The sequence below is a fragment of the Alphaproteobacteria bacterium genome, assembly GCA_004295055.1.
Lineage (GTDB): Bacteria > Pseudomonadota > Alphaproteobacteria > SHNJ01 > SHNJ01 > SHNJ01.
Map to the genome: position 1 here is coordinate 1 of SHNJ01000034.1, position 53,943 is coordinate 53,943.

General features: G+C 48.2%; 46 protein-coding genes. 13 read left to right on the top strand and 33 right to left on the bottom strand.

What is annotated here, in order from left to right; genetic code table 11:
- The coding region (gene bioB / locus EYC62_09200) for a biotin synthase BioB (protein ID TAH32298.1) at positions 1-613 on the top strand (613 nt) is incomplete at its 5' end.
- A 97-nt stretch (positions 614-710) separates the two neighbouring features.
- On the opposite strand, the gene EYC62_09205 is transcribed toward bioB, so the two are convergent.
- Positions 711-1,151 (bottom strand): response regulator, encoded by a 441-nt coding sequence (locus EYC62_09205; protein ID TAH32299.1) that lies wholly within the window; start codon positions 1,149-1,151, stop codon positions 711-713.
- Positions 1,152-1,413: 262 nt separating this feature from the next.
- Between EYC62_09205 and EYC62_09210 the strand changes: the two genes are divergently transcribed.
- On the top strand, positions 1,414-2,325 hold the full coding sequence (locus EYC62_09210; protein TAH32300.1) for an N-formylglutamate amidohydrolase: 912 nt from the start codon (positions 1,414-1,416) through the stop codon (positions 2,323-2,325).
- 96 nt (positions 2,326-2,421) lie between these two features.
- Positions 2,422-3,237 carry a hypothetical protein gene (locus tag EYC62_09215; GenBank protein ID TAH32301.1) on the top strand — a complete coding sequence of 272 codons (816 nt, stop codon included), beginning with the start codon at positions 2,422-2,424 and terminating at the stop codon, positions 3,235-3,237.
- Between the two features lies 1 nt (position 3,238).
- Here the strand turns inward: EYC62_09215 and EYC62_09220 are convergent, their stop codons facing one another.
- Together EYC62_09220 and EYC62_09225 are read right to left on the bottom strand one after the other, a co-directional pair.
- Complete coding sequence (locus tag EYC62_09220) at positions 3,239-4,270, bottom strand: glycosyltransferase family 1 protein (protein ID TAH32302.1); 1,032 nt, start codon at positions 4,268-4,270, stop codon at positions 3,239-3,241.
- Positions 4,271-4,385: 115 nt separating this feature from the next.
- Positions 4,386-6,404: a type IV secretory system conjugative DNA transfer family protein gene (locus EYC62_09225; protein ID TAH32303.1), complete on the bottom strand. Its 2,019-nt coding sequence runs from the start codon at positions 6,402-6,404 to the stop codon at positions 4,386-4,388.
- Between the two features lie 174 nt (positions 6,405-6,578).
- On the opposite strand from EYC62_09225, the gene EYC62_09230 reads away from it, so the two are divergent.
- On the top strand, positions 6,579-7,739 hold the full coding sequence (locus EYC62_09230; GenBank protein TAH32304.1) for a type II/IV secretion system protein: 1,161 nt from the start codon (positions 6,579-6,581) through the stop codon (positions 7,737-7,739).
- On the opposite strand, the gene EYC62_09235 is transcribed toward EYC62_09230, so the two are convergent.
- The 19 genes from EYC62_09235 to EYC62_09325 form a co-directional block, all read right to left on the bottom strand.
- A complete protein-coding gene (locus tag EYC62_09235) occupies positions 7,740-8,750 on the bottom strand; it encodes a hypothetical protein (protein ID TAH32305.1) in 1,011 nt (336 codons plus the stop codon).
- Between the two features lie 8 nt (positions 8,751-8,758).
- Positions 8,759-10,276, bottom strand: a complete 1,518-nt coding sequence (locus EYC62_09240) for a TrbI/VirB10 family protein (GenBank protein ID TAH32306.1) — start codon at positions 10,274-10,276, stop codon at positions 8,759-8,761.
- 142 nt (positions 10,277-10,418) lie between these two features.
- Positions 10,419-11,168 carry a hypothetical protein gene (locus EYC62_09245; protein TAH32307.1) on the bottom strand — a complete coding sequence of 250 codons (750 nt, stop codon included), beginning with the start codon at positions 11,166-11,168 and terminating at the stop codon, positions 10,419-10,421.
- Positions 11,135-11,842 carry a hypothetical protein gene (locus tag EYC62_09250; protein ID TAH32308.1) on the bottom strand — a complete coding sequence of 236 codons (708 nt, stop codon included), beginning with the start codon at positions 11,840-11,842 and terminating at the stop codon, positions 11,135-11,137. The genes EYC62_09245 and EYC62_09250 overlap by 34 nt, the downstream gene beginning before the upstream one ends.
- 170 nt (positions 11,843-12,012) lie before the next feature.
- On the bottom strand, positions 12,013-12,765 hold the full coding sequence (locus EYC62_09255) for a hypothetical protein (GenBank protein ID TAH32309.1): 753 nt from the start codon (positions 12,763-12,765) through the stop codon (positions 12,013-12,015).
- Between the two features lie 213 nt (positions 12,766-12,978).
- On the bottom strand, positions 12,979-13,437 hold the full coding sequence (locus EYC62_09260) for a hypothetical protein (protein TAH32310.1): 459 nt from the start codon (positions 13,435-13,437) through the stop codon (positions 12,979-12,981).
- A gap of 8 nt (positions 13,438-13,445) precedes the next feature.
- Positions 13,446-14,312 carry a hypothetical protein gene (locus EYC62_09265; protein ID TAH32311.1) on the bottom strand — a complete coding sequence of 289 codons (867 nt, stop codon included), beginning with the start codon at positions 14,310-14,312 and terminating at the stop codon, positions 13,446-13,448.
- Between the two features lie 114 nt (positions 14,313-14,426).
- Entirely contained in the window at positions 14,427-15,653 is a 1,227-nt protein-coding gene (locus EYC62_09270) for a hypothetical protein (protein TAH32312.1), read from the bottom strand.
- 3 nt (positions 15,654-15,656) lie between these two features.
- Positions 15,657-17,507, bottom strand: coding sequence for a hypothetical protein (locus tag EYC62_09275; GenBank protein ID TAH32313.1), 1,851 nt, complete (start codon positions 17,505-17,507; stop codon positions 15,657-15,659).
- 15 nt (positions 17,508-17,522) lie between these two features.
- Positions 17,523-18,065, bottom strand: coding sequence for a hypothetical protein (locus EYC62_09280; protein ID TAH32314.1), 543 nt, complete (start codon positions 18,063-18,065; stop codon positions 17,523-17,525).
- Between the two features lie 202 nt (positions 18,066-18,267).
- Positions 18,268-20,256, bottom strand: coding sequence for a hypothetical protein (locus EYC62_09285; protein TAH32315.1), 1,989 nt, complete (start codon positions 20,254-20,256; stop codon positions 18,268-18,270).
- A 2-nt stretch (positions 20,257-20,258) separates the two neighbouring features.
- Complete coding sequence (locus EYC62_09290; GenBank protein TAH32316.1) at positions 20,259-21,563, bottom strand: hypothetical protein; 1,305 nt, start codon at positions 21,561-21,563, stop codon at positions 20,259-20,261.
- The gene (locus EYC62_09295; GenBank protein TAH32317.1) at positions 21,560-22,327 is read right to left on the bottom strand and encodes a hypothetical protein; all 768 of its coding nucleotides are present in this window, start codon (positions 22,325-22,327) and stop codon (positions 21,560-21,562) included. Before EYC62_09295 ends, EYC62_09290 begins: the two co-directional genes overlap by 4 nt.
- 422 nt (positions 22,328-22,749) lie before the next feature.
- Entirely contained in the window at positions 22,750-23,709 is a 960-nt protein-coding gene (locus EYC62_09300) for a hypothetical protein (GenBank protein ID TAH32318.1), read from the bottom strand.
- A gap of 105 nt (positions 23,710-23,814) precedes the next feature.
- Positions 23,815-26,514, bottom strand: coding sequence for a hypothetical protein (locus tag EYC62_09305; protein TAH32319.1), 2,700 nt, complete (start codon positions 26,512-26,514; stop codon positions 23,815-23,817).
- A 15-nt stretch (positions 26,515-26,529) separates the two neighbouring features.
- Positions 26,530-27,408: a hypothetical protein gene (locus EYC62_09310; protein ID TAH32320.1), complete on the bottom strand. Its 879-nt coding sequence runs from the start codon at positions 27,406-27,408 to the stop codon at positions 26,530-26,532.
- Positions 27,405-29,849, bottom strand: coding sequence for a hypothetical protein (locus EYC62_09315; GenBank protein TAH32321.1), 2,445 nt, complete (start codon positions 29,847-29,849; stop codon positions 27,405-27,407). Before EYC62_09315 ends, EYC62_09310 begins: the two co-directional genes overlap by 4 nt.
- The gene (locus EYC62_09320) at positions 29,839-30,126 is read right to left on the bottom strand and encodes a hypothetical protein (protein TAH32322.1); all 288 of its coding nucleotides are present in this window, start codon (positions 30,124-30,126) and stop codon (positions 29,839-29,841) included. Before EYC62_09320 ends, EYC62_09315 begins: the two co-directional genes overlap by 11 nt.
- 173 nt (positions 30,127-30,299) lie before the next feature.
- The gene (locus tag EYC62_09325; protein ID TAH32323.1) at positions 30,300-30,638 is read right to left on the bottom strand and encodes a hypothetical protein; all 339 of its coding nucleotides are present in this window, start codon (positions 30,636-30,638) and stop codon (positions 30,300-30,302) included.
- Positions 30,639-31,102: 464 nt separating this feature from the next.
- Here EYC62_09325 and EYC62_09330 point away from each other — a divergent pair, with 464 nt between their 5' ends.
- Positions 31,103-31,846 carry an XRE family transcriptional regulator gene (locus EYC62_09330; GenBank protein TAH32324.1) on the top strand — a complete coding sequence of 248 codons (744 nt, stop codon included), beginning with the start codon at positions 31,103-31,105 and terminating at the stop codon, positions 31,844-31,846.
- A 190-nt stretch (positions 31,847-32,036) separates the two neighbouring features.
- Positions 32,037-33,560: a hypothetical protein gene (locus tag EYC62_09335; protein ID TAH32325.1), complete on the top strand. Its 1,524-nt coding sequence runs from the start codon at positions 32,037-32,039 to the stop codon at positions 33,558-33,560.
- 7 nt (positions 33,561-33,567) lie between these two features.
- Here the strand turns inward: EYC62_09335 and EYC62_09340 are convergent, their stop codons facing one another.
- Together EYC62_09340 and EYC62_09345 are read right to left on the bottom strand one after the other, a co-directional pair.
- Entirely contained in the window at positions 33,568-35,790 is a 2,223-nt protein-coding gene (locus EYC62_09340; GenBank protein TAH32326.1) for a hypothetical protein, read from the bottom strand.
- Positions 35,791-35,806: 16 nt separating this feature from the next.
- Positions 35,807-36,046 (bottom strand): hypothetical protein, encoded by a 240-nt coding sequence (locus EYC62_09345; protein TAH32327.1) that lies wholly within the window; start codon positions 36,044-36,046, stop codon positions 35,807-35,809.
- A gap of 379 nt (positions 36,047-36,425) precedes the next feature.
- Here EYC62_09345 and EYC62_09350 point away from each other — a divergent pair, with 379 nt between their 5' ends.
- Positions 36,426-37,202, top strand: coding sequence for a lytic transglycosylase domain-containing protein (locus tag EYC62_09350; GenBank protein ID TAH32328.1), 777 nt, complete (start codon positions 36,426-36,428; stop codon positions 37,200-37,202).
- A gap of 1 nt (position 37,203) precedes the next feature.
- Here EYC62_09350 and EYC62_09355 read toward each other — a convergent pair whose 3' ends face one another.
- The 4 genes from EYC62_09355 to EYC62_09370 form a co-directional block, all read right to left on the bottom strand.
- Positions 37,204-37,710, bottom strand: coding sequence for a prepilin peptidase (locus tag EYC62_09355; GenBank protein TAH32329.1), 507 nt, complete (start codon positions 37,708-37,710; stop codon positions 37,204-37,206).
- A 118-nt stretch (positions 37,711-37,828) separates the two neighbouring features.
- A complete protein-coding gene (locus tag EYC62_09360; protein ID TAH32330.1) occupies positions 37,829-38,839 on the bottom strand; it encodes a hypothetical protein in 1,011 nt (336 codons plus the stop codon).
- 210 nt (positions 38,840-39,049) lie between these two features.
- Positions 39,050-40,330: an argininosuccinate synthase gene (locus EYC62_09365; protein TAH32331.1), complete on the bottom strand. Its 1,281-nt coding sequence runs from the start codon at positions 40,328-40,330 to the stop codon at positions 39,050-39,052.
- 151 nt (positions 40,331-40,481) lie between these two features.
- Positions 40,482-41,447 carry a hypothetical protein gene (locus tag EYC62_09370; protein ID TAH32332.1) on the bottom strand — a complete coding sequence of 322 codons (966 nt, stop codon included), beginning with the start codon at positions 41,445-41,447 and terminating at the stop codon, positions 40,482-40,484.
- 178 nt (positions 41,448-41,625) lie between these two features.
- Here EYC62_09370 and EYC62_09375 point away from each other — a divergent pair, with 178 nt between their 5' ends.
- Complete coding sequence (locus EYC62_09375) at positions 41,626-42,162, top strand: hypothetical protein (protein TAH32333.1); 537 nt, start codon at positions 41,626-41,628, stop codon at positions 42,160-42,162.
- Positions 42,163-42,208: 46 nt separating this feature from the next.
- Here the strand turns inward: EYC62_09375 and rlmN are convergent, their stop codons facing one another.
- On the bottom strand, positions 42,209-43,354 hold the full coding sequence (rlmN, locus tag EYC62_09380) for a 23S rRNA (adenine(2503)-C(2))-methyltransferase RlmN (protein ID TAH32334.1): 1,146 nt from the start codon (positions 43,352-43,354) through the stop codon (positions 42,209-42,211).
- Between the two features lie 121 nt (positions 43,355-43,475).
- On the opposite strand from rlmN, the gene EYC62_09385 reads away from it, so the two are divergent.
- Positions 43,476-44,102: a sigma-70 family RNA polymerase sigma factor gene (locus EYC62_09385; GenBank protein ID TAH32335.1), complete on the top strand. Its 627-nt coding sequence runs from the start codon at positions 43,476-43,478 to the stop codon at positions 44,100-44,102.
- 7 nt (positions 44,103-44,109) lie between these two features.
- Here EYC62_09385 and EYC62_09390 read toward each other — a convergent pair whose 3' ends face one another.
- Positions 44,110-46,086: an acetoacetate--CoA ligase gene (locus tag EYC62_09390; protein TAH32343.1), complete on the bottom strand. Its 1,977-nt coding sequence runs from the start codon at positions 46,084-46,086 to the stop codon at positions 44,110-44,112.
- Positions 46,087-46,208: 122 nt separating this feature from the next.
- Here EYC62_09390 and EYC62_09395 point away from each other — a divergent pair, with 122 nt between their 5' ends.
- Positions 46,209-47,117 carry a DMT family transporter gene (locus tag EYC62_09395; GenBank protein ID TAH32336.1) on the top strand — a complete coding sequence of 303 codons (909 nt, stop codon included), beginning with the start codon at positions 46,209-46,211 and terminating at the stop codon, positions 47,115-47,117.
- Here the strand turns inward: EYC62_09395 and EYC62_09400 are convergent.
- Positions 47,105-47,395 (bottom strand): 4a-hydroxytetrahydrobiopterin dehydratase, encoded by a 291-nt coding sequence (locus tag EYC62_09400; GenBank protein ID TAH32337.1) that lies wholly within the window; start codon positions 47,393-47,395, stop codon positions 47,105-47,107. The two genes, EYC62_09395 and EYC62_09400, sit on opposite strands and share 13 nt — an antisense overlap.
- Positions 47,396-47,638: 243 nt before the next feature.
- On the opposite strand from EYC62_09400, the gene EYC62_09405 reads away from it, so the two are divergent.
- Positions 47,639-47,875, top strand: coding sequence for a hypothetical protein (locus tag EYC62_09405; protein TAH32338.1), 237 nt, complete (start codon positions 47,639-47,641; stop codon positions 47,873-47,875).
- Here EYC62_09405 and EYC62_09410 read toward each other — a convergent pair whose 3' ends face one another.
- A complete protein-coding gene (locus tag EYC62_09410; protein TAH32339.1) occupies positions 47,876-48,607 on the bottom strand; it encodes an NAD-dependent deacylase in 732 nt (243 codons plus the stop codon). It lies immediately after the preceding gene.
- Positions 48,604-49,143, bottom strand: coding sequence for an RNA 2',3'-cyclic phosphodiesterase (gene thpR / locus EYC62_09415; GenBank protein ID TAH32340.1), 540 nt, complete (start codon positions 49,141-49,143; stop codon positions 48,604-48,606). Before thpR ends, EYC62_09410 begins: the two co-directional genes overlap by 4 nt.
- Positions 49,144-49,360: 217 nt before the next feature.
- On the opposite strand from thpR, the gene EYC62_09420 reads away from it, so the two are divergent.
- Positions 49,361-50,080, top strand: coding sequence for a Bax inhibitor-1/YccA family protein (locus EYC62_09420; protein TAH32341.1), 720 nt, complete (start codon positions 49,361-49,363; stop codon positions 50,078-50,080).
- A gap of 122 nt (positions 50,081-50,202) precedes the next feature.
- Positions 50,203-51,585, top strand: coding sequence for a sigma-54-dependent Fis family transcriptional regulator (locus EYC62_09425; GenBank protein ID TAH32342.1), 1,383 nt, complete (start codon positions 50,203-50,205; stop codon positions 51,583-51,585).
- Positions 51,586-53,943 lie beyond the last annotated feature (2,358 nt).

A 53,943-nucleotide genomic window follows, 5' to 3' on the forward strand; every position in this document is an offset into this window, starting at 1 on the left:
TCGCGTATGCGAGATGGTAAAAGGCGTCAGCGACATGGGCATGGAAGCCTGCGTCACGCTGGGCATGTTGAATGAATCTCAAGCACAGCGCTTGGCCGATGCCGGATTGACCGCGTATAATCATAATTTGGATACTAGCCCCGAATTTTATGGCGAGATTATCACCACACGCGATTACCAAGAACGTCTGGATACGCTGGCGCATGTACGCAAAGCGGGTGTGACGGTTTGTTGCGGCGGCATCATCGGCATGGGTGAAAAAATCACCGACCGCGCGCATATGTTGCAAATCTTGGCAACCATGAATCCACATCCGGAAAGCGTGCCGGTCAACGCGTTGGTTGCGGTCAAGGGCACGCCGCTGGAAAAACAAAAACAAGTCGATCCGATCGAATTGGTGCGCATGATCGCGGTTGCGCGCATTTTGATGCCGCGCGCCCGTGTGCGTTTATCGGCAGGCCGTAGTGCATTATCGCGCGAAGCACAAATTTTGTGCATGATGGCCGGCGGCAATTCGATTTTCTATGGCGAAAAATTGCTGACCACCGCAAACAACGATGCGCTGGCCGATCAGGAATTGATCCGTGACGCGGGATTGAAAGTCGCCGCGTAACGCACTACAAATATATAAATTTAAAAGGCGGCCATTGATTGGCCGCCTTTATGTTTTCTCAACCGAACCTACCCCGAGTTGGGGTCTGATGAAAAATCTAATGCGCCTTGCGCCGTTTGCCGTGCGGTTTCAGTTCAACCACTTTCTGATCGGGCTTATGTTCCGGTTCCGGTGGTAATTCGGTACCGGTGACGCGCGCAACTTCGCTGACCAGTTCCCGCAAATTGAACGGCTTGGACAGCAAGCAGGCTTTGGATTTCGGATAATCTTTATCTTGTTTTGCAACTTGGGCAAAGCCGGATACAAACATGACCTTTACATCCGGATTATTTTTCCAGGCGAGTTTCGCCAATTTCATACCGTCAAGACCGGGCATGACGATGTCCGTCAACAATAAATCGTATTTCTTGCTTTTCAGTGCCTGTGCAGCTTCGTGACCATCGCTGACCGGCCAGACTTTGTGTCCGGCGTTTTCCAGCAGGCGGGTCATTACCGCACGCATCGGCATATCATCTTCCGCAATAATGATATTGGCCATGTTTATTTGCTCTCCCTTGTCTTACAGTGATCCTGGCTTTTGACAAAGACGGGCAACCTAATTCGGTTATCCTTTAATCAGGATAAGGCGTGAATGGTTAACAAAGGGTTGTGAAAGCCGTTTTTTTATATTGCATACAGGCTCTGTGGCAATCCTAGAACAACCCATATTTTTTCATTATATTTCAAATAGTTATTATATTGTCTAGCAATAGCTTAACGATGGATCATGTTAAAAATGCCAAAATACCGGCGGAATTTTAATGTGCCCGCGCTATACTATAGGAAATACCAGCAAAGCAACCGAGATGACCCTACCCTATTTATTGCAAAAACCGGCGGTTCAAGCCGTTCCCATCATTCTGACATCCCCCCATTCCGGCACCATCTATCCGCCCGAATTACTGGAATTATCGTGTCTGGAATTACAGGATTTGCGCAAATTGGAAGATTGCTTTGTCGATGAATTATGGGAATTCGTCACCGCGCGCGGCGCCCCATTATTGGCGATGAATTATGCCCGCGCCTATATCGATGTTAATCGCGATGCGCTGGAACTGGATCCGAATATGTTTCGCGCGCCATTGCCGGTGCGCACAGTGCATGATTCCGGGCGGACCAGGGCCGGCTTTGGATCTATCCCAAAATTGGCAGGGCAAAATTTAGAAATTTATTCCGATAAACTGCCGTTTGTCGACGTGTTGCGCCGGATCGATTCGATTTACCGGCCATTCCATAATGCGCTGTCCGACCTTATTACATCAATACAAAATCAATATGACAATTGTCTTTTATTAGACTGTCATTCCATGCCGAATATAGCGGCGCCAATCGATAATAATAACTACACAGCTTTTGACATAGTATTAGGCGATAGGCATGGACGAAGCTGTAAATCCGACACATTGCAAATGATCGAAAGCGCATTTCTGAACGCTGGTTTTACGGTAAAACGCAACGATCCTTATGCCGGCGGATATATCACGCAAATATATGGCCAGCCGAACACCGGCATGGAAGCGGTGCAGATTGAAATCAATCGCCGTCTTTATATGAATGAAGATGATTTCACCAAGAACGATTTATTCGATCAGACCCAGAAACGTTTGCACCATGTCTGGGATTATGTAATGCGGCAATTTGCGCAAGACACACAGCTGATCGCCGCCGAATAGATACAAAGTCCAACGGTCATATATTATTAACCTTTGCGGCCCAAAATAGAATGATTGGCACGGAATTTGCCACATTACCTATGGCAAAGGATCATAATGAACGCGAAAAGCATCATATATTTTATTTCCTTGGGCCTGTTTTTGGGGACCATAATTACCGCTACGCCAGCGATGGCGGAAGTGTTAAGTACTTCTGAAAACAGCAAAATTTGCGCTTCGGCAATTGCCCACGAAGAAGTGGCGAGCCAAATTCCAAAGAATGTTTTAAAAGCTATCGCGCATACAGAATCCGGCCGGTATGACAAAAAAAGCAAGGCATTTTCTGCCTGGCCATGGACAGTCAATACCGGCGGCAAAGGGTATTTCTTCGACACCAAGTTAGAGGCAGTAAATTTTGTGCGCGATCTGCAATCGAAAGGCGTGAAGTCGATCGATGTGGGTTGCATGCAAATCAATTTGCATCACCATAAAAACGCCTTCCAAAATCTGGATGAAGCGTTTGATCCAAGCACCAATGTGGCTTATGCGGCGGAATTTTTGACCAATTTGCATAATGACAGCAAATCCTGGTTAAAAGCGATTGGCGATTATCATTCCGCCACCCCATATTATCATGAAGAATATAAAAAACGCGTGCTGGCGAGATTGGATGACATCAACACCGGCAAGAAACTGGTTCAAGAAGTTAAAACTGCCGTATACCGGCCCAAGACCTATTACAGTTCCACCGCAGAATTGCGGCAAACGGTGCGGTTCACCGGCCTGACCATTGTCGAGGCCGATGCCAAACGCAAAGAAATGGTTATGAAAGCCTGGCAGGAACGCCAACGCAAATTATCGGCCAAATTACCCAAAGTATATCGCCCGATGCAAGTGGCCAGCGCCAAACCAGCTGGCAATTCCACCCGCTAAATTATTTTAAAACTTCATCCGCCCAAGCATAATCATGGCTGTATTTCATGCCCATAACGGTTTCGACCATGAATTGCGTTACTATGTGGCTCGCGAATAATTTGTGATATTGTTTCCAACCGGCTTCGGCGACAGCGCGGCGATGGGCATCGTCCGCTTTAAATTGCATGATTTTTTTTCCAAGCTCGTCAAAATCGTTGAAAAACACGACTTGCGATTCATTGAAAAATTTGTCGAATCTGATGCCGCGCGGCTGAAACGTCAGCAAACCATTGCCCATCAAACCGGCGCATCGGTCGGAACAATATAAATACACATCATTCCGGCGGGATAAATTCAATCCCATGCGCGCCTTGTTTTGAATAGTATCCAAGAATCTTCCACCCAGTAAATTCGGCGCGCCTAGCATGCCATAATAATCGATTTTTATATCGGGATAATTGGCCAATAAATGCTGAACCGCTACCACACGCGGATCGCTGTCCGATACCGCACCGCCGATACATTGAAACACGTCGAATTCCTGCCCGGTTTTTTCAAACACCCGGCCGGAATCTATGCCGATATCGGTTGGATTCGGAATAAAACTGACAATATTCTTGGTTGTTTTAAACTGTTTCAATCCTTCGCCACCGGTCGTTATAAAAATCGCATCGGCGACATCCATACGATCCTTGATGGCGGCAACATTGTTGGGCGTGAATAAAGGATCGAAATTATAAACGATAATTTTAGTGTTCTTATAATTGCGGCGTACTTCGGCCAGCGTATCGCTGCGAATAATATCGGCGTGTGCCAATAAAATAATATCGGGCAACAAATTATCGACTGCCTGCAAAAATTTTCTATTGGTCGCGCCCACGCCCATTTTTCGGCTGCCAAACGGATTCGAAGCGCGGGAAATATCGCGATCGCTGAAATCCCACACCAAATGATTGGCGCGGATCAAACCGCTTGTGATGCGGCGATCCGAGTTATAACACCATAGACCTAAGGATTTCTGGGCAAAATTGGCATCAAGAAGAATACGCATGATACTGGATAGTCGTTAGTGGATAGTAGCTAGGAAGATCTTGCAAATATATAGACGAGAAAACCGATACAAGACAGGGAAATATTCCCTATCCACTGATCTCTAACACTACCCACTATTGAGCCGCTTGTTCAATTTGTTCCTGCGGAATTTCAATATAGCCTTCTTCTTTCAGGCGTTTTTCCACCATCCATTGCGGCATTGGAGGCGCTGGCGGATATTTACCGCCATTTTCCGGATTAACCAGGTGTTTGAACTTCGGATGTTTAAAATAATATGGCGTATCGCAAACAATCGGGAAACGCGAATAGTTTTGATATAACAGAACGTGCGTGCCTTTTGGCTGCGTCATAAAATCGTTGATACCGTATAGCGGCTGGTTTTTCCACGATACCGTCCGGTTGACCGCAAACGGGTTGGCGTTTTTCGACAAGCCTTCGGTCCGGGAATCCGACCAATCGCGGGCGGTCATACCACCGATCATTTTGGAAAAACGGTCCGCGGTATTTTCGTTATTCAGCGGCAAGATAATTTTCGCCGCAGTCGTCGAAATAATGGTTTCGGTCTGGTCTTTGCCATACACCGCCGCCACCTGGCCCAAATCCTGGCCAATCATCAAATAGCACACTTTCTGGCCGCGGCCGACCGCCGGACCGTCGATCAACGCCTGCAATTTAGGCATCTGCGGGAATTCGTCGAGAACGAACATCACCGGATATGGACCAACCGGTTCGCCATTGCGGGTGCGGCTGTTTGGACGGTGGGCCACCAAAAACGCCGACAAAGTTTCGACCAGCAAACCGGTAATAACACCCAAAGCCTTTGCGTCTTCCTGATTGACGCATAAATACAAAGTCAGCGGCTTCATTTTGCCGTCAACAGGATCTTTCATTCCGCGCACATCGAGGAAGGCAAAATCGCTTTTGCAAGTGCGTGCGCGCACGGCCGAGTTTTTAAAGATGTTCAAACCGGCATCCATGGTCGATAGAATCGATCCGCGTTCTTTATCCGGTGTGTTGGCCAATTGGGTCAATTCCAAAACGCATCGCGGCGCATAACCGTTATTGCGCGCTTCTTTTACCGCCATCAGCATATAATTTTTAATAGGATCGGCAAACAAAGCCGCGTTTGGATCTTCCTGGCGCAGACGTTCAATTTCATCCTGTGCCGCCAATGTCGCCTCGGTAATCCAATCAAGCAGCATCGGCAAGCAGGCTTCTTCGCCATACCATTGTTCCGGAATGCCGTCATAATTGCCGGTTTCAGCCTTGGATACCAGAAAGTGAATGAAACCGGCCAAGGCGGCACGGCCCTTTTTGGTCCAGTGAGGATCGGCATCGCCCTTTGGTTCTTCGATAATAACGTTAACCAACCGGTCGATATACAAGTCGCGGTTTGGACCCATCTCTGGAATTGATTTCGGCGATAATGGATTCCAACGTGGATAAAAAACACCTTCTTCCGGACGATCCGAAGCCGCCCATTCCAGACGCAAACATGTGCTGAATTTCGAGCGATAACCCGACGTAATATCCGCCAATTCCGGCTTAACGTCATTAATTACCATCGATACTTGATCGCAACTGAAAATGGTGGGAACAACGATACCGACCGTTTTACCGGTGCCGGGAGGCGCAACGCATAAAGCCGACAAGGTTTCGCTGAACATTAAAATCTTGCCCTCGAACATACCAAGGACCATGATCCAGCCGCTGAACAATCCCATTTCCTTGACGTCTTCCGCCCGCGCTTTACGCGCACCCCCAACGTGCATCGGGTTAAAGGTATAAGGGTTGGAACCGATTCCGGTAAACAGAACGGTCAGGAATAAAATGAATGGCATTAAAAAGCCAAGCGGTGGAAATGAATCCTGCGAGCTGACTGTAGCAACCCAATTGCGGTACTCGTTAAACCAAAATAATCCGCCGCCTGGGGCTGGGGCCAATAAGTTGCCAAAATAATCGTGCAACACCCAATGAACCATCCGTTTATTAAAACCCTGATTCACCATCATTTCGATAGGGTAACCCAATGGCAAAGTCACCAATAGCACGATAAACGCCCACAGGACGCTCAACTGCACCCAACGGACGGCTTTATCCTTTTCGGTTTGATAAATTCTGGACTGGCTCACATTAATTCCTTTGTATCAAAACCCTTACTTACATCTAAACCCTTATTTATAAAGGATTATTTACGAGGGTATATAGTACCATATCCTTATAAAAAATTCTTAAACCAAATACGTAAAAAAGTAAACAAAAATTTATGATATTCCAGTATCTTAGCTTTTATATAGGATGTTCCAATGTTTCTTGAAGGTTTCGAGACCGCCAAAGATTACCTCGATAATTTTATCGACCGCGCTTTGAAGGGCCGGGTTTCCGATATCCATATGGAAAATCGGGGGGCCGAAGGCATTATGCGCGTGCGCATCGAAGGTGAAATGCGCGAATGGGCGCGTTTTCCGCTCGACCGGATGTCGCTGTTAATTCGCCGGATTAAATTTATCAGCGGACTTGACCCGGAACATAGCGGCCGCACCGGCGAAGGAAGATTCGAATTCGATCTGAACGGCCAAAAAATCGTTATGCGTTTAAGCGTTCTGCCGACACAAGGGTCGGACGATTTGGTTATCCGTATTTTGGGATCCGCGCCAGATATATTTGGATTAAAACAATTAAATTTTGACGACACTATTCGCGAAGGGTTGGAATTTTGCGTCCATAAATCGATGGGTTTGATTTTGGTCACCGGCCCAACAGGTTCCGGTAAAACATCGACCCTGTATGCCGCAATTCAAGAAATCAACGACGGCAGCAGAAAAATCATCACTGTCGAAGATCCGATTGAATATAAGGTCCAGGGCCTTAGCCAGATTAAAATGGACCCCAGATACAATGTTACTTATGCCAATGTATTGCGCGGCGTATTGCGGCACGATCCAGATGTGATTCTGATTGGCGAGTGCCGTGAATTGGAAGCTGCCGAAATTGCCGTCGAAGCCAGCATGACCGGCCATTTGGTGTTGACCACATTGCACACCAATAACGCCGTATCCAGTATTTTACGGATGATCAATTTGGGCGTGCAAGAGATTGATGTTAGCAACAGCCTTACGGCTGCTTATGCGCAACGCCTGATCCGAAAATTATGCGACGATTGCAAAAAAGAAACCCCAGTGCCAGAAGCCTTAAAAATTGCACTTGGTGGCAAAGCGCCAAAACATATTTATACGCCTGGAACCTGCGATGCGTGCGGTCACACCGGGTTTAAAGGCCGGATGCCGGTTGGAGAATTATTGATTATCGATGACGATGTGCGCGATGTGATTATCGCCCAACCGAATTTAAGTTCGCTGAATAAAGTCGCCAAGCAAAAAAACATGCGCACCATGTTGGAATACGGACTGCAATTAGTGGCTAAGGGCGAGTTGGATTATATGGATGTCCTGCATTCGGTAACGTAATTACCGCAATACATCCCGCAAGACATCTTCGACCATATCGGGCACTTCGACGCCGGTAATAATCCGCTGGCCGGACGAACGGTCGATTTGCACAATACGGCCAAAGGCCATCGAGATGATCTCAATCGCCGCCTTGGGATCCAGATTAATATCGTTTTGGGTCAGGTTCTGCCAGAATGCCTTGATTGCCATTTGCGGGGAATCCGCGTGAATGGTCGCGAAGAAATTCGAATGGCCTGTGGTCATCAAACGATAAATGCTTTTTACGTTGCCGACCGAAATCTCGCCGCAAATAATCGCATCCGGCGTCAAACGCACCACCGAATCCAAAATATGCGAATAGCTGACTTGGTTAGCGCTGGAAGTCCGCGAGATAATCAAATGCACCCGGTTGACGTGCGGCAACAATACCTCGCGCGTGTCTTCCACCGTGATAATGCGGCGGTTTTTTGGAATGAATTCCACCAAAGCATTTAAAAATGTAGTCTTACCGGTTGCTGTTGCACCGCTGATTAACACCGCTTCGCCATGTTCGACCGCACCAATCAAATCTTCGTATGGCGTTTCCGCATATTTGCGGCGCTTCACCGCATGGTCGGGCAAATCCGACAACTCCTCGCCGGGACGCAACATATAATCGGCCAGAGAAAATTTCTTTTCTTTCTTAAAACAACGGATACAAATCGCCATGCCATGCGTATCGGCGATTTCATAACGCACGTTTGGGCCAATGATGGCTTGAAAACGGTGGCCGCCCGGCAATGTCGCCGCCAAAATCGGTACGCGGTCACGGTCAAAATCCTGTTCGGTAATATTGGCCAATAACCGGCAAAGCGAAAGTATGTATTTATAGGTTATTTCCGGCGCCTGTTCCGATTCCCAGCCCTGCCCGGTTTTTGTCCAGACCTCGTTAGGGCGATTGATCGCAACTTCCTCGATGCCAGGACGCTCGTAGTAAAGCGATAAAGGCTTTAAGGCTTGATGTAAAAGTTCATTGCCTAAACCGGTCATAAATCACGTTACGGCGCATAGCCGGGCTGCGCTCCACGATTAGGGGTTGGAGGCGCAGGTACGGTCCGCGGAGAAGGATTAGGTTGCGCGCCGATCGGTTGCTGTTGTTGTGGCACAGGTGGCGGCACCGCTGTTGCCACTTGTTGATTGCCGGGCTGCGGAACGGCGCCTGGAACACCAACCAAGTTAAAGCCCTGCAACATAATGTCGCGGGTTGGCATAATATAAAATCTGGTACCGCCAGGAATGGTAATGATCGGCGCCAAGTTCAAATTTTCTTCAACAAGACGTTGCGAAATATAGGACAAATCTGTCGCAAAGTTTTGGTAGGCTTGTTCTTCCGCCGATAGAGTTTGCGAAGTGGTTACGTTACCCGCACCATCGCTGCTGATGATAGTTTCCGGGGCGGTGGCATAGGTACCAACCGCGTTGATCAGGCTGATCAATAACGGTCCTGCGAAACGGTCAAAATAACGATTATCGACATCGCCAATTAAACCCAAACGCCCCATCGGATCGGCGGCTGGATCGCCTTCAATCGCAATCGCGGCGCCATCCGGACGCATTACGCGGACAAAACTGGCTTTTAATCTGGTATCGCCCTGACGGCTTAAGGATTCATAAACGCCTATGGCGCGGCTTCCGGCCGGGATTAATACAAACCTTCCGTCACCGCCATAAACATGGTTTTCAACCACGCCGACAATACGTCCACCAGGCAATTGCGAGTTGATCGTATTTTCCAGCACTGCCGGAATATATTTATCCGCAGTTACAAGGCGCGAACGATCCACCGGTAAAGTGGAAATGGTGGGAGTAAATCCAATCGGAGTATAATCCTGGTCTTTAGTAATAATATTGTTTGGATCGGCTTGAGGATCTATCTCGCTGTCAATTACCATCATTTGTCCGCCGCGACGCTGGCGATACATAGAAACAGCATTTTCCAAGGCCGGCGATGGCGCGTAAACGGTTGGCGGCGGCGCTGGTGGAGCAACAGGCTGCATCGCCTTCACCGCGACTACGGGGATAAAAGCGGGTGGGTTATCGCCTTCCGGCGTAATGACAACTTCGCCTTGAATTTCACCGCCAGCCTGAATAGGCACAAAAATCAAATTGATGTCGCAACTTTCGCCACGACCCAATACTTTGGCGGAAGACGCCGAAGACTGCAAACATGATCCAGCCGCGTTCAATTCGGTTGGATCGGCATCCAATCGAACTTCATTGATGGTTAAAACCTCTTCGCCTTCGTTGGCAATAGTAATAGTCTTTGTCTCGCTGCTGCCCGGCAATAATGGCCCCATGCGAATGCTGGATGGACGAACCACCATTTTTGCCGGCTTTAAAGTTTGAATGACTGCTGGCCCAACGGGAGAGGTGGGAATAGCGGCATTGCCCTCTTGCGCGGGCGGAGTTGGCGCTTCCGCCGGTTTTTCTTCGTCTTTGCCGCAAGCGGTAAGCGTCAACACAAAGAACAGAGCCAATGTAAGACCAAATTTCGATAGAGATGGGGAAGAGAACATGCCGGGAAAACCACGAAGTAGATAAAGATGGAAAATTATAATCCAATCAAAGACATTTTACACAGCAAAAAGTAAAAAAACACCGGGGAATACGGTCCATCAACAGGTTTTTAGCGATTAGAGATCAAAATATAAGAATCTACTAAAGTGGCTCACCTATCTCCCCGTTAGGGATTCCATTTGGGTTATTACCGCCACCCCCGCCACCGCCATCGCCGGGAAAAGTGCCCCGATAAATATAAACCCCGATTTGATTGTTGTTATTGCTAACAATTGTTTCAGGTGTCAGTTCATTGTCTGGAAAAGCCGCACGAACCTGGCTTAGCACCGCGGCAAAATGACTATTATCCGCGCTTGCCTGTATCTGGGCAAAAACACCATTGCCGTCCACTTTTTGATATGTCCAACGGCTAAAACCGGATACAGATTTCAAATTAAAAGCGGACTCATTGGTATCAAAGGCATATTTATTTGTTCCTTCACACCAAATATTTTTTAAATCGGCGGATAAAACCGCGCCACCCTGCGCGGCCGATCCCAAAGAACAACTTCCTGCGGTGTCATCATTGGCCAATTCCTTGCACCCGGGATACTGTAGATAAGGCTGATCGGCAACAGGCTGTGTAGCGGTTACATTGCCTGAATTCATTCTGGCGGCACAGCGGCGGATTACATTACGAATAATTTCCGCCTGTTGCACCACCGATGTGCCCTGGGTCGTTTCATCGGCGGTTACTTGATCTTGTTGCGCCGTATAAGTGGCGATCGCAACGCTGATACTTAGCAGAGCGATAAGCCCAATAATCATGGCAACAACGCCAAATCCGGCGTTGGCCGGTTTTCTATCCGCGTTGCTGTTTATTTTGCCAACCAAACTTGCAAAGTATTGCATATGCTGTTCCCCACACATGGACTGACGTTAATTTTGCCGTCGTTCGCATCATCGCCATTTCTGATTAAAACCTGGGCTTCGTTCGGTCCGAATTTGTCCCGGACCTTGCGCAACACCCAGTCGGTATCGGTCGAACTGGTGCGCCCTTGGGTTGTAATTAACAACGAAACGCCCTTATATGCATCATTCGAATCGCCTATAATAGCGTATTTCCAGGGTTCAAATCCCGGGATAGGATCGGGAAAGAAATTACCTTCGGAATTATCCCAAACCGAAGCGCTGCTAGGCGACAGACAACGTAAATTTTTGGCATTAGCAATTATAGGATTGCTGGTCGAAACATTGGTGCAATATCCATCGGCAGTATAATTGGTGTTGGCCTGAGTTCCACCCTGAGTCGTATCATCGCATGCCGGAAACCGTTGATAAGCGGTAGGCCCCACGCCGCTAGTTTGCACTTGTACCTCGGTCATACACAACAGTATATCGGACCGGATCTTCGATGCCTGGCCATAAATTTTGGATACTTGAATATCGTTATTTTGCACGCGGGTATTGCTGCGGCTGCCGACACTGATCGCCGTAGTCAGGGCCGCCAAAAGCGCAATGGACATGAGGATATAGGCAAAGGCGCCGAATCCAGCTTGGTTTTTATCATTAGCCTCTAAAATCATTATTTTCCCCATTTTTAAGCCTAACATTCGCATCTTAATACAATATTAACATAAACTTGATTTAAATCCGGCAAGATACGAAATATTGTTTATTTTCAGTGATTTTAACGTGTTCCAAGAAAAAAGGGGCCTGAAATCAGGCCCCTTTCTAGATAACGTGGTATGGAAAACTATTCCGATACGACTTTGTACCAGAGATATTCCCGAGCATCGTCAGCAGCGCCAGCGTCCAATTGAACGCAGGCTTCTGGCCATGCTTGCAATACTTGGCCGTTGATGAAATCCGCACCAACAGGAAGCGTTACTTCTAAGGTTGTACCATCGCCTTCCAAAATTGCGCCAACAGCAGCCAAAGTAGTTGCGGTGACCAATAAAGGAGGATTGGCGGTTAATAACATACCATTCACTTGGTTGTTGATTTGGCGGCAAACATCCAATTTCAAATCACCAATTACCATAACAGCGCTCGCGCCCGTGCTAGCACCTCCCGTGAAAGTGCCCACGCCAGTAACGTTTACACTGCGTAATAGGTGATAACGGCTAAAGTTGTTGGCATTGGCGGTATGGAATGCCTGCGTGCTGACTTGTTGTACGGTAGTACCGCCCTCGGTTGTGTGATACAAACAGGTGGTATTGGCTGGGAAGTTGTTATTATCGCAATTATTGAGCTGATCGTTAGCAGCATTGGCGGTAATCGAGGTTTTATCCGTGCCGTTGGCAACCATACGTTCGAAACCGGAACGCAAGTTAGCGCCTTGTTGTAACAGGGTCGATGCTTGAACGCGCGCTTGTTCGCGACCGGACTGGGTCGAAGAACCGCGGCTGGCGATTGCGATCGCCGAAACGATTGCGGCAATCAAAATGACGGCCAGCAAGATAGTACCAATCGCGAAACCGGACTGGCGGTTGATGGTTTTGGACATGAATTTCCTCCGTGCTGTTAAAAACCAAACTGTTGAAATCTCCCTATAAACTCGCAAATTCGTGATTACAGGGTAATAAAATTCGTTGTATTACCTATAAATATAACACAACTGTGACCAAAATGTCAAATATAATCACATTTTATTCACAAAATCGTGAATAAAAAGTTAATTGTTTGTGATTTCTGAAGGTTAGATCAAGAAAAGAGAGAATTAATTTTTAATATTAATTTCCCGGCGAACGGCCGACATCACGATGCGGTATTTAACCCGTTGGCATCCATCACCCGCGCACATTTCAACCGTAGTCCAACGGGCATTAGGTATGGCCGTCATAATATCATAAATGGAAATCAGCCATTCATAATAAGCGGCCAAGTCGGACGCTTCGGTAAAAATGGATTTGGATGGCGAGTCATACCCGACTTTTAATTGTGGATGCATCTGCCGGACCATATCCGCCACTTTTTCATATTCTTTTTGATCGATCGGAACGTCTTTTACCTCGACCGACGGCGGCGCAGTTGCCTCCGCCACTTGCAAAGACTGGCGCGATGTAACCAGCAATCGCGCCTCGTTCACCGATCCCAGAATCAACACGGCTGTCAGGCCCCATACGATCATGGTTGCGCCCGATGCGCCAGCCTTAGCAATGGATTCCATTAAACTCATATACTATCCTATTTTTTCTTAGTGTCCTTAGGTGGCAATTCCACAACCAAAACATTTTTATCGACATCGCGGCGCAATACCAGACCTTTGCCGAATTGTTCGATATAATCGTTCAATACGAAAGTGGGCAATTCGACTTTCCAAGACATATTGCCACCTTTTTCAATTTTAAAATAATTGACGAAGCCGCCCGTATTCGATGTTAACGCAATAATTTTCTGCATCGCATAAACATCCTGCAAGATAGGCTGCGTTGAAATATTTTTTAACTGGGCAACGGAATTGGAAATCGAAGTTTGCGATTTTTGCCGCAAGGCATCGACATCGGCATCGATATTGGCCGACCAGCTGGCAAAACCAATCCAGGTCAAAAATGACAATACCGCCAATACAAAACCGATTAAAATCGTGTTGCGAGCGGTTTTTTCGGCGCGCTTGATTGCGCCCATGCGGAATCCTTCCCACGGAAGGGCGGCCGCATCGTTAGCGCTGTACGTTGGAACATCGTGCGATGCGATAAACGCATCGACCGATTGCCGGTCGCCAACATAGGAATATAATTCATCACCCTTGCGAACGACAACCGCATAACCAGATTCAGAAATGGCCAGATATGCGCCATCGCCTTGATGGCCTTTCATACCAGGCAAAGAGGCGGCCAGTGGAGTAACCGCGTTCATATGCGCCGAAAAATCTTCGGATGCGGCGGCAATATAAAATACTTTTTTGTTTTCAATGTTGCAAAGCAAGTGCACGTCATCGCGATCCAGCGCATAGGCCGCATTGTTATAGGCTGCTTCGCGCGGATCCTCGTTACCATAAGGTACGGCGGCGGCGATGATCGAATCGGGGGTAAAAACGTCAAGATAACGCATATTTATTTCATACCTTTTCCAGTCCCAAGGTGCAATTATTTTCTAATTATAGCGAATAGTGGATTTTAAATAGGGATTAAAAAGCAGCAATCGGCAGATACCCACAATTATGCGTTAATAGGCGCCGGACATACCTTCGAGAGATTCGGTGAGGCCTCTGTTCTGCACCCATAAGACCCACATAGCGGCGCCAGCGGCCAGGAATGTATATAGAATAACGAAAGCGACACCGCCCACCACAATCTGGCGCAAGCCGCGCTTAGCCTGATCGCCGCGTTCATGCGCAATATTCATTAACATATTGGCCAATTGCTCGCTGTTTTGGTGCGCGCCAATTTCAATCAACTCGGCACGGGTCATGATTGGATTGCGGAACGCGCGGTCGATCGTATCGCCGCGCATGACGCGATCCAGCACCTGCCGCCAAAGCGCCTGTACGTGTTTCACCGGCGTGGAATCGGCGGCAACCTTACATGCTTCATCAAACTGCACTTTTCCTTTGACCATACGGCCAACGATACCAAAAGTTTCGGCCATAGCCGTATTTTCGATAAAAGTTTTAATTACCGGCATTCTGCGCACCATTGCCGATGAAATTTCTTCCAGCTTGCCACTGCGCAACACCAAGGAAACCGCCAGGAATACGCCGGCAATACATAATAAAATCGCTACAATTAGCAAAAATCCATTGATAAAATAGGCTGTGTCTAAGGCGCTTTTAAATTCCGCCATCATTTTTGCATCTTTGGTATCGACACCATTTGTTTCCAGCCAAGGCAAATAACCAAACTGCACGCCGATAACCGTGGAAATCGATGTCGAAATATCGAACCACAGCCAGCCGATCGCCGCAGACATCATTTTCCAGGTTTTGCCTTTTTCTTCCATATGCTGCAGCGCGGATTCGATAACTTCTTTCAAAGCGCCGATACGTTCGCCGGCGGATAAAATAGCCAGAACGCTTCGATCAAACATACGCAATTCGCGGATTGCGGTAATGAATCCGCCGCCGCGGCGTAAAACTTCGACGCCTGGTTCCAATTCAATCCGTTTTTTACGGTCGCCCTCCCCTTCGATCACGATCCATAACGCGCGGCCTGGCGACATGCCTGCCTGCACGTGGAATGACAGCGATCTTAGAAAGCTGCGTTTAAATTTAGGGCTGATATATTCGCGTTCATACCAAGCCGGTTTCCGCTGACGAATCGACAAGGGAATGCCGCCCATATTGGCGATTTCCTCACGCACCGATTTGGCATCGGGAAGGAAAAAATCTTGAGCGACCTCTTTCATGCCCATCGAGGTTGGCTGTAAATATTTTGCGGTATAAAATAGCGCCATAGTTTATCCGTGTTCGTCTGCTTCGCCGCCACGATCTTGGATCGAGAAAGATGGGACATCCGAAGAATTCGATTCCAATGTCTCGGTACCGGCCAATGCAATTTCAGGATCGATAACGCCGCGCCGCAACAAAGCCGCGGCGCTTTCCGCGCGGGATTGGAAGATAACGCCTTGCAGACGTTTGATATCCGCTGTATTGCCTTCCAGCATGTAGTCGGCAATGCGATGCCGCAATTCCGGATCGAATGGAATAAACAAAGTTTCCGGCAGCAAAGCGCGGCCGCGATACCCGGTATATCCGCAAGAATGGCATCCCGATGGGTTGGCAAGGAAAATGGTTTCTTCCGGATCAAGATTGAAGATAAACAGATTCTTTTTCAAATGCTGTTCGGCTTCGCGTACGGTCGCCGGCGTTTTGCAAGACTGGCACACGCGTTTAATAAGGCGCTGATTAATGGCCGCCCAAAGATAATGGCCCAGAACATAGGTACCGCTGTTACGGTAATCTGGCGGGAACATGCCGGACAGACGTTCGATTGTTTGCAAAGCATCCGCGGCGTGGATGGTGGTCAACACAAAGTGTCCCGATTCCGCCGAACGCAGCGCGGTTTCGGCAGTAATACTGTCCCGCAATTCGCCGACAACCAGAATATCAGGGTCATGACGCAACTGGGCGCGAAGCAATGCCGAGAATGTGGTGCCAATTTCCGGCAAAACCTGTGCCTGGCGAACCAGGGGAATTCGGTACTCCACCGGATCTTCGACGGTCATCACGTTCAAACGGTGGCGATCGAGTTCGCGAATAATCGCGTATAGAGTCGTTGTTTTACCAGAACCTGTCGGCCCGGACAGGATAACCACACCGCCGGTTTTATTTTTAATGCTGGCAAGCGCACGCATCCGTTTCAATAGAACGGGAGAATCTTTAAACAGGTCATCCAGCGATAATAGCGATTCCGGATCGAGCAAACGCATGGTGATGGTTTCACCGCCATCAATTGGCATCGCCGCGCAACGCACGTCGATCTGCCGCCCCTGATATTGGAACGGAAAACGTCCGTCCTGCGGACGGCGGGAATCGGAAAAATCCATACCCGCGTCGTTTTTCAAACGGGTGCAAAGACGTTTCGACGCCTCTGGCGACATTAAGTAACGATACTTCAAGTCACCGTCGATACGATAAGAAATCCAGCAACCGATATTATCTTCGACGTTATCGACGTGAATATCCGATGCGCGCGATTGGGCGGCGTCAATCATCAGATCGGTAATAATTTGTTGCAATAACACGCCTTCATCCGGTTGCGAATTCAGACGGTCGATTTTACGGCCCAAAGCCTCTTCGTCGACATGGGTTTCGGTACGAAGAACCGCCAATGTTTCTTTTTTATCGCGAGGGTCAATGACAACGTCATCGATGTCCAAGCGTGCGGTGCGCGCCGCGATAATCAATTCGTCTTTTTCCGCTTCTGTCAGAGAACGTGTCGCGGCAACATATAATTTTTTTCCAACACGACGCAAAGGACGCACGCCCAAGCGGCGGCACAAATTGTATGGCAAAGCCAAGCGCAAAAAAGTGGCGCTGTTTTGCGCCGAATTGGCGGGATCGCCGCCTTCTTCCGCGGCCTTGGCGCGCTGTAAATCCACCAACGCTTCTGCCACTTGCGCCCGCGTGGCAAATCCATTGCTGACGATAATATCTTCGATAGATCCGCGCGCGCCCAAGGATTGCAAGCGGCGATGCTGACGCAAAACGATATCCAGCTGCGCCTGGCTGATGACTCCTTTTTCAATCAGGATATCGCCAGTAGTAGCGGTTTTAACTCTGGTTTCTGTTTCTGCAGCATCTAGCATACAAAGACCTGCCTATTATTTCTTGACGCCTGGCGTTGCCGGTGGTGGCGTTGTGGTAGTGGATTTATTTTCAGCGGTTTTAGTTTCCTCGCGTTCTTTCTTTTTGGTTTCAGGAGAACGCGATACAACCACGCCATTGCCAACCTCGGCTAAATAAACTTCATCACCGGTTTTTTCAGCGAATAGCTGCACTTTATTGCCGTTCACTTTTACTTTGACGCGTGTGCCTTCATAGGTGAAATAATCACCGCTACGCAGGTAATAAACCGTGTCGCCTGCTTTTAATACCGCTCTTGATCCAGCAGTAGCTACCAAATTTAAATCGCTAAAAGTATTTTTCAGTTCATCTTCGTCCGGTTCCAGCAATTTTGGCGGCATAACGGGAACAGGCGGAGTTGTCTCTACTTTTTTTTCTGGCGCTTTTGGTGCCGACGCCGCCGCCGATGGCCGTGCAAAAGGATTTCCGGCTTGCGCGAAACTTGGTGTCACTTGCCCCAAAATCAGTAACAATGTCAGGGAGAATAAAATAATTTTTTTCTGACCGGCGACATTTTTCATGATAAACCTCGAATCCACTATAGCAAAGGGAAGTAAATTTTTAATAATCAGACCAAGCACTCTTTCCCATCATTCCTGATCTGCTTTCCGCACGCAAGCGTAAGATAAATTATTGATATTATTTGTTTTAATCTGTGCTTTGGATGCCGAGCCCTGGTTTACTTATGGTATCATAAATATCGGGGCAAAATATGGAAAAACCTTATTGCCGCGCGCCGCTTTTACCATAATATCCGAAACTGTCCGCCAATGGATCGGCGGGAGCCTGTGCGGCTGGCGAAACCACGGGAGCAGCAGATTCTGTAGTTGGCAATCTGCCACGGGATTTGGAATATGTATCCCCAGCTGTTACCGCATCATACATACGGTCATTGGGCGCTTGAGAGGCCGATGGAACGGATTCCATCACTGGCGCGGAACCATTGTCCCACGAATTTTGACCTTTATTAGGAATCGTGGTCATCGATGGATTATAGTCCTGATACCACCCGCCATTCGATGTTGTATTTAATGTTACAGATGGTTGAGGCTGAACGGTCGATTGAATCGGTGCGCCCCAGGACTGTTTCCAATCATCATTCGCCGGAGACATTGTAGGAACGCTAACCGCTCCATCCGGGGTGTAAATCATCTGCGAACTGATATTTGGATCGGCGGCGACCCCCGTCAAAAGATTGTTTGTTCCCTGCGGAGGCACCAAGGCGGAAGACCCCATAATAACCGTGGGTTTTGTGTCCGCAACCGTTGGTTCAGGATGCTTAAACCGAACAATGCGCGGCTTCAAAACAATCACCAATTCCGAACGTTCCAGAGCATCGGTTTTAGAATTCAGCAGCGGAATCCAATCGCCAATCGAAAATGGGCCGGAACGGTCTTTTTGATCGCGAGTTTGATTGATACCTGCGATCAGTATGGCATCGCCTGGACGCACCCGAACGCTTGTGTTCAATTCGCGCTTGGTGGTTTCAGGCAACCGGATCTGGGTATCCTCGACTGAAACCGGTTCCAAATTCACCAAGTCATCGATACTCAGACTGATGCTGGTAAAAATGCTATTGTCGCTATAATCGCCAAGAATCTCCGTTTTCAAACCCAAAGACAAATCTTCAGTTTCAACCGATTTTGAGTTGCCGCTAACGCCTTCGGTGGTGGTTACAGAAACCTTGGACACATACCGTTTTTTGCGGCCAACCTCAAATTTTGCTTTGCTGCCCGACAGGATCGTAATCGTCGGACGAGAAATGGTTTGCACATTGCCTTGCGAGGATAGGAAATCGAATAAAACGTTAATATTAAAACTGCCGGACGTAAATAGTGCGCCAAAACTTAATCCGCCAGCGGCAATCGACTCGGCACCGGCATTGACAATGTTCAAAGCGGGAGTGCCCCGGCCCAAACTTTGGTCGAAACTGAAAGTGCTGTTGTCAACAGAGGTGGCCAAGCTGCTTTTGCTGACTTGCTGCCAATTAATACCGGTGGCTTCGCGGTTGTTTAATGCAACTTCCAAGAAATAAGTTTCATAGACGATCATCACTTTGGAATCGCGCAACCGTTCTAAATAAGAACTGACATTATCAAATACTTGGCGGCTTGCGCGGAAAGTGATCATCCGGCTTGATTTATCAAGCTTCACTTCCTGTGCGCCAAGATTGGTAATGACATCCGACATTTCTGTCAAAGCATCCGCCAGTGGCGGCAACGGTAAAATAAAGCTGCGATCCTTGGAAAGACGAACCAAACCTTTGCGGTAGGTATAAAATACTCCGGCCGTCTCGCTAATTCTTTCCATTACATCTTGCAACTTGCCGGTGTAATTGGTGATATTCACCTTAACATCGTTGGCGGTTTCATCCGTAGAAACGGCGATTCCTTTATCCATCATCAACAAACGAAACGCCTCAACCGCGGTCGCATCGATCGCGCTGAAATTATCGACCATAATTTCCGGCAAGGCGTCGGATTGTTCCAAAGCCGTTGGAACCAACATATTATCGGTCAATTCCAAATCCAAAATCGCTTCTTTGCTTTCTTTAGCAATGACATTTTCAGGCAAGGTTGGACGTTCCACAGTCTTTGGAACATCTGCCGGGATATTTTCCCGCGGCATGGTACATGCCGCCAAAAGCAAACAACTAAACAGCAGAATATTTTTTAATTTTTTGGTTTTAATGCTTTTGTTGCTGCCGATCATATTTATTTTTCCACTGTCGGGGCGGGGGTTACATAGGTGTTGCCACCGAACCAGTTAGAAATACCACCAAGGAAGCCCGGCATGCTAGGGGCAGAGCTACGTGGCATTGGTCTTGGACCCATTGGCTGTGGCGGACGCATCACAACAACTTGATTCGGCATGGATGGTGCGACATTGCGCATACGATCCTGAAACTCCGCACTGCGTGTAGATAAAGGACGATCCATACGGTGCACACAAACGACGCGATTGCCATTACGCATAGTGAAATCACCCACCGCTTCCGCAATTAAAATATTGCCGGTTGGACCGGCAGTTCTGGTATTCACCATGGTGTCTACACCGTCAACAACCTGATACAATACTGGACGGCGGACATATTCCGCCTTTTTGCCAAAATCAAAATACGTCCAGATACCGTCGTTAAAAACACGCTCTGGCGCGATTTCAGCGTCATCCATAGTCGGCGCCAGGATACGCATATCAAATTTCAAGTTTTCCGGCTTAAAGGCGATTTCACGAACATAATCCGGTGGTGTTGTTGCGGTTTGCTTAGCGCCGGCAGGGCCAGTCGCAGCGGAATCCATGCTGGCGTTGATAACATCATTTACTGTGGCGCCGCCCGATACCGTAGCCGGGCGATTGGCGTCAACATAAACGGTGATATCCGTTACTTGATCGGAATTCCAGCCTTCGGAACGGATATAGAAGCTGTATACGTTACCAGAACCGCCAATAGCCGTAATATTGGTATCGGCACCGGCGTGCGTCGGACGAACAGCCATCATATTCGGCTTAATGCGCTTAGCATCAAATACAACCGGATCGCCGACAATGATATTGGTGATTTGTTCCCATGCGGGCAATTGAATGGTGGTTACCATATATTCGCGGGTACGAACGGCCATTACATAATCCGGACGCCAAACATAACGCATCACGCCAGGAGTAAATTGTCCGGCGGAAGCGTATGGAGAGTCCCAAGCTTTCTGCAACGCGCCCAGCGAATAGCTGGCGGAGCGTTCCATGACCGGATATTTGCCATCCGATTGATCCATAATATCGCGCTCTACCTGACTTTGCATCATATCGGGCGGTGGCGGCGGTGTTGGAACGCCGCCTGTTGTTTGCGGCGGACGCGGCGGCGTTGCCACCTGAGGAATAGAGCCTGGCGCGGATAAAACCGCATTTGGCGAGGATGGGGATGGTGGCGGCGATGGTGGAATATATTGCGCGGCCGCGATGCTAGCCCACGCAACGGTTGCAACTAGTACCAAACTGAAAGGGAGGGTTTTTATAGGTTTCATTGTCTTTTCTGTCTTGCGTTGTAGGAGGTAACGGTGAAGCCCAAAGGATTGATGTACTGCTCACTAAATGAAACTTTGCGCTCCACATAATCAACAGTTAAGGTTGCCTGCCAAGTCAGTTTCTGCACTTCCCTGCCAGTATAGTCCACATCGGTAGTTTCGAATTCCACAATATATCCACTTCCTTGACGATTCACTACAATAATATCCACATACCTATTAATGCGCCGGGTACGGAATTCATTGTAAACTTTGGAAGCCGTCTGCTGGAATATAGCAAATTGTTCCTGGGAAGTGCGGTTATAAAGATAGGTAGAATAACGTTCGCCCATTTCCTTGTCGTCGGGAAGAATTTCTTCGCGGATCTTAACATATTCGCCGACCAATTTTTCGGTCATAACGTCAAAACCCATGGTCCCGCGGACAAAAGGTTCGATTTTGACGACTTGTTCGCTTTTGGGTGAAAAAGTAACCAGCATTGGTTCCACCCGTTTTAACGGGGCCAGCATAAATATGGCCGCGGCCAAGGAAATATTGACCAAAAGGCTTAGATACAAGGCGATCGCATAGGCGCGCGCGGTCCATAAATAACGCCGGCTTTCCAATGCAGGCACATGTACCCCGGCCGGATATCGCCCAACCTTATCGGGATTTTTGTTTTTCTGCTCCGGCGAATTGGATGTGACAACGCCAGGAACACCATCCGTAGCGGATGGGGCTGCGTCCTCTTTTTTATCGCCGGATTTCCGGAAAGTGAAAGCCAAGGAAAACCTATATTTTACAAATCACCAAAAACGGCGGAATTAGCCGTTGATCATCCATTCATTATAATTTTGTGGAATTTCGATGCAGGCACATGGGCTTTTTTTCAATTCGTCAACATCGCTGCCAATACCGATTGGTTCAGGCACCGTGGTAGAACCGCAGCCGCTTAATGCCAAAGCAAACATGGAAATTAAAAATAGCTTTTTCATCAGACACTCCGAGTGGAATAAATAGAATCTTGCCAAAGAATATCCGACAAGAGTCTATCATTTATACAGGTTTCGGGGGATAAAAAAACAAGAAATATAAGGTTTTCAACAAGCTATTATAAAAAATGACCCGGATTTGGCGGTTTATTCGATTGTAGCAGCCAAGAAAAAAGGGGAATCCTAAGATTCCCCTTTTCTATTCGTATTAAATTCTACCTGCCGCCATTTGTCTTGGATTTATCGAACTTCAAACCAGTGCCCGGTTGTTTTGGCGCGGTATTTGGCGGCGGGGCCGGTGTCGAAGAAGTTGGCTGTTGTGGCGCAACCCCTGCAGCTGGTTGTTGCTGTGATTGTTGAGAACCGGAACCATTGACATCAACATTCACCGGCGAATTCTGATATATGGATGGTGTTGGGTAAGGACGGCCGGCGCGTAAATTTGCCCGATGCAAATCCCGTTGTTCCGATACGTGCTGCCATGGGCTGTAATTACGGACGCGGGTAAAATCAGCTGGCGAAATATTTCTACCCCAAGATGGACGTGTTTCAGAAACCACTATTTCCTCGCGCGTAGCGGGACGAACTCCTTGCAAGCTGCCGTCCCAGCCGGAAATTTGCATCATCCAGGCCTGTCCAGGCGCAATATTTAAATTGCGAACCAACACAAAATCTATGTCTTTAAATCCTTGCAACAAACCGCCGGGTCCGTCTTCCATCAATTTGGTAACGGTTCCCTGTTGTTGGAAAGTATAGGCTAACAACTCCCGCTGGGTGGGTTGATAGTTAAGGATAGGCACATATTCATGCTGACCCGTCAATGCATGCACGCTTTCTTTTCGAAATGTTCCATCCGCTTCAAAATATAGAAAACTTAGATAACGGTTATTGCGTTCGTTGTTATTAGAAACAACATCGGCGATCAATCCTGTCAATGCATCATTGGCTTTGGAATCGACGCTGGCAAAGCCCGGACCCATTTGCCGAATACCGGCCATAATATCGGCAACGGCAACCGTGTCCATAACACTAGCCGGTGCGGTGCGGCCGATTTCTGCCGGTGCGCTGCCCGATTGTGGCCCCGATTGGCATCCCACCAATCCGGTTAAAACAGTTGCGCCCGTCAACCACGCGGCGGCTACATTTGCAGATAATCCGTTTTTAGACCTTGCCATCTCTATATTTCCTTTGATTTTTAATTGTAATTTTCAATTGTACCCCAAATAGATACAACTGTCAATGTGACCAATATAGCATTTTTTGTAATGATTTCAATGACTTTATTCTCGGAAATCGTCTTTGATTTCCGGGCTGAAATAGACCGCTGGACGCGAGGTGAACGGTTTGTTCAAGCATAAAAATTCACGGGCGATATTGGTTGGGCATTTTGGCGGCAATGGCCGGTAATTTTCATAATACTCCGCTTCTGCGGTACCGAGTGGAATCTCGGTATTAACTTTCAAAACGCCATCATGAACAGTGGTCACATCCGCGGAAGAATCCACGTAAACGCCAAAGCCCAACCGGCAGCTGCGATTGTTGGAATCCATCACCTGATTGGCAAAGGCCAGCAAGTTGTTCAACTGCGTTCTGTTGATTTCGATTTGTTCTAGCTGCCGCTGTCTCCAGGTACGATAAGCTTCGGAATTGGCGTTACCGTCCGCCGTCGCATCTACATGGGCGACAGCGGCGTCTAAATTGCGCAACCGTTGTTGCACATCCTGGCGCAAACGGCTGATTTGATCGGCGATGGCAATGGCAGCGTTCGCAGCCCCTTCCGATGTCGATAAATCGCGGCTTGGAACATACGGCGATAAAAACGCGGTCTCGCCGCTATCCGTGCCGCGTGGGTTTTGTTCAAAGGCCAAACGATCGTCCGCATCGTTCAATCCTTGGACCATGGCCCAGAATTTTTCATTTAACTTCTTGATATCTTCATTCACGCGATCGCGATTGATTTTCGCGCTGAACACATCGGGATTGCTGCCGCATTCCCGGCCGCTGCGGCGGCCAACGCCGCAAGCATCTTCGTACCATTTATCGGCAACTTTTTCCGACTGGAACCATTTACCCATCAACCCAAGCGGTGGATTAGCCACAGCGCCCCGGAAAGAATATTGAATGCGGCATTGATCGCCGACAATAACTTTGTGGTAATTTGGATCGCTGGCATCTTCCAACCGGTCATTAGGCACATTTGCCGGAGCCAATGTCATCCGCGTGCCGCTTGGATAGTTGTTATTGATACAATAGACATAACGCGGATTTTCGCAATTGCCTCGATACCAGCCACCATTATAATTGCGGCACCAGGTTTGCATGGTGCAATTATGTCCGCCTGGTTCCAAATTCAAAATATCGCGCGGCGATGCCATCAAGGTTTCCGATACCCGGCAGGCTGCATTGCTCATCCGTTGGAATCGGCTCATTAAATTCGATGCGTGCTGGGTTGCGGATTCCACCGTCGGTTCCGGCAAATTATAAGCAAATGGATCGATCGATATCATCCGATTAAGCAAAGAAGCTTTTGCCATATTTGGATCCGGGAAAGGCGAATGGCCCAATGTGGCGGCAACCTGCCCCCAGAAATGATCGGCTTGCGTTTGCGACCATGCCTTACATTGCATAATATCGTCGAATCCAAGCGCGGCCTGTTGCATATCCGCTATTTGAATGACGGTATTGTGCAGTTCTGCGATCACCGCGGCGCGTGACGAAGCCGTATTAAACAATGTTTCTTGAGGTTGCGCGCCGCTATGGCCGTTTTCAGAATAATAAACGCAATGCGATGGGTTGCCTAAACGTTGCAAACGATCCATGGCCGCCGCGGTGAAATCGGCATGGCCTGGATGATCCGGATCTTGCGGACAATATCCATCGCGGCCCTGATCCAGTTGCGTAGCATCCAACAAGGCTCCTGGATGAACATCCGGCACACCGCCATGATTTGGCAATTCTTGCATGCCGCCATTGCCATCGCTGGAACGGAAGCCCATATTGAGATTCAAATTATGAACCATCTCAAATCGGATCAAATAATCGCCAGAACCTGGCGATGGATTGTAAATATGGCTTGGCGACGCATCCGGGCCAGCATTGGCGATTTCATCCTGGGCCGCACTATATCTTTCATATGGATCGATAATCGGCGCATCATCTTTCATATAAGCCTGCGGGGCGGCGACGATCGGAGCACTTTGCAGTTGTTGCAAACTTAAAAATTGATTTCGTGTCGCCAATAAATCCGCAGTGACAACATGCAACGCCATCCGCAGCCGTAACCCGGCAGCCACCACGCCATACAATCGGCCGATGGTATCGGCGTGCGTAATTTCCCATTCGTATGCTTCGATGGCTCGTTGTGTATGCGATTTCTCGCCATCTGGTGATGGCTGTACGATCGCTTTTACCGCTTCCGCCTTTGCCAACATTAACCCCACACTTCTGGCATATGCTTCGGCGCGGCGTTTACGAATAGCCAGCTGGGTTTCCATATCCGGATGTTCCCGGCTGTAATAAGTTTGCAGCACGCGGGAGTTTACCTTGCGAGGATCGCGCATTTCCTGTGCACTGAGATTGATATGAATCAAGGCGCGATCTTCATGATGATAATCCGCGATGGCGGCAATACTTTGCGAATAGAAATCGGTACGAAAATCATCCGTATCGTGATCGCCAGTCAGCGTGCTGGTAATATCATCCATAATTTCATTTAATTTTTGGTACTGTTCGACGATATGATTGACCTGTTCTAGCAACGCGCGTCCTTTCGCGAGCTGTTCATTATCATCAGTCAATTTCAACATCCCCGGATTAGGGCAAAGTGGGCAGCGTTCGAAATCGTCCACCGGTGGAGGCAAACAAATCGGCGTGCCGACAGGCGTAAATTCGCATTCATATTGCGCCAAAACAGGCGGCGCCTGCAGAACACAAGCTGCAAGCGCAACCAAAAAACCGCATGTTTTGGCAAAGCGGAACATTATATAATCACCACCCTAGCAGGCGTTATTATTGCAAGTACCCAATCGCCCATCCGACCCCCTTGGATCATCGGTGGGCAATTGCGTTAACGCTTGCATACCCAAAGCCGCGTTTTGATCGGCAAGCAGACTCATAATTTTAATGTTTGTATCCGCATCTTCCTTAATCTGTTCCGACAACAGAGTTAACTGGGCAATCTGGGTATCCGGCTTTGTCCGGGTCATTTCATTGGCGATCATAATTTTATCCGGCGCAGTCGCTTGAGCTGTTGTCGAATTGGTCAGCATGTTCTGCATGTCGCGCTGGAATTTGGTTTGGCGTCTTTTTCTCACGCCCAATTGCGTTTCGATGGATTTGTCATTTGGATCGGACCATAACGATTCCCGCATAACGGACAATGCTTTTTGCGGATTACGCATAACCTTATGGACTTTAGCGGGATCATTCAGCGTCTGGTTAATGTTACCGACAAATTCGGTGTAATAATTGGTGTCATACGGCAAGAACGTCAGGGCGATATCGCAAGGATCGTCTGGAAAATCCGGCAAACGAAAATCAAAATTGAAATTGAAAAAGAACGGCGGAAAACGAGTATTACAAATGGTATTGGCAATATTGCCCAACGTTCTTAAAAATGCGATCTGATCTTCTTTCAAGCCTAGCGTTTTGGTAATCAATTTTTGATAATTGGTGATATCTTGCAATTCCTTGACCGCTTGATAGGCTTTGTATAATTGCTCATTTTCTTTTAAAAAATTCTCAATATCGAAATTCATAATGACGCCGCCGCCGCCAGCGCCGCCGCTTTGCGCATGCGCTTGGTGCGGAGTGAAAATGATACTTCCTAAAAACAAAATACCAAGGATTGCTAGAAATTTTTTACAATTCGTCATGATGGAATCTCCAGATATTGCCTTAACCAATCCGCGCCATATTTGCGCATACACATTTCCGCTTCGGCCTTCGATGGTTCGTCCGAGCGGAAAATTTTCAATAACGGTCCCAAAGGACTTAAATCTACATCAAGTATAACAGATTCGCCGGTGGCCCGCTTGACCAAAACGGCGCGTCTTAACCTTCTGGAAATAGACAATCTTCCCTTAATAAAGTCCATTTCCCGGTCGGTTAGGCCCCAATCGGCATATTCGCTTTCCTTGGCTTGAGGGTTGGGCAGGAAAAAGGTGGTTTGGGCCTGGCCCCGAATAGCCTCGCCAAGGCCGGCGGCGGCAATCGCCTCTGGACGCTGGAAAGCGGAAATAATCGCCGCGCCTTTTTTCCGGTATTCCTGCAGCATTTGCAAAAAGAACTGGCGGAACAATGGATGCCTCACCACAGGTTCAGTTTCATCGATAAAGATCAACGCTGGCGAACGTGTTTCGGTAATTGCCGCCTGGATACGGTGCATTAAATACAAAATAACCGCTCGGGCCAGATCTTCATGTTCGTAAATTTTGGTAAAATCCAAAGTCACAAGGCGCGTATTGGTTAAATCCAACGAATCGGTGGCGCCATTGAAAATTTTTCCATAAACCGCCGGATCGACCCATTTGTTCAACTGCTTGCGCAAAGGTTTGGCCTTGCTGAACACCGCATCGTAAATATTAGCAAGACTACGCTGTTCTTTGGTAATACCGACATCGAACGCGGCTTCGACGGCAAAGCCAATTTCTTCGATTGCTTCGGAATCTTCGGATTCCGACAGGGCTTGCAAAAATCCGCGCAAGAAAGACCGGTTTTCGGCATTATCCGTGCAATAAAACGGATTCAATTCTGTCTTGCGCCCAGGCAAATCCGATCCTTCAAAGGTAACATAACTGCCGCCAACCGCATTGGTGAAAATATAGGCGCCGCCATGCCGGTCGATCATATAACAACGCAATTTCGGATGACGCATCGCCATTGCCGTCAAGAAAGTAACCAGCGTGGTTTTACCGCCGCCGGTTGGACCGATGGTAACCGCATGCGCTACCGCAGCCACTTCGTCGGTGACATGAAATTGGAAATTATAGGCCGTGCCCATGGCCGTGCGGAACAATGAAATCGGCCCTGGGCCCCAGTCGCATTTCAATAAACCTTCCGGCGGCTTATCCAGCGTCACATGGCAAGAAACATTGTTGGAAAAAAGTTTATAGACGCGCGGCCATAAATTATATCCTGGGAATTGCGCGAACCAGGACGATTGCGTTGCCGCGCCTTCCCGTACCGCGGTGACGCCATAACCCGCCGCTATGCGTTTAATTTCCGCTTCGACAAAAGCCAATTCTTCTTTGGTTTTGGCGAACATAAAAATGGTCATGGTATAAAAACTTAGTACCGCCGCATTGGCATCGCTGCCTTCGACCATATTCATCGCTTCGTGAAATTGCGCGTGAACGCCGGCGCTGTATCTTGTCGCCAAGGACATTCGTTGGTGCTGCACCAAGCGCAATTGCGCTTCGGTGCGCGGCATTGGGTCGAACGTATGCATCATAATCACTTCGCCTGGAACGGCGGATAATTCCGAAACAAATCCTTCGTTGGTGAAATCGCCGATCGAACGCAATCCCATAGAGGCGCAATACAAAGTTTGCTCGCCATTTTGAAAGGTTATGATCCCATCTTCCTTGCCAAACTCCACCGTATCGGCGCATATGGCATCGCGCACGCCTTCGCCAATGCCATTGGGATGCGGCCGGGTAAGAGGACTTGCGATTCGCGCCCAAATCCAAGTCGGACGATGGATAGGTTCCGGATCAAACTGGGACAACACGCGTGGACGGTATGGATTTAGCACAGAAGCAGTGATATCCGCCGCGTCGTTTAATTTAACGATATTATTTTTGGTTTTACCGGAAACGGACAGAACGATAATTTGCCGGTTCCGGAATGTGTTGCGAAAACTATATTCCCAGCGCCGGGCCATTTCCCGCAAAATAACATTTTCATGTTCCAGCCCGGCATTTGGATCAATCCGTTCGCGCACAATAAAAACGCGCACCATCACGCCGGTTTCCGCCAGCGCATCGATCCAGTTTTTGCGCGAATAATAAAACGCTTCGCGCTCGCCGGGGGTAAGAAAAGTAATATCCCGGCCTGCCACCTCAAGACACTGTACCACCGTTCCATCGCGGCATAAAATAGTCTTGCCATCTTGCAGAACCTGATCGAACGGCAAAAAATCCGCCAATTTGGTTTCCTTGGGATTGGGCAACATCGTATGCGCAATCGCCGGCGTCAAAAGACCCGCGAATAAAACACCGCCAGCAATCATGCCAGCGGATCCCGCCAGTATCGCCGTGGTACTTACGGTTGACCGTAACGCTTCAAATAAATTGGTGGACAGTTCAAGGGACAAATTTATTCCTTTTTGTTTGGATCAGATTCTTGGTTCTTACGTTGGCCTTGCTCCAGCACATCAAGATTCTATAGGCATGCGGTTCGCGCGCGCCGATAATAGCCAAAACGATATGGTTTCCGGCCAGAACCGTCAGCGCCCATAGTGGGTTCAGTTCAAACGCAAACCCAAAAATCATGATCGAACCTGCGATCAGAAAGTTCATCAGCGCCAATTCCACCGGCGCCCAAAACATCAAAGGCGGGTTGGCAATCGATCGCATAACGCGTTGCGGCATATAATACTCCTGGCCGCCGGAAAAGGGGGCGGTTCTTGGATTGTCTCTCAAATGATATTAACGAATCAAGAACCAAACGTGGGGAGAAAAATTAATTTATGGTTTCGTGGCGATAAAATAAAACCGCCAGTCTTTTGGACTGGCGGTTTGTGAATTACATATTAGATTTTACGTTAGCAAGCTAAACTGCTTTCGGAATAAGTACCGCCAGCGCCAGCATATTGTAAAATTTGATCGAAGATAGCGATCACGAAGATGCCACCGACCAATGCAAAGAATGTGGTCCATTTAAAGCGGCCGAAGAATGCCAGAACGCCTAAGCTGAGAGCAGCTATACCGCCAATGATATAAACAATTTTGCGGCCTTTATCCCAAGCGATGTCTACGCGACCGCATAGGGCATCGAATGGACCGGAACCGCCGCCACCAGCGGCCCAAACATCAACTGGCACCACCAACGCCAATGCCGCCACCAAAACCACCGCTAAAATACGCCAATAATTAATTTTCATCGAACGACTCCTTAAAATTTTGCCATACCTAAGTTATTACCAGAAAAGGTTTTTTCCTCTATCCTGCTTTTAATTGTATCCCAAAACGCACAGAAAGTCATCAAAAAAAGATGATAACCTATATTTTTTATTATTCTTGCCCTGCTCCTTAAAGATTAATCCATGCTTCTTATAATATCTTGTAATAAATATCAAAATCAACAATATTGTAATTTTATTACCATAAATAATTAAAAATAGCCCTGTTTATAATATTAACACTATATCCCAAACAGCAAATTTTTTGCTTGTACTATCGCCGAAATAGCGCTATATTTCCCCTACGGTTCCAATGTACGGTATTATATTAAGTCGCAGGGTATGAAGTGAATGCGCTAAAAAACAAAGAAAAACCTTATGATATCACGATCAAAAGAACCCGGTTTAGAGACTAACAAGACGCACAATCACAGAGTGAAGTTGTAATGGAAAAGGAGAAAGAAATGGGAGTTGTAAAACTAGCGAAAAAACCAGGAAGCGATGCCGAAGGCAGCGATAGCGCCGCATCGAGCCCAAACCTGGTGCCGAACCGTATCAAGGAATGGCGTATGAAGCGCGGCCTGTCATTATCGGAAATGTCCGAATTGACCGGTTTGACCCGCTCGGAATTGCACAAATTGGAAAAAGGCGTACGCCGTTTGCGTACCGATCACTTGCCAGTGCTGTCGAAAGCATTGCGCTGCGATCCAGAAGAATTATTGTCCCCGGAATTGGCCGAACAATTGATGGGCAACCGTTTGAAATACGGCGGTGGCGCAGGCAATTTGATTTCGTCCGACAACCCGACCCCGCGCGCCGATCTGCCAATTTTGGGCAGCTTTAGCGCCGAAGGTAAATTCATTTCGGATGAAAACACCCCGCAAGCTTTCGCTCCGCGTCCACCACAATTGGTGAACGTAAAAGGTGCGTATGCCGTTTATATGCCAACCACCCGCATGGAACCACGTGTTCCAGTCGCCAGCATGCTGTATGTCAATCCAGTATTGCCAGCCCGTCCGGGTGATCTGGCCGTTGTACGCATGGCCGATGGCCGCACCGAAGTGTGCGCCGTTGAACGTGGCAAAACCGGCGCTTTGGTAGGCCGTCTGTCCAATCCCGATGAAATCATCGAGTTGGATCCAGAAGCAGGCACCAAAATCAACCGCGTTACCGGCGTTATGTTTGCATAATTAACAAACATCCCAATAGAACCATATTAAACCCGGCGAAAGCCGGGTTTTTTTATGCCTAAATATCAATAAAATAACAGCTTTAAATCGTGCACCAAAGGGATATGTTGGTTGACTTTTTACCTTATTTCCATTAAAATCAAAGCACGATATTTTGAAATAAAATTATAGCTTATGGCGGAGGGTGGTGATGGGATATGTCACCAATGCTTTATTCAGAAATTCTCAAGGTCACTATAGCATACCCAAAATAATTGGGGTTAGCGCTGTTGGGCTGTTTATCGGGCCATTCATCCCCGCCCTTTTAGCAATTACATGGCCGGCAGGCCCACTGATCGCAACCACTTTGGTGGGTGGCGGATTAATAATTAAAGGAATTTCCGGCGGCGGATCTAAAAACGTCGTAATTCCGCAATCCGAAAAATTTGGCGCACCGACTGCCGAAGAAACAAGGGATGACCAAAAACAATCCAGCAATGGAAAATGTTACGTTAATTTCCGCACTTTAGTTCCGAAAATATCCGAAGCGTATCGCCAATCCATATTGGGTGAATTTACCCCAACCAAATTGGGATTTGTTTATACTCCCGATCAAAAAGCGGAAAAATTATCGGAGGAAACTACCGAAAAGGCCAAGGGTAAGTTCTGGCAAATCGCCAGGGATCAATTGCGTGCGCTGGTAGAGTTGCATACCACCGGCGATTATAATAAGCCGGTTCCGACCACTTATTGGGATTCTGCTACCAATTCCGCAAAGCCCGTGAATGCACCAATGCAATGGGTGGTTGCGGCACAGCGCGGCGCGTTATTGGACATGATTGCGGTCGACCGCGCGGCCAACATGATTCCATTGCCGGAATACACAGGCGAGAAAAAAGCGGAAGAACTGAAGAAAAGCCTGTTTTCCGAAGGTCAAAGAGTAGATCCCCAAAACCCTAAATCGCCGCAATGGTTTGACGTTGCCGGAAAAATTAGGCAAAATGGCGACTGGTCGAAAAATACCCCGGAAGGCCAGGCATTGGCCGGCATGTTTTATAATTATGCGGTGGGCAAACTTAGCAATCTGATCAATAATGATAAAGCCGGCGCCTTTGATAGAATATTTTCGGGCCACGCTTCGCGGGAAGATGCATGGTTAAATTGCCAAATATACAGCGATGCTTGCCGGTGGGGTTTGGTGGATCGTCACACACGGACATTAATCGCGCAGCGCGCGCACCAGGTGGGACGGGACAGCGGCGATTATACGCTTTATAATTTCTGCATGCATTGTTTGGCGGATGAAAAACTGCTGCAAGACAATGCGCCGGTTTTTGCGCAGGTAGCAGCGGATACAAAATCCAGCCGCGATGCCTTTATGAATAATTTGCGCGGTAACGCCCCATCAACGCCGCAAACGGAGGCTGGTAATCACACCGCTTTGTTACAAAGCGAAACTGTAGGCGATAGAAGTTATGCGAAAGCCCTTGACGCCGTTAAAGCGGAAGCAACAAAAACCGCATTTGGCAAAGGCACACAAGATCTTGCAACCAACATTGCTGCCTTGCAAGGTTTGGCGAATGGCATTGAAGATGAAGTATTCTTGGGCAAGACTGGCTGGGATAAAATCAGAACGGCCCTACAAAATCCAAGAACAAGAATCTTTGTGGCTCAAGGCACGGCGCGCACTCTTATTGGTTATATTAAAAGCATTGTCGACATGCAAAGACGATAATTATAAATTATTTTTTCGGCGGTCCGCTGCCACCGCCCTGGTTAGCTTTATCAGCATTAGATCTCCTTAAAGCTTCTTCCAATGCTTCCCTATCCGCTCTTTCTTTGGATAATGCATCGGCATCACCGCCGCCTGCGCTGCCACCAAATCCGCCGCCTGCAAATCCGCCACCACCAACGCCACCTGTTTGTGCTTGACCGCTAGGTGAAGTGCCATCGAGACCTAAACCTTGCGCTACAGCATGGCTGCTATTTTGGAAAGCAGCAGCTACTTGACCTGCCGTTGGCGGTGGAGGTGGCGAAGTTGGTCCTGATCCACCACCGGAACCGCCAGTCGAACCGCCGCCAGGAGTATTAATAGTGCCTGTAGCCGTAACATTGCCAGTGGCTGTTACAGGACCGGTAATAGTGGAGGGTCCGCCGCCACCTTGTCCTCCACCTCCAAAATTGCCAGTGGGCATGTTGGTGCCAAAGCCAGGAGGCAATGGGCCCAGTGTGGTTTGCCCAGCCACATTGGATGTCACGGAACCTGAAAAACCCGGGCCCGTGATGGTGCTGCCATAGGCAGGGAAGCCGCCTCCAGATCCTGGGGATGGAGAACCACCACCAGTACCACCCGCTGGGGATGGTGAATTGAAATTTTGCGGAGCAAGCGCGCCAGTTACACCCCCGCCGCCAGTGCCGCCCCCACCGCCTGCTGGTGGTGTGGGAGGTGGTGGAGAGAAATTTTGTGGAGCAAGAACACCGGTTACACCGCTGCCTCCGGCCGGCGATCCGCCGCCGCCAGTGCCCAAGGCTGGAGCCGGACCACCGCCCGGCGGTCCGCCAGCACCTGCGACCGCGCCAGATTCCGGCAATGCCCCGGCACCAGCGCCGGCGGCCAAGGAAGCGCCGCCAGTCGCGATAGCTGCGCCAGCGTAAACCGCCATAGTTGCCACTTTCTGAGCCGCGCCGACCACGCCGCCGCGAATATCGTCGCCAACGCCCATGCCGACAAATTCTTGCGCAATTTTAGACGCGCTTTTCATCATATATAATACGAGGAAACCAGCCGTGAAAAAGGAAAACCATACTAACATTATGCTGTCTTGAAAAGCGAACGCCGCTTTGACGGCGGAGTGTTCAAGAAAACTACCGATAGAATTGGCGCCTTGGCCAACCTCGGTAATGGTAGTGGTAATTATTGTCACGCTGATGCCAACCAGGATCGATTGAAACAACAATGTCGCGGCAATACCAACCAACATCTTGATGGCTTGTACCGCCCATCCTCGCGTCATTTCAAATAAATATGATGCTATCAGTAAAGGGGATATAGTAATGATAATCCCCAATCGGAACATCGCATCAAGCAGGTATATGGGATAAATCAATATGGCAAGAACGAATACGATTGCCAGAACAATACCCGCGATAAACATCATCAGCATTTTTACTAAATTAGCAATTGTATCTCCAAGATTGGGAACCGGAATATCAACCGAAGGCAACCATCTGCCCCCACCGATAGTATAAGTATCATAGGCGATTACCACATCTGATCCCGCCAAGAACATCCCCATCATGCCCATGGCCGCGCCAACACCCATAACACGCTGTACATCGTTAGCAAGACACAACATACGTCTGCCGGCCGCCCGCATTTCTTCGAGATGGCCTGCATCCACATTCACCAATGCATCAAATCCAACAAAAGGGGTGGTATTATAGGCGCAGTTATCGCTGCCAATAGTGCCTGCAAACACCCCCGTATTATTGGCCGTTTCTTCTAAAACCTTACTGGAAAGATTTAAACCGGTAATGTAAATCGGATTGATAATATATTCCCACACCAACCCGAACCCGGTATTTGACAAAAACACCAACAAGAAAATAAACAAAGCCAGTCTGCTGGCAATACGGTTGAATACTTCGCCAATACCGGCTGCAGAACCAAAAGGCATAAAAATTTTTGCGATATTCCACAATAACCATAGACCCAACGCTCCGCCCAAAATCTTTTGCAGCGGATTTACTATGGCTTGCGATATTTTGTATCCCAATACTACGCTGGATTCATAAAAAACGCCCAGTGCGGGACAAGCCCAACACAAACGCGCAATTGCATTATCGTATACACTTTGCGCCGTATTTTGTGCAAAAGCTGGATTATGGTCGGCGATAACAAATTGCAAAGCAATAATAACGCCAACAATCAAAACGATTTTTTTAAGGGACGAAAAAATATTCATCAAATAGGTTTTGCCTTCAGCTTTGCGGAAAGTGGCGTTCCACGTACATTTTCAATGTTTGTGGAGTGACCGCCGGGGTTAACTCGCCAGTGAAGACCGCCAGGATTTCATATTGCGGGGCGCTTTGACTGATTTCGCCCCAATGACGCAAAACTTCGTAATGCACATCGGCGCCATTAACTTCGATGTAATTGATCACCGTTCCTCCTGTGTCTTCGTACCGCCCAATAATGGTAAATCGCCGTTTCTGACCCATATCTACCCCTTCCATTCCACGGTATCATAACCGTATAAATGGCCGAGGTGCGCCATCATTGCGCGAGCCGTTACGACCGATCCTGGTGCGATATTGTTATCTATCATACCACAAACTAATGCGATTTTATATGAACAAAACATGGTAGTAGCGAATGGTGCCAATCCCTGAGCGGCATTTTCTTATTCCGGCAATATTGTAACCTTTATATAAGAAAGGCCTGATACAATACCCCCAGATAGGAATTAATAGATGTAATCTATCCGGCTGTAAAATACAGCTTAAAAATCGCCTCCCCATTCTATTTTCCCCTATTATCGGATTTTTCTATACTATAGAAATATCCTAGCTTTAAGGGTACTTTACAGTCGATGACAGGATGATGACAATAACCCAATACTTACACATATTTTCACCCAACCGGCGGTCAAAGCCGATCTTAAATTATACTAAGATATTGATTTTAATGTGTTTATTCGGTTGCTTCTGGGCGCTTCCCGCCAATGCCGCCGAAAATGCCGCGCCGTCGGCCAGAGAAGTGGATTATTGCACCCCTTATATTCAACGCGCCGAGAAAAAATACAAAATTCCGCGCGGTCTTTTACAAGCTATCGCGTTGGTGGAATCCGGCGTCAATGGACGACCCTGGCCATGGGCACTGAATGTGGGCGGCGAAGGGATTTACCCCGAAACTTACGAAGCCGCCACCAAAGCCTTGCGCGATAAAGCCGGCAACGTACGCAAGGACGTGGCGGTAGGATGCATGCAAGTTTATCTGGCATTCCATGCGCATAAATTTTCCGCGCCGGAATGGCTGTTGCATCCTGAATATAATGTCGCTTATGCCGCGCAGTTGCTGCGCAAATTATATCGCACGCATCATAATTGGACATCGGCCGTTGCGTATTACCATGCCGCAACGAATAAACGCGCCCAATATGATTATGTTTGCGCGGTTTTTTCGCGGGTCAATAAGATCCGCGGCACGAAACCGGATCCCGAAGGCCAGCGTTATTGCAAAATCATGCCTAAAACCAAAACTTCCACAAGCGTTAAAAAACCGGCCGCAGAAGCCATAACCCAACCCAACGATTCTATGGAATCCAGCGGCATGCCGGCCATTAACGGGCTGATTAAACCGGCCGAGAAAAAATAATTTAGAGATAAAAATCGAAAATTACCCGGCCGATCGGGCCAATTAAAACCGTGATTAAAAATCCGGCACAAATACCGGGACCAAATGGGATTTCATCTTTCATACTGCCCTTGCGGGTCCACAACCAACGCAACCCAATCACCAGAATAGTCAGCACCGACCCGACCAAAGCGGCGGAAACAACGCCTTCCATTCCAACCCAAACGCCGACGGCGCCAAATAATTTGACATCTCCCAGCCCCATCGCCTCGACTCCCTTGATACGATAAACCGCTTCTCGGAAAATCCAGGAACCCGCAAAACCCGCCAGAAATCCATAAAACGGTTCTTGCCACCCATACAGGCGGATGGGATCGTAGATGGCCAGAATAATGCCGATAATAAATACGATCAGCGTTAAATAATCGGGAAGAATTTTTTGCTGTAAATCGATGACGCACGATGCGGTCAACGCAATCGTCATCAACAAAACACAAATCAATTGGAAATCGGAGAAATGGTAAATCATGGAATGAATAGTACCTAGTACCTAGTACCTAGTACCTAGTATTTTATATTTTGTTCATAATATTTATGGGTAACGGGACATATCCGTTACTAGGAACTAGGCATCTAGGAACTTGGAACTATCGACGACCCTGTTCGCCACGTGGGAAAGCCTGAGTATTCATTGGGCCCATATTCCAGCTGGGCTTGCCGTGTCCGCCGCCAGCGCCGGCGCCGCCGACACTGCCGCCGGTAGTATCTTCTTCGGTTTTATCTTTTTTGAACGTCGCGCCGTGATAATTTTTCACGTTATAGGCCGCATAGGCCGGTTTACGCGCCACCGGCGCTTCCGCCGGCCTGGCCGACTGCACGCCCATCAAACGCAACAATATCGTCGTGATCGCTTTGGGTACGGCATAAAACGGCTTTAAGACAGCATTCAAAATTTTCCGAAATTCCGGCGCGGCCTTGATAGCAATCATAATGCCAAATAATGGCACGACCGCGAACATCAGCATATAGAACATGACAAAACTCCATTGCAGCGTACTTCCTTGGTTATACAATTTGTATACCATCTGCCAGTTGCGCGGAAAAAACGGATCAAAGTCAAAAAAGGCGAGCGAAGCGAAACGCGTGCATAACAACGCCACAACGTTCCAGGCCAGAAAAATAGCGCCAGCGGAAACCACCAATTGCGCGCGGCGATTCAAATTTTCGAAAAAGCTTGTAATTTTTTTCAGTGGCGTGGAATCTTGCGCCCAAATCACGCGCGGCATATTGGATTGCTGAGAACGGATAGTTACCGGGCCGGGCGCCTGACTTAAAACCGGACGGCGGCCGACATTGATTTTAGGAACTTCCATCGTTGTCGAAGACGAAAACCCCTGACCCCAATCCACCAAATGTGAAGCGGCTTGATCGCTAACTAATTTTTCTGCTTGGTCCAAAGCGCGATGCGCGGCATCTTCGCGTTCTTCCTGCCGGCGTTCTTCTTCGACGCGATCCAACAGCGGCCTGAAGATATCATCATCGATATCCCACAAATCCTGTTTTGGCGTGCGCGACGGATTGACCTCCACTACTGCGGAAGCGGAATCCGCAACATGGTCGTCATCGCGCCGTTGAACAACGTCGTTTGAATCGCTCATAACCCTACACTATCCTAATCAGATACAATTATACCTTTAATGCTTAGTATATCCGAAAACAGGAATAATTACCATACTTATTTTAAATTTATTGCGTAATAACAGTGGGTTAGAATATATGCTATTAAGCCCATCCTATGCGGGTCTGAAGTAATTGAAAAATATGCATTTCTTCAAAAACTACAAGGCGGCTTGAATAAAACAAAATATCTACTTTTTGCCGCCCGCAACTTTCTTAGCAAATCCACCGGTATTGGCCGCCATATTTTGCCCAGCCGCTTGGCCACGCGCCAAACTGCCCAATCGTAAGCGCAAGGCATTCAATTTAATGAAACCTTTGGCGTCTTTTTGATCATAGACCGTGTCATGTTCAAACGTGACATAGGCCTGGCTGTACAAACTGACCGGCGATTTGCGGCCAGCAACCATACAATTGCCCTTGAATAATTTCATTTTCACGGTGCCGGTGACATGTTGCGAAGCTTCATCGATTGCCTGTTGCAACATCACCCGTTCCGGCGCAAACCAGAAGCCGTTATATACAAGCGACGCATAACGCGGCATTAATTCATCTTTTAAATGCATCGCGCCGCGATCCAGCGTGATCGATTCCATCGCCCGGCGTGCAGCCAATAAAATTGTTCCGCCCGGCGTTTCATAAACACCGCGCGATTTCATGCCGACAAACCGATTTTCCACCAAATCGATCCGGCCGATACCATTGCGTCCGCCAATTTCATTTAGTTTGGTCAGTAATTGCGCCGGCGACAATTTTTGGCCATTGATCGCGACCGGGTCTCCCGCTTCAAATTCAATTTCCACATATTCCGGCGTATCTGGCGCTTTTATTGGATCGACCGAACGAGTGTAAATATCGGCTGGTGGTTCAACCCACGGATCCTCGAGGATTTTTCCTTCATACGAAATATGCAGCAAGTTCGCGTCGATAGAATATGGCGCTTCGCCGCGCTTATCTTTGGCGATTGGAATTTGGTGTTGTTCGGCAAATTCCAGCAATTTGGTACGCGAAGTCAATTCCCATTCCCGCCATGGCGCAATCACCTGCACATCTGGCTTCAAAGCATAATACGTCAATTCAAACCGGACCTGATCGTTGCCTTTGCCGGTGGCGCCGTGCGCAACCGCGTCAGCGCCAACCATATTCGCAATTTCAATTTGCCGTTTGGCAATCAGCGGCCGCGCAATCGATGTGCCCAGCAAATAGGTTCCTTCGTACAAGGCATTGGCGCGGAACATCGGAAATACGAAATCGCGCACAAATTCTTCGCGCAGATCTTCGATAAAAATTTCTTTGACCCCCATCCCTTCAGCTTTTTTGCGCGCCGGTTCCAGTTCCTCGCCCTGGCCAAGATCGGCGGTAAAGGTTACCACCTCGCAGCCATAATTTTCCTTAAGCCAGCGTAAAATCACCGACGTGTCCAGTCCGCCGGAATAAGCTAAAACGATTTTTTTAATATTGGGTTTGGTCATAATAATTCCGCCTTGTTGAAATTGCGCATATTTTATCGCAATCACTTACGGTAACAAAGCCTATTCTTGCATAAAAATGCGTATGATCTGCATAAAGCAATGCGGATTTTGATCCAACTTTATGGAGATACCAGTCTAGTGGGATATCGGATTATTTCCCGCGGCCAAAACGGGACATAAGAACCATCGCGGCGGCAGCGGTGCCGATTAACGATCCGAACGAAGTACCGGGATTATGCGTGATTGTATCCATAAAATTGGATTGCCGCACTCCGGTGAAAGATTGTCCATAAATTCCCGCCACCTGATCGCCGCCAACAAAATGTTGCGGCCCGGCAAAAGCGGATGGGCCTTGGGCCTTTTGTTCCGGCAATGCGCCCAGCGCTGCCAAAAATATTTTCCCGGTCACATCGGTGGCCTGCAAAGACGATGTGGCTAACGTAACTGCGAAAGAAGGTGTGTTTTCACCTTGTTTTGCCTTAACGTGCGAGGCCACAACATCTATTACCAGATCATTGCCCACTTGGCGCATATTGCCTAATTTTACAAAATTATTGGATGCGGTGTAATGCACCACGTGCGGTGGAGCGCTTTTTTCTGACAATGATTGCAATCCGGTATTGGCGGCATTTCTTTCGGCGGCCACTAAATCGATAGCTTGCTCAACTTGCGGAATAACTTTTGCCTGCATAACCATTTGCCGGTTACCCGACAAAGCCCATCGTATTTCCGGTTTTCCCTGTAACAAGGCATAGCTTCTGGGTCCGCCATTGGAGGGGGTGAATTGAATTTTAAGTGACATTCCCTCGGCCAATGCGTGATCGGTAATATTGATCTGGCCTAAACATGCGGCGCTGTGGGAAGTGGACACAACCTGATCCAGCATGCCAAGATCGACATTACGGTCAATAACATATCCCAAACCGCCTACGGCCGCGGGCGACAGCAAAGCGGCTGCGACCGCCAATCCCCTATTACGGCCAGTAACCACACCGTGCCAACGCACAAAAGGACTAGCAGCCACTTTGACTAAAGTGACTAGAAAATTTTCTTTACGACGATGGCCAACCGTTAAAATGCCTACCGCAGACTGGGGTGAAGTTGAATAAGTAGTCATTATTCCTCGATCTTAAGATGTTTTAAGATACACGATACAGAAACAAATATCCATCGGTCGATTATCATTTTCTTTTAAAGAAATAATATTACCTAAATTCGAAATAATATTTTTATTGTCAATGCGAAATAAAATTGCTTTACTTCACTACCATCAACTAACACAGGGGCACACTCTTATGAAAGCCAAACTTTTTTTAATTGCAGTTGTGTGTTTAGGTTTATTTTTATTTGCTTTGCCACAAACGACTTCGGCGCAAAATCGTAATGCGTACGAAATTATTCAGGATACCAATCACAATAATGGCGGTTCTGCAATGCACTCGGGTGGAGGCGCCGTAGGCACTCCTGTATCCGGTGTTATTACGCCTCCTGCCGATCCCGATAATCCACCGGATTTCCGCGATCCAAACGATCCTAGAAAAATTCTGGATTATAATTGCGGCGGCAGAACCAAAATCACCACTCCTGGCCGGATTTATGGTTGGAATTGCACCGCCAGCATGAGCTGTTCTTGTTCCATGACTTACCGGGATGATAATGGGGTTGTAAGAACATGCGCCGCATCGCCAATGTCTCGCTCTTTATCGGGTTCTGGCGGCGATAGCAATCGCAACACTTGCATTAGCGAAGCAGATACGGATTGGATAGCGCACGCGATTCATTTTTCGCAGAATGCCAAGCAGCTTTGGCTAACTGCCCTCCGTAAGCTATAAAGACTATCAACGAAAAACCCTTTGTGAAAACAAAGGGTTTTTTTATTTATGCTGATGCAGCGGATTGTTCCAGTTTGATCCGTTCACTGGCGCGCAACTTTGTACTTTCGGACTTTAACTGGCCGCATGCCGCCAGAATATCGCGGCCGCGCGGGGTACGAATGGGCGCGGAAATACCGGCCTGATATACGATTTCGGAAAATTCCTGAATTACTTCCCAATCCGAACATTCATAATCCGTTCCCGGCCAAGGGTTGAATGGGATTAAATTGACCTTGGACGGCATATCCTTGATCAAACGCACCAATTCCCGCGCATCGGCGGCGGAATCATTCACGCCTTTCAGCATGACATATTCAAACGTGATACGGCGCGCATTGTTTGCACCCGGATAATCTTTACAGGCTTGCAGCAAATCCTTGATCGGGTATTTTTTATTCAGCGGCACCAGAATATTGCGCACATCGTCGCGCACCGCATGCAACGACACCGCCAGGTTTGTTCCGATTTCTTCGCCGCATTTTTGCATCATCGGCACAACGCCGGATGTCGACAGCGTGATTTTACGTTTGGATAGCGAGATACCGTGGCTGTCCATCACGATATGCAAAGCCTGTTTGACATTGTCGAAATTATACAGCGGTTCGCCCATGCCCATCATCACGATATTCGATAAAAGACGCCCATCCATAGGCGATGGCCATTCGCCCAGCGAATCGCGGCAGACCATAATTTGCGCCAGAATCTCGCCTGGCGTCAAATTGCGTACCAATTTTTGCGTGCCGGTGTGGCAGAATTTACAAGTCAACGTGCAGCCCACCTGAGACGACACGCATAATGTGCCGCGATCGTCATCAGGAATAAAAACGCTTTCTATTTCATTTCCATCCGGCAAGCGCAGCAGCCATTTGCGCGTACCATCGTTGGAAATCTGCTCCATGGAAATTTGCGGACGGTCCAGCACATAATGTTTGGCCAGCAAATCCCTCACCGGCTTGGCAAGATCGGTCATGCCTTCGAAATTTTTGGCGCCCCTATGGTAAATCCAATGCCATAATTGTTTCGCGCGGAAACGCGGCAAATCGTGCGAAGCCAGTTCCGAAACCAGCTCGTCCAAACTTTTACCAATAAGATTTTTACGCCCGTCAAACGCCGTGTCTGGCGCTATCAAAGCTGTCGTGCAACCTGCCATTATTAAACTCGTTATTATTAGTGTAATATTATTACTATAATTGCTCCTTTTTGTCTACAAACTAATATGATAATATTGCCCAATAAAATAAACTAAAAAAAAGTCCTGGAGACGTGTACGAATGGCTACTAAAGCCCAAAGACGGAAACCCCCAGCCTCGGCGGCCCGTGTGAAACATCCTCAAGATTATGCGTTAATGCAACGCGTGGCGGCGAATGACAGTGCAGCAGTAGAAGAACTTTCCCAAAAGTTTAAGCCTTTAATTCTTAATGTCGCTTGTAAAAGAGGTTTTCGCAACGAACAAGAAGATGTGTTGCAGGAAGTTCTGGTAAAAGCTTGGAAAACTGCCGGGAGATACGATGGCAATCAGTCTAAATTAACCACTTGGATGTTTCGCATAGTGGATCGTCATACAATCGACCTTCTTAAAAGCAGAAACACTCTATCGAGAAGTGCTAGAAAAACATGTTCGCTGAATGGGTCTCAAATAGTTTCTGCCTCTACCGCTGCCGCGCCGGTGGATTTCCATCTGGCAGACTTGTTAAATAGAGCGCCTATTGCAGATCATGAACGCGAAATATTGGGTTTATATTACGGAGCGGGGATGGGTTTTTCCACTATTGCTGCAATGACTGGCTATACAACGCCCGGCGCCAAATCCGTCGGTCATCGGGCCTTGCAAAAAATAAAACACATGCCTGAAGTAAGGAGAAATATTAATGGAGGCAGAATAAAAACCCGTTCCTAATATAAAATTAGGATTTCAATTCCGCCAAATCCTTGAAATATTCCAGCGCCTCGGCATTGGCTAAGGCCTCTTTATTTTTTACCGGCCGTCCGTGAATCACTTCGCGCACCGCGAGTTCGACAATTTTTCCGGATTTAGTACGTGGAATGTCGGCAACCGGAATAATTTTTCCGGGCACATGGCGCGGACTGGCGTTATTGCGGATTTGGGTGGATATTTTTTTCTTCAATTCGTCGTCCAGCGCAACGCCATCGCGCAGTTTCACGAATAAAATTACCCGCACATCATTATCCCATTCCTGGCCGACCACCAGGCTTTCAATAACCTCGTCCAGCTGTTCCACTTGGCGGTAAATTTCCGCAGTGCCAATCCGTACGCCGCCGGGATTTAACACCGCATCGGACCTGCCGTAAATGACGAATCCGCCGCGCGGCGTTTTTTCGGCATAATCGCCATGGCACCAGATATTCGGGAAATGCGCGAAATAAGCACCGTGATATTTGGCCCGGTCTTTGTCGTTCCAAAAATAAATCGGCATGCTGGGAAAAGATTTCTGGCAAACCAATTCACCCTTTTCACCGATAACCGGCTTACCGTCATCGTTATAAACCGCCATATCGAGCCCCAATCCCGCCACTTGAATTTCGCCGCGATACACAGGACTGATCGGGCTGCCCAAAACAAAACAGGATATGATATCGGTGCCGCCCGATATGGAAGATAGACAAATGTCGGATTTAATCCGGTCATACACAAACTCAAATCCTTCGGGACTTAATGGCGATCCGGTCGACGTAATCAATTTCAGATTGGATAAATCATGGGTTTTCGACGGGGTTAAATTCAATTTGGCCACTGCATCGATATATTTAGCGGCTGTGCCGAATACGGTCGCTTTCTGATCGGCGAGAAAATTGAAAATAATCTGACCCTTATTTTGAAACGGGAATCCGTCGAACAACAGCAACGCGGCGCGGCTGGCCAACGCGGTAACCAACCAATTCCACATCATCCACCCACAAGTCGTATAATAAAATACGCGGTCACCCGGTTTAATATCGCACTGTAATTGATGTTCTTTCATCAATTGGATCAATGTACCGCCCTGCCCGTGCACAATGCATTTCGGAACACCGGTAGTGCCAGATGAAAACATGATGAACAGCGGGTGATTGAATGGCAACCGCGCAAATTCGATTGGCTTGTCCGAACCGGTTTTAGCGATATCGGTGAACAAAACCGCATTCTTTAATCCCGTTAAATCCGGGTTTGGATTGGTATAAGGAATGACGATAACGCGTTCGATACTGGGCATTTGGGCTACTATTTCCCGGGCTTTTTCCAGGCAATCGATCGCCTGGCCTTTGTAATAATACCCATCGACGGTGACAAAAACTTTGGGCTCTATTTGACCGAAACGGTCCAACACCCCTTGCGTGCCAAAATCCGGAGAACATGACGACCACACCGCCCCAAGGCTGGAAGTTGCCAGCATGGCTATAACGGTTTCAGCCATATTGCCGACATAGGCTGCGACACGATCGCCCGGCTTAATGCCCGATTTTTTTAAATAATGATGCACACCGGCGGTCTGACGATATAAATCATCAAAACTGAAACTGCTTTTAACTTTCTCTTCGCCCCAGAAAACGATCGCTTGTTCCGACCCGCGATGGCGTAACAAATTTTCGGCGTAATTCAAACTGGCTTCGGGGAAAAAATTGCTTTGCTCCATTACATCTGGATTGTTCAAAATTATTTTGCCCTTATCCCCGATAATGCCGAAAAAATCCCAGGCCCTGGACCAAAAATCCTCGCGTCTATCGACGCTCCATTGCCATAAATCGGCGTAATTTTGCAAATTCAGACGGAAATCGCGGTTTACTTCCTGCATAAACCGGGTAATCAACGCGGATTGCTTTTTCGCTTCCGTCGGCTGCCATAACATTGGCGGGTTTGTTTGCGAAGGATCGGTTTGCGTCATTGATGTCGCGGTTTTTGCCATGGCGGATTTATATGAATGATCGGTGGTTGAAAATTGCCGGAAATTATAGTCCTATGTTTATTCGTTTTACGGCAAAATAACCGATATTTAAAGGCATAATCGTGCAGGCAGTCACCGCTTATTGGATGCGTTTTACCCCCCGAACACGCTCTATTTTGTGGAATTTGCTGTCTGGCGTGCTGTTTTCGGTGATGAGCACCTTGGTAAAATACACCGGCCAGCAATTGCCCAGCATCGAAGTGGTCTTTGGCCGCAGCATATTCGGATTATTATTTATTTTTCCATTTATTTTATATTTCGGGCCGAAACAGGTATTCGTTACCGACCGGTGGAAACTGCAATTGGTCCGATGCCTGATCGGCACTCTGGCGATGACCTGCACATTCTATTCTTTGGCCAAACTGCCGATGGTAGACGTGACGGCCATCAATTTTTCGAAACCTATTTATATTTTATTGATCGCGGCGATTTTTCTGCGCGAACGTGTCCGCCCGATACAATTTATTCTGACCATTATCGGATTTATCGGAATTCTGGTTATTTTGCGCCCGGCGCCGGAAACTTTCGATGCCAATTATCTGATCGCGGTATTCGCCGCCGTCTTGGTGGCTTTTGCCATTACCATAGTTAAAGAATTAACCGACAGCGAAACGCCTTTTTCTGTACTGGCCTGGTTCAGTTTATTATCGACCGCTATCTCGCTGCCTCTGGCAATATATTTCTGGCAAGAACCGACGCCGCGCCAATGGATCGAACTGGTATCGACGGGATTTGTAGGCATTATCGCCCAATTCTGCGTTATTCGTTCTTATGCGCTTGCCCCGGCAAGTTATCTGGCGCCGCTAGGATATATCAATATCTTCTATACCGGTTTTTTCGGATTTATGGTTTTCGGCCACGTGCCTGACGCGCCCAGTATTATAGGCGCCGTTATAATTATGGGCAGCACGTTTTATTTAATGCGCAAGGGAGGAAAGCGGCGCGAAATCGTCGAAGATCAAACCAATTGATCCATTGCCGCGGCAAGCTTAACATCTTTCTCGCTCAGTCCGCCGCAATCATGCGTCGTCAACAGAACATCGACACGATTATAAACATTGAACCATTCGGGATGATGATTCATTTTCTCCGCTACCAAAGCGCAGCGGTTCATGAATCCCCAAGCCTCGTTAAAGTTTTTAAATTTAAATTCCTTGGCAATTGCATCCCGATCGGCGCGATACTGCCAGCCTTTTAATTCTGCTAAGGCTTTGTCGCGCGCATTGGAATCCAGTTTTACGGGTGGCATGGAAACTCCTTCATTGTTCTGATTAGTGTCTGGAAAAGGGTCCGGATGCAAGCGAAACCAGCCTTGATAGCCCCATAATTTGTATCCCAATAAGATACAATCAGGGCTTGGAAGCCCTTGTTTTCCGGCAGTGGAACGCACTTCGCCCAAAATAATTCATAAAATGCCAGCTATTAACGGTCTGTTCATGGCCCCTATTTATTCTGGAAATAAGAGAGAGCAATAACAAAGGAAGACCCCATTATGTATTACGACTACGGCTTTGGTTCTTGGAAATTGGCATTGTCTTTGGCCATGATGATCAACATATCGATGTTGGTCGGATTGACTCAACGCGATTCGATGTTCGAATTATTCAGCGATCTACGCACCATTCGTAAAGCCGCCGTCGAAATCAAAAAACATGAACCCGATGCCATTCGTTGGCATAATGAATTGGCCAATGTAGATAAAATCGCCACCGAAGCGGCCGGCCAATAATTATTTTCCAGTTAATATTTTTTCGACCAATTGCGGTACCGTCTCGCTAGCAGGGCCGATAATATATTCATCGAAATAATACGAACTGTCGGATCGTTCCAGGTTTACTTCCATAGCGCGGATGCACCCATGGGCTTTGGCTTCGGCAACAAATCCAGCCGCCGGATAAACTGTTCCCGATGTGCCGATAGAAATGAATAAATCGCAATCGGCAAGGCGCGTGTATATCTCATCCATGGCATAAGGCATTTCACCGAACCAGACGATATTGGGGCGCACGCTGCCTTTGGTACCGCATTTATGGCAAACCATATCGGTATTAAGATCGTGATTGATTTCTTCGACGACACCGCATTTGGTGCAAAGCGATTCCAGCAATCGCCCATGCATTTGAATGATGCCATCCGGCAGGTCCAAGGCGGCAGCGGCGCGATTATGCAAATTATCGATGTTTTGCGTAACCAAAGTTACATCGCCGTTCCATTCTTTCATCAATTTTGCGATCGCATGATGGGCTGGATTCGGCTGTACTTTGGGATCCTGCAATTGCTGGCGGCGGCCATTGTAAAATTCATGCACCAGCGCGGGATTGCGGTCAAATCCTTCCGGAGTAGCCACGTTCTCAATTTTGTATTTTGCCCATATTCCGCCTTTATCCCGGAATGTATCCAGACCCGATTCTTTGGACACCCCTGCCCCGGTTAAAATAAAAATGTGGCCGCCGGATTTCATGATTGCAGCGGATAGGTGGCTTCGGGAATATAGATCCGGCCATTATTGCCGGCGCTGGATGAAAATAACGCAAATTCGTTTACTTCGAATGGCTGACTGCGGAAGTTATCATGGTTCACTAAATAACTTTCAACCCAATCGATTGGCGCGCGGTTCAATTTCGCCAATGTAACATGCGGCGTAAAGCGGCGATGATCGGGTTCGATGCCGCTGCGCACAACCGCCGATTCCACTTTGTCCCGTAAATGATACAAAGCATCATTGCGTTCCACGCCTGCCCAGATCGTATGCGCCTTTTCCATCGTGCCAAACTGCCCAACGCCTTTTAATTCCAGGGTCAGAGCGCGGGCATTGATCGCGGCCAAGTTAGCATCCAAATCTTCCGCCTTGCCATTATCAATTTCACCAATAAAACGCAGTGTTAAATGAAACCCGTCTGGATTTACCCATTTCGCGCCAGGAATTCCGGCGCACATGTTGCGCAGGGTAAAATTAATCGCTTCTGGAAAGTGGATGCCGACAAATAAACGCAACATAGGTAAGTTCTTTACAGTAAAATATTTTCAATTTTTACATATGGGACGATGTAAAGTATATCAAAAAACCGATCGTTAGAATTAAACAATAATATCCGGCTTTGCGCGCATGCAATATTGCCGCAAAGCCTTAATCCTGCCGTTTTTACGCGCCGATTTTGCTTGAAAATCCTGCAAAATATCCCACATTAAAGAAAGTAAATAAAAGGAGTTTTACATGGAACGTGATTACACACAATTCGGCAGCGGGTCTGCCAGCAATGCGATTGCGCAAGGAATTGACGCAGGCTTACGCGGATTTATGATTCGTGTTTATAATTATATGATGGGCGCTTTGGCGCTTACAGGCATTATCGCTTACTATGTGGGCAACAACCAGCTTATGGTTGAAAATATGGCCGCTTCCGGATTTATGTGGGTGATTTTACTGGCCCCAATCGGATTGGTGCTGTTTCTTAGCTTTCGTTTACACGCCATATCCCTGGCCACGGCGCAATTTGTATTCTGGCTGTTCGCCGGCTTAATTGGACTTAGCCTCGCCCCAATTTTCCAAGTCTTTACCCAGGAAAGCATCGCCCGTACATTCTTCATTACCGCTGGAACTTTTGGCGGCATGAGCTTGCTGGGCTATACGACCAAACGCGATCTGACTTCGATGGGATCGTTCCTGATCATGGGCGTGTGGGGATTAATCCTCGCCTCACTGGTTAATATTTTTGTCGGTAGCACCGCGCTTGGTTTTGCAATTTCTGTATTGGGCGTTTTGATTTTCACCGGTCTTACCGCCTATGATACGCAAAAAATCAAAGAAAGCTATTTTGCAGACGATAGCGCCGATTTTTCAGGCAAAAAAGCGATCATTGGCGCCTTAAATCTGTATATGGATTTTATTAATATCTTTATCCAGTTACTGCGTCTAATGGGCGACCGCCGTTAATACAAAATATACTTTTAATTTAAACCCCACTGAATTAGTGGGGTTTTTTATTGCCAATTACATACAATCATACAGGCCTCGATTCCGGTTTATTAACCCTTGTTGCGTATAATAAATTTGCAATGACGGCCTATATACCCAGCCTTTTATTGATCGAAGACACGCCAAGTTTGGCGCAGCTTTACAGCGCCTATTTAAAAAAAGAACCATTGCGCCTGACGCATGAATCGACCGGTCAAGCCGCATTGGAAAGCATCAAAAAGCAAGCGCCGGATTTAATTTTGTTAGACTTGAATTTACCGGACATGAACGGTCTGGATATTCTGCGCCATGTGATGGAACAAAAACTGCCTTCCATCGTGATTATTATTACCGCGCATGGTTCGATCAATATCGCGGTCGATGCGATGCGCATGGGTTGTTATGATTTTATTGTAAAACCGTTTACCGAGCATCGTTTGCGCGTTACAGTACGCAATGCTTTGGAACGATTCCGCCTGATTCATATTTTAGAAAAAATGCGCGATCAAATCGGCCAAGACCGGTATTGCGGATTTATCGGCGGATCGCCACCAATGCAGGTTGTTTACAAAACCATCGACAACGCCGCCAATTCCAAGGCTACTATTTTTATCACCGGAGAGTCCGGGACCGGCAAGGAAGTTTGCGCCGACGCCATTCATCGCCGAAGCGGCAGGGCGGCGGCGCCATTTATTGCGCTTAATTGCGGCGCAATTCCAAGCAATCTTATTGAATCTGAAATTTTCGGCCATGTGAAAGGCGCGTTTACCGGCGCCATCGCCGATCATGCGGGTGCCGCTTCCCGCGCCCACACCGGCACATTATTTCTGGATGAGATTTGCGAAATGGACCTGAACTTACAGTCCAAATTGCTGCGTTTTATTCAAACCGGCAGTTTTACCAAAGTCGGCGGCAGCAAGGTCGAAAATGTCGATGTGCGTTTTATTTGCGCCACGAACAGAGATCCATGGGTCGAGGTCCAGCAAGGTAGATTCCGCGAAGATTTATATTATCGTTTGATGGTCATTCCAATTGATTTACCGCCGCTGCGGGATCGGGAAGAAGATGTTATTCTGATAGCACGGCACTTCCTTCACAAATTTGCCCATGAGGAAAACAAGAAATTCGAGGATTTTGAAAGTGATGTGGAATTGGCCATTTCACATTACGAATGGCCAGGAAACATTCGGCAACTGCAAAACGTGATCCGCAATATAGTGGTGCTAAACGATGCGCCAAAAGTCACCAAATCCATGTTGCCTGCGCCTTTAAACCAAATATCCGGCGATAATATCGCGCCAAGCAACGATCCGCGCCCGGACATTGGAATCGCGGCCTTGCGCCAAATTCAGCCTTTGTGGCGGGTGGAAAAAGATACTATCGAGGAAGCTATCGCATTATGTGAGGGTAATATTCCAAAAGCCGCCAATCTGCTGGAGGTCAGCCCATCGACCATTTACCGTAAAAAACTAAGTTGGGAATAAATCAATTTTAAGGACAAAGAAAAGGGGCACCCTTGCGGGTGCCCCAATCCTTATGCTGTTTCTACAGCTGGTCGGTTATTGGCCGGTCCAGGTAGAATCAGCAGCGTTCAAGTACACGAAGTAGGCTTTGCCGGCTTCAAGAGCGGTCAAGCTGTTGTTCGTGGTACCGCGGATCCAGGTGCGAACACCGGTGCGAACTGCACCAGCGCCATCACCGTTCCGGCGAGCGCCAGCTTCGATAATCATGCCGACTGCGGTGTTATCCGAGCCAGAGTTACCGAGGTTGCCTGGGCTTGCTACGGCAGCTTGGACAGTTACCAAGTGCCAGCCAGCGGCCAAGCTTGTGCTCGTCGCGGTGGATGCGGTGACTGGGTAGAACAGGGTGTCACGGTTTAATACCGTTACGCTGTTGCCCGAGTCTTTGTACGCAATACCGTAGTGAGAAGCAAAAGAGCTTCCGATATTGTCTACGTTGTGCTCGTTAACCGAGAACGACGATTTCACAGCATTACCAACCAAGGTAAAGGCTTCATCATCGGTCGCTTGGTTAAACTTCCACAGAGCGTATGGAGCACCAGTATCGGTGTTGATGGTGGTAAAGAAGCGATAGGCACGGAAATCCGAAGCCGTAGCGCGAGCTAAATCACCTTTTGTACCGACCAACTGGTAGCCAGTCGAGTCAGCCAAATCGGTCGACAAGATGCGATCCAAACGGAAAGCGGCAGTCAACACGCCGTTCGTTCCAGTGTTGTTCTGGAAGTCGATGAACGGAGAGTCGGACACGCCAGCCGATACCGTGGTTTTCACGTCTTGTGCGAACGGCAAGTAACCAGAGAAGGATTTGTCAGCAAATGTGACAGGAACCCAAGAGCTGGTGGTGGTGCCGTTTTGACGTACCGAAACGATCACAAACATATCGCCACTGGATAGTGGGGAGCTGTTTGTACCAACGTTCAGACGGAAAGCGCCGCCAGTGCCGACGATGGCATAACGAGCCGATTCAACAGCCGTGTAAGCCAAAGGACCGGTGCGGAAGACGATCGAACCACTTACGGTCGAACCAGACGACGTAATTGCGCCGGTCGAAACGTTCATGGAAGCGAGGTAAACCGTAACTTGGCCAGTACCTGCGCCCGGATTGGTTACCGAGATAGCGGCACTGACGCCGGTTCCTTGTTCGCCGTTGGCACCGTCATGCGTTACGCTGACCCAAACTGGGATCGAGGTAGCGCCGCGGATGCTGGCTTCATACAAGGCAGTGTCAAAAGCGGAGGTACCGCCAGTAAAGGTCAAGGCAACGTCTTTGGTGCTGCCAGTGCAATTACATGGAACGGTGGCCGAGCCACGATCAACAACCGAGGTTGTGTTAAAGCGCATCAAGTCCGCACGGACCAATGTACCTTCAGCAACTGCGGTGCTGCCATCGGTGGTTACAGTACCACGGATTTCCATAGTGAACAGGTTATCGCTGTTCGCTGGGATATCGATGGAGCTTGGACCGAAGTCAGCTACGTCGTTACCATCACTGTCTTCAACGCCAGAAGTGGTTTGACCATCATAAGTGATTTGATTGGTCGTACCTTCTACTTGACGCAAGGAAACGCCGTTACCTGGCAAAGCCAAGTTGATTACGTTGCTTGCAATCGTTGCGGACGATGGGGTCACGGTCGCACCGTTGAACGACAACGAGAAGCGTTGGTTCAAGTTGGTGCCGATCGCCACCAAGTTTTCGGTCATAAACACGAGAACGTTGGTGATGTTGCCACTGGAGTTCACAACCGCGACAGCTTTGTCGAAGGTTGGAGCAACGGTGGTGATCGCTGCAGCTGCGTCTGGGGAGATAGCATGTTCGCCCGAGAAGTTGCCAGCGGCGTCTTGGAAGCCGTTGCCGCCCGAGTTACCTGCGGTAACACCGACCGAAGTCAAGGCAGTCAAGACATCGTTGTCAACATCGCTGAAAGTTGCAGTGTTGTTGGCTGCGTTGTAGGTAACGCTGCCGACCGTAAAGCTGGTGGTCGTGCGTGTACCTGTTGCCGAAGCCGTGCCGCCGTCATCAACATTGTTCAAGATATCCAAAGCGAGCGAGCCGTTTTGGGTTTTGACAAAGCCGATTGCCGGGTTGGCTGCCATACCTTCAGAGGTATAGATAACCAAAGTACCTTCTGGGTCATTGGTCAAGCCAGTGTTACGGGCAACTTTAACTACAACTGGAGCAGCACCGTCCGAGATCGTGCCAGCGGCAGCGATGTTCGGCAAGGTTTTCAACGCACCGGAGGTGCTGTTGTAAACGCGAGCGTAGGTCATCGTCGCAGAAGTCAGCGAGAAGTCATACGGAATCGGAGTTGCGCTGGTCGAAGC

Excerpts from the sequence above, each read along its gene's own strand:
- EYC62_09325 (TAH32323.1), bottom strand. The coding sequence starts at position 30,638 with ATGAAAATTAATTATTGGCGTATTTTAGCGGTGGTTTTGGTGGCGGCA.
- EYC62_09350 (TAH32328.1), top strand. The coding sequence starts at position 36,426 with ATGATGACAATAACCCAATACTTACACATATTTTCACCCAACCGGCGG.
- EYC62_09215 (TAH32301.1), top strand. The coding sequence starts at position 2,422 with ATGAACGCGAAAAGCATCATATATTTTATTTCCTTGGGCCTGTTTTTG.
- EYC62_09405 (TAH32338.1), top strand. The coding sequence starts at position 47,639 with ATGTATTACGACTACGGCTTTGGTTCTTGGAAATTGGCATTGTCTTTG.
- EYC62_09285 (TAH32315.1), bottom strand. The coding sequence starts at position 20,256 with ATGATCGGCAGCAACAAAAGCATTAAAACCAAAAAATTAAAAAATATT.
- EYC62_09205 (TAH32299.1), bottom strand. The coding sequence starts at position 1,151 with ATGGCCAATATCATTATTGCGGAAGATGATATGCCGATGCGTGCGGTA.
- thpR (TAH32340.1), bottom strand. The coding sequence starts at position 49,143 with ATGTTGCGTTTATTTGTCGGCATCCACTTTCCAGAAGCGATTAATTTT.
- EYC62_09330 (TAH32324.1), top strand. The coding sequence starts at position 31,103 with ATGGAAAAGGAGAAAGAAATGGGAGTTGTAAAACTAGCGAAAAAACCA.
- EYC62_09245 (TAH32307.1), bottom strand. The coding sequence starts at position 11,168 with ATGCAATACTTTGCAAGTTTGGTTGGCAAAATAAACAGCAACGCGGAT.
- EYC62_09235 (TAH32305.1), bottom strand. The coding sequence starts at position 8,750 with ATGACCGGTTTAGGCAATGAACTTTTACATCAAGCCTTAAAGCCTTTA.
- EYC62_09255 (TAH32309.1), bottom strand. The coding sequence starts at position 12,765 with ATGTCCAAAACCATCAACCGCCAGTCCGGTTTCGCGATTGGTACTATC.
- EYC62_09320 (TAH32322.1), bottom strand. The coding sequence starts at position 30,126 with ATGCCGCAACGCGTTATGCGATCGATTGCCAACCCGCCTTTGATGTTT.
- EYC62_09220 (TAH32302.1), bottom strand. The coding sequence starts at position 4,270 with ATGCGTATTCTTCTTGATGCCAATTTTGCCCAGAAATCCTTAGGTCTA.
- EYC62_09360 (TAH32330.1), bottom strand. The coding sequence starts at position 38,839 with ATGAGCGATTCAAACGACGTTGTTCAACGGCGCGATGACGACCATGTT.
- EYC62_09300 (TAH32318.1), bottom strand. The coding sequence starts at position 23,709 with ATGGCAAGGTCTAAAAACGGATTATCTGCAAATGTAGCCGCCGCGTGG.
- EYC62_09240 (TAH32306.1), bottom strand. The coding sequence starts at position 10,276 with ATGTTCTCTTCCCCATCTCTATCGAAATTTGGTCTTACATTGGCTCTG.
- EYC62_09265 (TAH32311.1), bottom strand. The coding sequence starts at position 14,312 with ATGCGTTATCTTGACGTTTTTACCCCCGATTCGATCATCGCCGCCGCC.
- EYC62_09310 (TAH32320.1), bottom strand. The coding sequence starts at position 27,408 with ATGACGAATTGTAAAAAATTTCTAGCAATCCTTGGTATTTTGTTTTTA.
- EYC62_09420 (TAH32341.1), top strand. The coding sequence starts at position 49,361 with ATGGAACGTGATTACACACAATTCGGCAGCGGGTCTGCCAGCAATGCG.
- EYC62_09340 (TAH32326.1), bottom strand. The coding sequence starts at position 35,790 with ATGAATATTTTTTCGTCCCTTAAAAAAATCGTTTTGATTGTTGGCGTT.
- EYC62_09275 (TAH32313.1), bottom strand. The coding sequence starts at position 17,507 with ATGCTAGATGCTGCAGAAACAGAAACCAGAGTTAAAACCGCTACTACT.
- EYC62_09400 (TAH32337.1), bottom strand. The coding sequence starts at position 47,395 with ATGCCACCCGTAAAACTGGATTCCAATGCGCGCGACAAAGCCTTAGCA.
- EYC62_09355 (TAH32329.1), bottom strand. The coding sequence starts at position 37,710 with ATGATTTACCATTTCTCCGATTTCCAATTGATTTGTGTTTTGTTGATG.
- EYC62_09425 (TAH32342.1), top strand. The coding sequence starts at position 50,203 with ATGACGGCCTATATACCCAGCCTTTTATTGATCGAAGACACGCCAAGT.
- EYC62_09260 (TAH32310.1), bottom strand. The coding sequence starts at position 13,437 with ATGAGTTTAATGGAATCCATTGCTAAGGCTGGCGCATCGGGCGCAACC.
- EYC62_09410 (TAH32339.1), bottom strand. The coding sequence starts at position 48,607 with ATGAAATCCGGCGGCCACATTTTTATTTTAACCGGGGCAGGGGTGTCC.
- rlmN (TAH32334.1), bottom strand. The coding sequence starts at position 43,354 with ATGGCAGGTTGCACGACAGCTTTGATAGCGCCAGACACGGCGTTTGAC.
- EYC62_09210 (TAH32300.1), top strand. The coding sequence starts at position 1,414 with ATGTGCCCGCGCTATACTATAGGAAATACCAGCAAAGCAACCGAGATG.
- EYC62_09390 (TAH32343.1), bottom strand. The coding sequence starts at position 46,086 with ATGACGCAAACCGATCCTTCGCAAACAAACCCGCCAATGTTATGGCAG.
- EYC62_09280 (TAH32314.1), bottom strand. The coding sequence starts at position 18,065 with ATGAAAAATGTCGCCGGTCAGAAAAAAATTATTTTATTCTCCCTGACA.
- EYC62_09230 (TAH32304.1), top strand. The coding sequence starts at position 6,579 with ATGTTTCTTGAAGGTTTCGAGACCGCCAAAGATTACCTCGATAATTTT.
- EYC62_09385 (TAH32335.1), top strand. The coding sequence starts at position 43,476 with ATGGCTACTAAAGCCCAAAGACGGAAACCCCCAGCCTCGGCGGCCCGT.
- EYC62_09375 (TAH32333.1), top strand. The coding sequence starts at position 41,626 with ATGAAAGCCAAACTTTTTTTAATTGCAGTTGTGTGTTTAGGTTTATTT.
- EYC62_09305 (TAH32319.1), bottom strand. The coding sequence starts at position 26,514 with ATGTTCCGCTTTGCCAAAACATGCGGTTTTTTGGTTGCGCTTGCAGCT.
- EYC62_09290 (TAH32316.1), bottom strand. The coding sequence starts at position 21,563 with ATGAAACCTATAAAAACCCTCCCTTTCAGTTTGGTACTAGTTGCAACC.
- EYC62_09370 (TAH32332.1), bottom strand. The coding sequence starts at position 41,447 with ATGACTACTTATTCAACTTCACCCCAGTCTGCGGTAGGCATTTTAACG.
- EYC62_09335 (TAH32325.1), top strand. The coding sequence starts at position 32,037 with ATGGGATATGTCACCAATGCTTTATTCAGAAATTCTCAAGGTCACTAT.
- EYC62_09250 (TAH32308.1), bottom strand. The coding sequence starts at position 11,842 with ATGATTTTAGAGGCTAATGATAAAAACCAAGCTGGATTCGGCGCCTTT.
- EYC62_09365 (TAH32331.1), bottom strand. The coding sequence starts at position 40,330 with ATGACCAAACCCAATATTAAAAAAATCGTTTTAGCTTATTCCGGCGGA.
- EYC62_09345 (TAH32327.1), bottom strand. The coding sequence starts at position 36,046 with ATGGGTCAGAAACGGCGATTTACCATTATTGGGCGGTACGAAGACACA.
- EYC62_09270 (TAH32312.1), bottom strand. The coding sequence starts at position 15,653 with ATGGCGCTATTTTATACCGCAAAATATTTACAGCCAACCTCGATGGGC.